Source organism: Dyadobacter beijingensis DSM 21582, from assembly GCF_000382205.1.
Taxonomy (GTDB): Bacteria; Bacteroidota; Bacteroidia; order Cytophagales; family Spirosomataceae; genus Dyadobacter; species Dyadobacter beijingensis.
Genome location: NZ_KB907787.1, coordinates 1,036,903 through 1,094,573, shown reverse-complemented (window position 1 = coordinate 1,094,573; position 57,671 = coordinate 1,036,903). Strand labels below are relative to the sequence as shown.

Here is a 57,671-nt window from a genome sequence, read left to right as displayed (position 1 = left end):
ACGAAAACCATGATCAGGAAACAGCAGGTAAGCCCGATCGTCAGCCCGAGAATATTGATAAACGAAAAAGCTTTGTGCCGAACGAGGTTCCGCTGCGCGATTTTCAGGTAATTGCCTAGCATAGGGTGAATGTTGATTTTCGAAATTCAAATGGTCATTACTCCGCCCGCAGGCTTTTGACCGGATTGGTCAATGCCGCTTTGATACTCTGAAAACTGATCGTGAACAGCGCCACCGCCACGGCCAGCGCGCCCGCCACGAGGAACATCCACCATTCGATATCGATGCGATAGGCGAAGTCGTTCAGCCAGGTTTTCACGGCCCACCAGGCCACCGGCGAGGCGATCAGGATCGCTACGAGCACGAGTTTGAGAAAATCCCGCGAGAGCAATGCCACGATACCCGCCACCGACGCACCCATTACCTTGCGCACGCCGATCTCCTTCACCCGCCGTTCCGCCGAATAGGAAGCCAGCCCGAACAGACCCAGGCAGGAGATGAATATCGCCAGCCCGGCCAGAATGCCGACGATTTCGCTCACCTGGCTATCGGCGCGGTACATTTCGGCGAAGTGCTCGTCCAGGAAGGAATAGGTAAATGGCTGATCCGGTACCAGCTTGTTCCACGTTGCCTGGATGGCCGCAATGGCCTGCTGCGGGTTCCCCCCTTTGATCCGCACCGACATTTCGGAATATGACCAGTCTTTCTGGTTGAATATGCAGAGCGTTTCCACCTTGTGATGCAGCGAGTTGAAGTTAAAATCCTCGGTCACGCCTACGATCGTCGACAGCGAATCCATGCCCGAAAATCCGAAGCGCTTGCCGATCAGTGTTTCCATGGTAAGCGTCGGTTCGTCTTTCAAAAGCTCCTGCGCGAGCGACTTGTTTATAATATAGGTTTTGGCATTCTCACTCGCTTCGTGGGTAAAATTCCGGCCGGCAATCAGTTTGATTTTATACAATGTGAGGTAATCCGGGTCGACGATCACCTGCGAGGAGGTAAGCTCCCTACGCGGCCCCGTGCCCTGGAACGCGACGCCCGTCTGGTGCAGGTTGTTGCCCAGCCGCTGCTGCGACCCCGTGACAGCCCCGATAAACGAGCTCGTGAGCAAATCCTGTTTTAGTGCATCGAACTTCCGGTCGGACTTCGAATCCAGCGGCACAATCACCACCTGCTCCTTATCGAAGCCAGGATCTTTATCGACCATATACCGCAATTGCTTCACGGCGAAACCGGTGGCGATGATGAGAAAAATGGCGCTGGCAAACTGCGCTACCACGAGCACATTGCGAAAGCTGCTTTTGCCGGCACGGATCGTGCCTTTCAATACCTTCACCGGTTCGAATGCGCTCAAAAACACGGCCGGGTAGAGGCCCGAGAAAAGGCCGATCAGCACCGTTCCCAATAATACAACGAGCAACAACCCCGGATTCTGAAAGATCGAAAATTCGAGCTGCCGCTGGCTGAAATTCGCCACCGCAGGCATTACCAGCTTGACGATCCCCACCGCCAGCACCAGCGCAAACAACGACAGCAGCACCGATTCACCGATAAACTGCCCGGCCAGCTGGAACCGCTGCGCCCCGATCGACTTGCGGATACCCACTTCCTTCGCCCGCCCGGTCGACCGCGCCGTGGAAAGGTTCATGAAATTCACGCAAGCGATCACCAGCACGATCACCGCGATCACGAGGAACACATAGGTATACCGTTTATCGAATTTCTGAAAGTTGACATAATCATGGGTAATGTCGACAGACTGCGCGTGCACATCGGCCAGCGGCTGCAAAAACAGCTCGTAGAATTTCCAGCCGCCCCCTTTCATGTGTTTTTTCAGAAAATCGGGAAATTTCTTTTCCAGCTTCGCGACGTCCGTTCCAGGCGCGAGTTCCAGGTAAGTGACGAGCCAGTTGCCGCCCCAGTTATTCATAAAATCGGGTTTGGCAATGGTATTGAAGGAAATCAATGCATCGAACTGCAAATGCGAGTTCGCAGGCACGTCCTCCATAATGCCGGTCACTTTCAGCGTCAGCGTGTCGTTGCCGAAATGGCTGATCGTTTTACCCATCGGATCTGTATTCCCGAAAATATTGCGGGCGCTTTTCCGGGTCAGGACAACGCTGTTGGGTTCTTTTAAAATACGCTTCTTGTCGCCTTCGATGACGGGGTAGTCGAAAAGCTGGAAGAAATTGGAATCGGTGAGATACGTTTGCGCAAGCTCGATACGCTGCTCTCCGTAATGCACCGGTAGCTTTCCGGTGGTATTGACACGGATATACTGGCGGATTTCAGGAAATTCCTGCTCCAACGTCGGCCCCATCGGGAACATCGAAAGCGCCACTTTCTGCGGAGCGACCATGCCTTCGAACTTCTGGACCTCGTCGAGGCGGTAGATGTTTTTGGCATGCATCCCGTCGAAGCTACGCTCGTAAAACACGAACAGCATGATCACAATGCAGGCGGCCATCCCGACTGCCAGGCCCACGATATTGATCGCCGAAAAAACTTTGTTTTTCCAGATATTCCGGAGCGCGACTTTGAGGTAATTTTTGAGCATGACGTTGTTTCGCGAAAGGGTTAAAAACAACAATTGCCAGAAAACGTAATTCCCTGACAATGACTGTTATCAGCCCGCGTCAACAAAGTTATGCCAGGCAAAACAACCGATTAATAATCAATACATTATAGGATAAAAAAGCACAGAAACTGTCCGAATTCGGACAACCTTGTCCACCCGTGGACAAGCACTTTACCAGTCCTTGCGAATACCGATATACCCCCCTGTGCGCGGGCTGAAAATATCGCCCCGATCACTGGCCACGCGGGCGAGAATGCTGGTATTTTTCAGGCCCGGCAGGAGGCCCGGCAGGCGATATTGCGCACCCAGCACACCGGAAAACTGGCCTCGCGGCGGATCGAAGTCGGCGCCGGGTGTCCCGAAGTTGCGGCTGTACGAAAGTCGCAGCGTAAGCGCGAGCGCACGGCCCGCATTCGCCTGCGCACCCGCGTACCATACATGCACGCGGTTGTTGGGAAAATAGCGCGGGTTCACGAGCTTCGACTGGTCCATATCCTTGCCGGGAATGATAAACGGCGTGCCCACGGTACGTCCCTTGTACGACCAGCCCTCTGAATATTGGGTATGGTTAAAATAGTTGTCGGCGCCCTGGTATTTGCTGCCGGGAATGTAAAACTCGGTACCCGACTGATCGCTGGTGGAGAGAAATTCCAGCGTGAGGTGCGTGAGCGTAAGGCCGCTATGCACATTACCTGGTTTCAGTTTAAAGTTAATGCCGTACAATCCGTCCGGAATGTTCTTGAACAGCATACTCGAAACGTCCTCGAAAGGGTGCTGGTGATAGATAAAAAGACGGTAATCGCTGAGTTTCGTCTCAAAAGCGATGTCATAGCTGCCCAGGTGATTGCCTACCCGGTAGCTGTCGAATGCCCCGTACCCGTTTTTCTCGAACCAGTTTTTGGAAGTAAATGCGAGCACCACATTCGGGTAAATGGACCACGACGACGGCAGCTCACCGTTCACGGCCAGTTCAGGATGTTGTTTCAGGTATTCCGAATGCCCGGCCCACATCACATTGTGGTTCAGACCGAGGTAAAGCTTGCTTTTCTTTTTTCCCAGCCGCAGGTAAAGGAATTTCTGGTGTAGCCGCACACCCTGAATGTAATCGGTATTGAACCAGCCGTGTGCAAACCCGGCGTGAACGGCGAGGAAATTGCCCGTGAACTTCAAAGGTGTAAAACCCACCGTTCCGATCTGCACCTTGGGAACCGGCAGCGAATTGCCCGACACCGAATAAAAACCCGAAGATAGCGTGGAATCACCCAGGCCCATTACCTCGCGGCGACGGCCCACATACAGTTCCATACGCTTGAAACGCACGCTCGCATGCGCCTCCGGGAGGAGGAATTCAAATTTGTTTTCCTTGTTATATACCCCTACCGGGCTCACGCCGGCGCTCCAATCGAACCTCCGCGGCTTGCCGGCCAGGCTGTCGTAAAAAACGTAATTCCGTCGGGCGGTGCCTTGCAGAACACCAGCCGTGGCATGATCAGGAACGGCGCCGAACTGGTTGGTACGCAGCCAAAAAGGTGTTTCACCATTCGAAGAAAGATAGCTGCCCGCCTCCACATTCGCTTCCAGATTGGACACGACCATGCTTTTCTGGGCACAAAGCGGTCCGGAAACAAGCATCAGAAGAGCGGCGACACTGAAAGTAAAGGTTTTAAGCAAGGGAATCGGGTTTAATCAGGTTTCCCCCGCAAGATAAAGCCAGTCCGCCGAAAATGTATTACCGCTTGCCTTGTTTAACTGAACATTAATGCGGAGGTGACCGCTGATGGCTGACCGCTGACGACTGACGGCCGACGGCTGACCGCTGACCGTTGATGGCTGACCGCTGATGGTAGACAGCCGACCGCTGATGGCAGACAGCCGACCGCTGACGGCTGACGGCATCCTACGTGCCCGATGATCGGCCGTCGGTCGTCGGCCGTCAACCGGCGGTCGGCGGTCAGTCGGCGGTCGGCCATCAGCCGTCGGCGGTCCGCTTCACTCACTTCTCAGCGACTTCACCGGGTTGATCAATGCCGCCCGAATGGCCTGGAAACTGACCGTAAGCAACGTAATCGCCAGCGCACCAAATGCCGTGCCCAGGAAAATCCACCATGATATTTCCGTACGGTAGGAGTAATTTTTCAGCCACCCACTCATAAAATACCAGGCGATAGGGCCGGAAATGATACAGGCGACGAGCACCAGCACGACAAAGTCGGTCGATAGCAGTTGCCACAAATTGGCGATCGAAGCGCCCAGCACCTTCCTGATCCCGATTTCCTTCGTACGCTGCTCGGCTACGAAAGAAGCCAGCCCGAATAGCCCGAGGCAGGAAATGAATATCGCCAGGGCCGTGAAGAAAGACGCCAGCTTGCCGATGCGTTCCTCGTCGGCGAATTTTTTAGCAAACAGCGTATCCACAAACTGGTAGGTAAACGGACTGTTCGGATCATACTTCCTGAACACCGCGCCCACCTTTTCCAGCGCGTCGGCCACGCCCATATCCGGAGTGAGCCGCATATTGATCACATTCGTATTCCGGTAGTTTACCACGTAAAATGCCGGGCTGATCTGGCTGAACGGCGACTCGCGCACCATGTCTTTCACCACGCCGATGACCCGGTACTCCTTCCCGCCCCAGTTCAAAACCGATTCCAGCGGCTTTTTGAGGCCCATTAACGACAATGCCGATTCGTTGACGATCATCGCGGACGAGTCCGTAGGGTAAGCGCGCGAAAAATCGCGGCCCTGGGTTACCTGCCAGGCGACAGTTTGTCCGTAGTCATGCGAAATACTGTTGGACATCAGCAGCGGCACGGCATCCGGTGCCTTACCGGGCCATGAGAGATTGGTAACGCCGCCATACTGCACCGTTACCGAGCCCGACGATTGCGAATAGGCACTCACGGCACCGGTACCCATCAGGTCGCTTTTCAATGCATTATAATGGCCATACAATGCAGGTGTGTTCATATCAACCTCCACCAATCCTTGCCTGCTATACCCGACAGGCCGGTTTTTGGCATGCTGGATTTGCCTGAAAACGACTACGGTACCAATAATGAGCGTCACCGAAACGGTGAACTGCGTCACGACGAGCACTTTCCGCGGCAATGCGGCAAACCTTCCGGATTTGAACGTTCCTTTCAAAACCTGCAAAGGCTGGAACGACGAGAGGTATAGCGCCGGGTAACTGCCGGCGATCATGGCGGTAGCAAGCGAAAACACGGTCCCGGCGAGCCAGAACAGCGGATTAGTCAGCGGAAGAACGATCTTTTTCTCGGCCACCTGATTGAATACCGGCAATGCGAGCCCCGCCAGTAAGAGCGCCAGGCAGAAAGCAATGAATACCACCAGCACCGATTCACTGAAAAACTGGCTCACCAGCTGTGCTTTGAGCGACCCGATCGCCTTGCGGATGCCCACTTCCCTGGCCCGTTTTTCCGACCGGGCCGTGCTGAGGTTCATGAAATTGATGCAGGCCAGCAGCAGTACGAACACACCGATAATGCCGAACAGCCAGACGAAAGTGATCAGCCCGCCCGTATTCTGCCCGTTTTCAAAATCGGAGTATAAATGCCAGCGGTTCATCGGATGAAGGAAAAACTCCGGCTTGTACCCCGGCGGGTTCTCGCGCTTCATACGTAAATCCTTGATTTTAGCCGAAACGCCAGCGAAATCGGCGCCTTCACGGAGCTGTGCGAAGACTTGGAAAGAATTCTCGTCCCATTGTGTATCGGTCCGTTTGGCATAGGCGTCCATGGCCGTCCATAGCGCCCAGGGAGCCAGTATCTGCGTATTGCGGAAGGTGCTGTTATTGGGCATATCCTGGAATACCCCGGCCACCTTAACATCGCGATTGCTATTGATTTTCAACACCTTATTCACCGGGCTTTCGCTTCCGAACAGCGACCTTGCAAACGTTTCAGATAGCAGCACGGCATTTACTTCCTTCAAATTATCGATGCCGGCAACGATCCGCACAGACATCATTTTGGTGAATGCCGGCTCCACATACTGCCCCGGCTTAGAAAACATCTTGTCGCCATACGTAACAATCACATCCCGGTAAGCCGACTTCGCTACCGCTTCAAAGTCCGGATATTTCTCGCGCAATTCATTCGCCAGCGGCAAGGGTACAACGTCGTAGGGTGATTTTTCCGGTCCGAACTGCACAAATTGCCACACCTGCCCCACCCGGTCGTGGTTTTTGTGGTAATGGTTAAACGACAGTTCGTCGTAAACCCACAGGCCGATCAGCACCGCCACCGCCATCCCCACCGACAGCCCGCAAATGTTAATAGCGGAATACCCCTTGTTTTTCAACAGGTTCCGCCATGCGATTTTGAAGTAATTTTTCAGCATGATCCTGGATGATTTATTTGCGTTTGTTCCTAATCTACTCGCTGCGCAGCGATTTCACCGGGTTCATCAGCGCAGCTTTGACACTCTGAAAACCGACCGTCAGCAGCGCTACCGCTACCGCCAGCAGCCCGGTAAGCGGAAAAATCCACCACTGAATCCCCACCTGATAGGCAAATCCTTGCAGCCATTGGTGCATACCCGCCCACCCAACGGGCGTCGCGATGACGAGTGCGATGCCTACCAGTGACAAAAATTCTCCCGAAAGCATGCCCACGATGCTGCCCACCGAAGCGCCCAGTACCTTGCGGACACCGATTTCCTTCGTACGCCGCTCCGCCGAGAAAGCCGCCAGTCCGAATAATCCCAGGCAGGCAATCACGACCGCAATGCAGGTGAAATACACGACAATGCTGCCCGTCAGCTGCTCTTTCTGGTAATTTTTCTGAAAATCCTCGTCCAGAAACGAATAGGCGAACGGAATGCCGGGGTTCAAGCGCTTCCAGGCATTTTCGACCGATGCGAGCACACCGGCGTAGTCTTTCGTTTGAATACTGGCAATAAAATACTGGTACTTGTCGGTAATGCTCGTAGTAAGGGCGTAAGGTTTGATCCCTTCGTGCAGGCTGTGGAAATTAAAATCCTTCACCACGCCTACGACCTGCAAACTGCGTCGTTTGCCGCCCAGCTCGAAGAATACATGCTTGCCGATGGCCGTCGCCACATCGTAGCCCAGCTCCCGCACGGCCGCTTCGTTCAGGATGATGCTGCTCGAATCACCGCTGAATGCTTTTGTGAAGGAACGCCCGGCCACCATCGAAAGGCCCAGTGTTTCCACATAATCGTCCCCGACGGTGGCGAAATGCACGTCCACGGCATCGTGCACCGTCTTGTTTTCCCCATAAAAAAGCAAGTCTTCAATATTTTCAATACCCGGATACACCGAGCCGTTCGTGGCCGCCGCGACGCCCGGGACCCGCAGTACTTCCTCGCGGAATGCAGGGTAGTTTTTTGCAGCCTTGTCGTTGCGGATAGGGATTACCAGTTTTTGTTCCTTATTAAAACCGAGGTGCTGGTTTTGCAAAAAAGAAAGCTGCTGCCCGATCACGATCGCGCCGAGAATGAGGATGATGGACACTGTAAATTGAAATACTACCAGCCCTTTCCGCAGCATTACCGCCGAGCCGATATGCACCATACGCCCCTTAAGGACACTCACCGGCTTGAACGACGACAGGTAAAATGCCGGATAAAGCCCCGCTACCAGCCCCGTAAACAAGGTAATACCCGCAATCCAATAGAGAAATGCCGGCTCCCGGAGCATATCGAGCTCCTTACCCGTGAGGTTATTGAAATAGGGCAAAAGCAGCGCCACCAGCAGCAACGCAATGCCTAGCGCCATACCTGCCAGCATCATCGACTCGCCCAGGAACTGGAATACCAATGCATTCCGCATGGCGCCCATCACCTTCCGCACGCCGACTTCCCGCGCCCGCTTCTCGGAGCGCGCCGTGCTCAGGTTCATAAAATTAATACAGGCAATAAGCAACAGAAAAACGGCAATGGAGCCGAAAATGTAGAGGTAAGTCATGCTCCCGTTCGGGGCGAGCTCGTTCCCGATTGCCGATCGGAGGTAAATGTCAGGTACCGGCTGCATGAATAATTCTTTCGAAATACCCATCGCTTTCAGGTCGGCTTCACCGTGGCGTTCCAGGAACGGCGTCAGTTTGGACTCGAATGCGGCGGGGTCCGCACCCTTGTGCAGCTTCACGTAGGTATGGAAGATGTTGTTCATCGCCCAGTTGTTCTGGCCCGTTACCCAGCTGCCCATATCGCCGTTTTGCATGGATAAAAAATAATGCGCATCGATATGCGACTTGCGGTCGTTGCGGTAAACGCCCGTTACGGTGTAATCGAAGTCGCCGAAAAGCAGCCCCACGCGGATCACTTTACCTACGGGATCAGTATCGCCAAAAAGCTTGGTCGCCACTTCTTCCGAAAGTACGAGCGTGTTCGGCTTGTCGAGCGCGGTGCGCGGATCGCCATACTTAAAATCATAGGTAAAAACATCGAACAGCGTCGAATCGGCGTAATAGCCGTTGGTTTCGTAAAATCGCTTCGTCTCATCGCCCTGCCGGTTTTCGAGCAGCATCCGGTCGATCCCTGAAAATTTGAGGATGCGCGTCACCGATTCCACTTCCGGGAAATCGCTTTTCACACCCGCGGCAACCGGTCCCGGCGTGCCGGCCCATTGCTCCCCCCGACTGGTCATCGCAATGCGGAAAAGCCTGTCGGCCGCGCGGTGATGCTGGTCGTAACTGAGCTCGTCGGACACGTACAGCACGATCAGCAGGCAGGTAGCCAGTCCAAGCGCCAGACCAGAGATATTAATAGCGGTATACCCTTTGTTTTTCAAAAGGGTACGCAGAGCGATTTTGAGATAATTTTTAAACATAAGATTATTCTGGAACGCCTGTTCTAAAATGACTACTAACGATTGAAAGCTACTCGCTCCGCAGCGACTTGACAGGATCGAGCAATGCCGCCCTGATAGCCTGATAACTCACCGTGATCAATGTAATGGCCAATGCGCCGCCACCCGCCCCGGCGAAGATCCACCACGGGATATTGGTGCGGTACTCATATTTTTGAAGCCAGTTATTGAGGAAATACCAGGCCAGCGGGGTAGAGATCACAAAGGAAATGACGACCAACACAATAAACTCCCGCGACAGCAATGCCCACAGGTTTGTCACCGACGCGCCCAGCACTTTGCGGACGCCGATTTCTTTCGTCCGCTGCTCGGCCGTGAATGATGCCAGCCCGAATAACCCGAGGCAGCTGATCAGGATCGCCAAGGCCGCAAATACCGATGCCAGTGTGGCAATGCGCTCTTCCGCTGCGAATTTCAGCGCATATTCCTGGTCTGTGAATTTGTAATCGAATGGACTGCCGGGGCTGACTTCCCGGAAAACGCCGCCCACTTTCGCAAGCGATTCCCGGAGCGGCAGGCCCGGTTTCAGCTTTACATTGATGAAATTCGCCCAACCATAATCGACCATAAACACCGTAGGACGCACCGGACTAAACGGCGAGCCCATTACCATATCGCGTACCACACCCACCACTCTGAATGGCCTGTCACGCCATTTCACGGTTTGATCGACGATTTCCGAGGGCGATTTGAAGCCCATATATTTCATGGCCGCTTCGTTCATGACCATCCCGGTCGAGTCGGTGGAGAACTGGCGGGAGAAATCGCGGCCTCCGATAAACTGCCAGCCCATCGTTTTACCAAAATCATGGCTCACGCCGATCGTACCAAAATTATCGTGCAGGTTCGGGTCCTTGCCCGGCCAGGAGAAACCGCCATTATTGGAACCCACGAAAGTCGAGGGCGACGACGAGGTTGACATTTCCGTCACCGCGCCGGTTTCCAGCAGCTCACCGCGGAGGCGGTTATACTGGCTGTAAAGCTCCGGCGTATTGATCTCGATGGTGATCAGCCCCTCCCTGTCATAGCCGACGGGGCGGTTTTTGGCATGCTGGATTTGTTTGTAAACAATAGCCGTACCAATGATGAGCGTCACCGAAACGGTAAATTGCAGCACCACTAACACCTTGCGCGGCGCCCCCGCGAACCTGCCTGCGCTGAATGTACCTTTGAGCACCTTCACCGGATGGAAGGACGACAGGTAAAATGCCGGGTAACTGCCCGACAAAAGGCCCGTCAGTAAGCAGAACGCAATGCCCGCCAGCCAGAAATAGGCGCTGGCCCACGGGAAAACGAGCCGTTTGTCGGCCATTTCGTTGAAAAACGGCAATGCAAGCACCACGATGAGAATGGCGATAATGAATGCAAAAAACACGACCATCAGCGACTCGCTGAAAAACTGGTTGATCAGCTGCGACCGGAGCGAACCCACGGCCTTGCGGATACCCACTTCCTTGGCGCGCTTCTCGGAACGTGCGGTGCTCAGGTTCATAAAATTGATGGACGCCAGCAGCAGCACAAATGCACCGATCACCGCGAAAAGCCACACATAGCGAATGCGCGCGTCGGGCTGGCCGCGGTCGTCCCAGGTGCCGTACAAATGCCATTTCGACATCGGTAGCAGGTAACTTTCGGGTTTCAGGAACCGGGCTTCCGGTGTGTGTTGCACTTTAATATGCTTTATCCTCGCCGTAACACCGTCAAATGTCGTGTTGGCACGGATTTGCGTCAGCAGTTGCCAGGAATTGTTGTTCCACTGCTCCTTGTCACGCGCCTCGCGCACCCAATCCTGCGTGGCCACGTACAGATCCCACGGCGCGATGAACGTCAGCTCGCGGAACTCCGTGTTGTAAGGCAGGTCTTCATAGACGCCCGTCACTTTCAGATCGTGGCGGTTATCCATTTTCACGATTTTGTCCATCGGGTTTTCATTCCCGAATAATGCCGCCGCCACCGATTCCGAAATAAGGATCGAATGCTGTTCTTTGAGGCCGTCGCGCGTGCCGCGGCGCATGTGCAGGGTAAGCATGTGCGGCACTTCGGCACTCATGTAGCCCCCGTTTTTGGTAAACTTATTGTCTTTGTATGCGAGAATGTGCTGGTCGGTAAACGACGACTGGATCACATATTCGAAATCCTCCTTATGGTGCTCGCGCAGGTATTGGCCCAACGGATAAGACGTATGCTGGCTGCCGTCGTAGTTTTTACCCTCATACACGCCCCGCTCCACCACTTTGGCAATGCGGTCGTAATTTTCATGGTAGCGATCGAATGCGAATTCATCGTACACCCACAGGCCTATGAGCATGGCCACGGCCATTCCCACAGCCAGCCCACCGATGTTAATGGCCGAATAACCCTTGCTCTTCACCAGGTTACGGAACGCGATTTTGAGATAGTTTTTAAACATGGATGCTATTGGGTTAACGTTCTATGCAAGTGGGCGAACCGCCGACAACTGACCGCCGACCGCCATTTTCTCTAATATCATTCGCTTCTCAGTGACTTCACGGGGTCGGTGAGCGCCGCTTTGACGCTCTGAAAACCCACCGTGAGCAAGGCGATACCTGCTGCCAGAAAAGCGGCCAAGGCGAAAATACCCCAGTGGATATCAATGCGGTAGGCGAAGTCCTGCAACCATTTATCCATCAAATACCAGGCAACCGGGCTCGCCATGACGATTGCCACGAGAACGAGTTTCAGGAAATCCATCGACAGCATGGCCGTAATGCCCGCTACCGAAGCACCGAGCACTTTCCGCACGCCGATTTCCTTCGTCCGCTGCTCGATGGCGAAGATCGCCAGACCGAAAAGTCCCAGGCACGACAGGCACACGGAAAGCAATGCGAATGTGGTGGTAAGCCGCGTAGCGAGTTCTTCGCGCTGATAGAATTTCGCGATTTCTTCGTCATAGAAACTGTATTCGAATACATTCTCCGGGAACTGCTTCTGCCAGGCCGCAGCGATCCGGTTGATCGTCTGGGCGTTCAGGCGGCTCAGTTTCACCCCTCCCGACCGGTACCGTTTCTGGTCTGCGAATACGATCGTCGGCTCGATGCCGGTGTACAGGTCGCCATTGTTGAAGTCGGACAGCACGCCCACGATGGTACCCGTTTTGCCCGCGTCGCCCACGTGCAGGCGGCGGTTCAGTGCATCTTCCGGCGATTTCAGGCCTAATGCTTTCACCAGTTTATGGTTGATCAGAAGCTCATTCAGCGTATCCGAATGCATGGGAGCGCGCCCTGCCACGAGTTTCAATCCATAAGTTTTGACAAAATGATCGTCCGCCGCCCTCGACCGCGCCACAAATTTCTCCCAGTCGCGGTTCTCGAATTTGATCGTTCCGCCGCCGCTGACCTGCACGGAAGGCGCGCTCCTGAAAAACGACAGATCGGTCACCTCCGGCAATGCGGCCAGTTCGTTGCGCAATGCGGCGAGCTTGGCCGTTTCCGTTTCGGGCAAATTCAGGTGCAGGACCAGGTCTTTGTCCATGCCCAGGTCTTTGTTTTTCAGGTACTCCGATTGCAGGATGATGAGCGTCGAAACCGCTATCAGGACGAATGAAATGCTGAATTGTGTCACCACCAGACTTTTCCTGACGGAGAAAAAGCTCCGGTTATTTTCCTTCAAAAGCCCCTTGATCGCCTTCACCGGGTTGAAGCTCGACACGACAAATGCCGGATAAACGCCCGCCATTAACACGACGAACACCAGCAGCAATGCCAGAAACGCGAACAACTGCCAATCCATGAACGGGTTAACGGCCACACTCAGTCCCAGCCACGTCCCCAGGAGCGGCGCAAAAAGCCAGGAGATCAACACCGACACGGCGCCGGCCAGCACCGTCAACAAGATCGTTTCCTGTAAAAACAGCCAGAAAACCTGCACCTGCGAAATGCCCAACACCTTGCGCACACCCACTTCCCTGCTCCGCTTGAATGCCTGGGCGGTAGAAAGGTTGATAAAATTAAAGCAGGCGATCAGCACGAGCAGCACCCCCACCGTGCCCAACACCAGAATGGTATTAAACTTGATTTTTCCGCCGTAAGCGATGTTGAAATGCACATCGGCGAGCTCCTGCAAATGGTAATGGAACACCTTGCCGTCGCGGCCGTAATATTTGTCGGCAAAAGCAGGCATCTGACTTTCGAACGCAGCTTTATCGGCGGCAGCATGCAGGGTAATGAACGTTTCGCGGCCGCTATCGATCCAGCCCCAGTCCTCGTAACCATATTCCGGGATGATCTTTTTCAAAGTCGGAAGCGATACGAAAATGTCCTGTTTGAAATCCGTCTGCTCCGGATAATCGGCCACAATGCCGGCTATGACGACATTCTCGCGGTTATTGACGCGGATTACCTTGCCTAACGCATCATCGCTGCCGAAGTATTTCCGCGCGTAGCGCTCCGTCACCACGGCCTGCCCGGGCGCATTCAGCACGGACGAATTGCCTGTAATCCATTTATAATCAAATATTTGAAAATAGTCCGCATTGGTAAAAACGGCGTGATCCTTTTCGAGAAACTTCCGGGAAGCGCCTCGGTGGTCCACGCGGATCGTCATTTCCTTGTGCGCCACATAAGCGGCATTTTCCACATAAGTGAAATCCTTTTTCAATGTTTCATGCAAAACATACGCCGAGCCCCGCTCCTGCTCCACCGAGCCATCCGCCAAATGCAAGTCCACGACGACGCGGTACGTACGGTCCGCGTTACGATGGTACCGGTCGACGCTCAGGTGGTACTTAACCAATTGAAAAATCACGATCGCGCCGGCCATACCGATGGCAAGCCCGACCAGGTTGATACCGGCGTGCATTCTGTGCTTCGCCAGGCTGCGGAAGGAGAATTTCAAATAATTACCGCGCATATGAGTGTTCAATTATTCGCTTTTCAAACTCTTTACCGGATTGATCCATGCAGCTTTAACAGCCTGATAACTCACCGTCGCGAGCGTGAGCACGAGCGCGCCAGCTCCCGCCAGGGCGAAGATCCACCAGTTCATTTCGGTGCGGTACGGGTAGCTTGCCAGCCATTCGCGCATGGCGTACCACGCCAAAGGCGCCGCCAGCAGGCATGCAGTGGCTACCAGCAGCACAAAATCCTTCGACAGCATACGCCATAGGCTCGCTACCGAAGCGCCGAGCACTTTTCGGATACCTATTTCCTTGGTACGCTGTTCGGCGGTGAAAGAGGCCAGTCCGAGCAGGCCCAGGCAGCTGATCAGAATCGCCAGTCCCGCGAAAAAGCCGGCCAGCTTCCCGATCCGCTCTTCGGCCCTGAATTTGGCGTCGTACTCCTGGTCAGCGAACTTATATTCGAATGGCGCCGCAGGCACCAGCTTTTTGAAAACTTTCTCAATGGCGGTCAATGCAGCCGATGCGCTGACGCCCGCATTCAGGCGGATATTGATCCAGTTGGGCGAACCGAAAAGGAAGAAAACGGTCGGTTTCACCGGTTCGAAAGGCGATTCCATGACCATATCCTTCACGACGCCGATGACGGTGAAATGTTTGAGCACATTGTCCGTCATCCACTGGCTTTTCCATGACACCACTTCGCCGAGCGGGTCGGGCATGCCCAGCAGCCGCGCCGCCGATTCATTGATTACAAATGCCGCACTGTCCGATGCGAGCTTGCGGGAAAGATTACGGCCCTGTTTAAACTCCCAACCGACCGTTGCCGCGTATTCGGGCGTCACCGTCAGCGTCGCGAAGCGCCCGGAGAAGCCTTCCGGCATGCCTTTCCAGCTGAAACCTTCATTGGACGACCACACGCCCGTAACGGGGCTCTGCGATTCGGCCACCTCGTCGACCATGCCGGTATTCTTCAATTCCGTGCGCAGGACGTCGGTTTTGTTGTAAAAATCCTCCGTTTTCATGCTGATCATCAGCAAGCCGTCGCGCGTGTAGCCGACGGGCCGCTCTTTGGCGAAGCGGATCTGCCGGTACACGATGGACGTGCAGATGATCAGGGTAACGGAAATCGTGAATTGCAGCACGACCAGCAACTGCCGGGGTGTGTAGGCAAACCGACCAACATTCGCCCGTATCGAAGCGCCTTTGAGCACTTTCACGGGTTGAAATGATGTGAGAAAGAACGCAGGGTAGCTTCCTGCCAGCAGGGAAGTCAAAAGAATGAAACCGGCACAGCAAAGCCAGAACCAGGCGTTATCCCATGGAATACTCATCTGTTTGGCAGCCAGGTTATTGAACCAGGCCAGCGAGGCCACCACGCCACCCAGTGCTACGAGAAACGACAGCAGCACGATCACAAATGACTCACTGAAAAACTGTACTACCAGCTGCGCCCGCAGCGAGCCGATCGCCTTGCGCACGCCTACTTCCCGCGCACGCTTTTCCGAACGCGCGGTGCTCAGGTTGACGAAGTTAATGCAAGCCAGCAGCAGCACGAAAAACCCGATCATGCCCACCATCCAGACATATTTCACCGGCCCCTCACCTGCCGCCCCGTTTTTGAAGCCGGAATACAAATGCCAGTCGTTCATCGGGTGCAGCCACATTTCGGGGCGGGTAGCGGCTTCTTCCCGCATATCGTCCATGCGCTTGATCACGCTCAGTTCCGAAAGCCGGATGCCCGCGTCGGCGGTTGCGAAATCGACGCCATCAGCGAGCTCGGCAAATATCCAGATCGCGTGGTTGTCCCATTTTTTGTCCTTCATCCAGCGGTTTTTATCGAGAAAATAATCCCACGAACCGATGAACTGCACCTCGCTGAACTTCGTGTTTTTGGGAAAATCCGCATAGACACCCGTCACTTTCATGTCCAGGTCCGTACCGATTTTGACGATCTTGTTCATGGGATCAGTTTGGCCGAAAAGCGCTTCCGCCGTGGATTGCGACAACAGGAGCCCCTGGGGATCTTCGAGCGCGGAGCGCGAACCGCGCAGCATTTGCATCGAGAACATTTCGGGTGCAACGGCATCCATAAACTGCCCGTTCCGCGACAATTTTACTTCGCCGGCCGTCAGCACCTGCTCGTCCGCCTGGCTAGAAGCGGCAATGTGTTTGAAATACCCTGCATAATGGCTTTTCAGCTCTGCTATATAAGGAACGGGCAGCGAGAAAGAGGTGTTTTTCTCGCTGTGGATCACCTGGTTTTGCAGGATTTGCCCGATCCGGTCGTGGTTTCGGAAATAATGGTTGAAGGACAATTCATCGTAAATCCAAAGGCCGATCAGCATCGCTACGCCCATCCCGATCGCCAATCCGCCGATGTTAATGCCCGAGTAACCCTTGTTTTTCAAAAGGTTACGGAAGGTGATTTTCAGGTAATTTTTTAGCATGACCAACATTCTTTGGAATAACCTTATTCACTACGCAAGCTTTTCACGGGGTTCACCAATGCCGCCTTGATGCTCTGGAAACTGACCGTCAGCAAAGCCACAGCCACAGCCAGCACACCGGCCAGGACAAACACCCACCATTCTACATTGACCTTATAGGCAAAATCCGAGAGCCACTCGTTCATCCCGTACCATGCAAGCGGCGAGGCAATGACAATGGCGACGCCCACCAGCCTGACAAAATCTTTCGAAAGCAATGCGACAATGCTCACAACCGACGCCCCCAGCACCTTGCGGACGCCGATTTCCTTAGTGCGCTGAATGGTGGTGAATGCCGCCAGCCCGAAGAGCCCGAGACAGGCGATGATGACGGCGAGGCTGGCAAAAATGCCGAACAGCTTCCCTATCCGCATTTCCGATTCATACATTTTGTTGAAACGCTCGTCGAGAAATGAATAGGCAAAAGGGTTATCGGAGTTTGCTTTCCAGGTTTTTTCCAGCATTTTAATGAGCCCCGGCATGTCGGTAGTCTTCACCCGGACGGCGATCTGGAAAAGGTCGCCGCCGTACATCATCACCAGCGGCGCAATGCGCTCGTGCATCGAGCGGAAGTGGAAGTCTTTAGTTACACCTACTATCGTATAAAACCGCTTGGTTTCCGGCTGGCCATTACCGATCGTCCGGATACGCTTGCCTATCGGGTTTTTCCAGCCGAACTGCCGGGCAGCGGCCTCGTTGATAAGCACGGACGCGCTGTCACCGCCGAAGCTCCTGGAGAAATTCCGTCCGGCCGAAAGTCCTATACCGAGCGTTTTGAGGTAATCCTCATCGACCTGATAGGTAGCAAAGCGGTAAGGTGTGATATCGTTTTCGGCACTTTCGGGAATGAAACCGTCGGTGCCGCTATTCGAAGCGCCTGCGGGCAAGAAGCCGGCGAGTGTCACGCTGCTCACGGGTGAAAGGCCCAGCAGCTCATCCTTGAATGCCTTGGCCTTATCGCCCAGTAAATGGGTGTCGTGCAGGATCAGCACCTGGTCCTTGTTAAAACCTACATTCTTGTTTTGAATAAAATGCAGCTGCCGGTACACCACCATCGTGCCGATGATCATGCCGATCGATACGACAAACTGAATGGTTACCAGCGCATTGCGCAGCCAGCCGCTTTTGACCCCCGCCTGAATGCTCCCCTTCAAAACCGCTATCGGTTTGAATCCCGACAGGAAAAATGCAGGATAACTGCCCGCCAGCAAACCCACGGCGAGACAGCCGGCTAATGCGTAACCGATGGTAGGCGCATTCAGAATAGATTGGATATCAAACTGCTTGCCGGCCAGATCGTTGAAGCCCGGCAATAGCAATATGACCAATATGAAGGCCACGACAAGCGCAAAAACCGTCAGTAACACCGATTCGATCAGGAACTGGGCCATCAGCTGCTGCCGTACCGAGCCCATCACCTTCCGTACCCCTACTTCCTTCGCCCGCCCGGCCGATCCGGCAGTGGAAAGGTTCATAAAATTGATGCACGCAATGAGCAGGATGAATGCGGCAATGGCGGTGAAAATGTAAATGTATTTGATGTTCCCGTTCGCTTCCAGCTCGTTTTCGAGGTTGGATTGCAGGTGAATGGTCGTCAGCGGCTGAAACTGGAAGCCGAAACTATCGCCCTTGCGCAGGTATTCTTCGTAGCTAATGCCGAGAAACTCCTGTATTTCAGGGCCAATGTATTTTTTAACCAATTGCGGCGACTGCGCCCGGAGCTTCTCGACCGGATAACCCTCACGCAACCGCACGTACGTATGCGCACCGCTCGAAAGCCACTTTTCGCCCACATCGTCGGATTTGATGGAGCCGAAGAAGTCGTAGTGGAAATGTGCGTTGGAAGGGACGTCGCGGCAAACGCCTGTAACGCGGAAAAGCCCCTGGTTGCCCATTGTAAGACTTTTTCCCACGGGATCGGTGCTGCCGAAGTATTTCAATGCGGTGGATTCCGTGATGACGATCGTTTTCGGCTCCGTCAGCATCGTTTTCGGATTGCCTTTCAGGAGCGGTATCGAGAAGAAATCGAAGAAATTGGAATCGACAAAGGTGACACGGTCTTCGGTAAATTTCTTATTCCCGTTTTTGACGAGGTAAGTACCATTTCCATCGAGCCTCGTGTATGCCTCTACGCCCGGGTAATCGCGCAGGAGCGCGGGCCCTGCCGGTGCGGACGCGCCCGCGAGGCCGATTTCATTACCGCCGATCCGGCCGTGCATGGTCACCCTGAATATTCGGTCAGCATGGGCATTGAACCGGTCGTAACTGAGCTCATGCCGCACAAACAGCAGGATGAGCATGCAGGTGGCCAAGCCGATGGCCAGCCCGAAAATATTGATGGATGCGAAGGCTTTTTTGTTCCAAAGGCTTCGCAAAGCGATTCTCAGATAACTGGATAACATAACGGCGCCGGTTACGAGGGTTGAAGGATGGATAGCATTCTTGAAGCGTCAAATTATGCACCAGTTGACCAGACTATCACAATTACCTGAAAATCAATTTTTTACATTTATATAAAACAAATCAGTGGTGTTCGGTATCGGACACGTTCCGTTCGTTTTGGAACGACGGCAAATGTTCCGCAAATGCGGCATTACTCGCTCCGCAGGCTTTTTACAGGGTTCATGACCGCCGCTCGGATGCTCTGGAAACTGACCGTAGCAAATGCAATCACGGCGGACAGCGCGGCGGCAATAGCGAATATCCACCAGTAAATGTCCGTCCGGTAAGCGAAATGCTCCAACCACCGCTCCATCCCGAAGTAGGCGATGGGCGACGCGACGACGAAAGCGATGAGTACCAGTTTGAGAAAATCGCGCGAAAGCAGCCCTACGATGCTGGCAATGGACGCGCCCATGACCTTCCGCACGCCGATTTCCTTCGTGCGCTGCATGGTGCTGTGCGATGCCAGTCCGAGCAGTCCAAGGCAGGAAATGAATATCGCCAGGATCGCAAAATTGAAAAACAGCTTCTCGAAACGCTCCTCGCTGCGGTACTGCCGGTCGAAGAATTCGTCCATAAAATAGTAGCTGAAAGGCCTGTCGGGCATGGCAGCTTTCCATTTCGCTTCCACCTCGGCCACAGTTTCTTTCAAGCGGCTGCCCTCGATTTTCATCGAGACGAGCTCCGAACCACCCGGTTCAATGCGCATTGTGAGCGGCCTGATCGCCTCCTGCAACGACCGGAAATGGAAATCCTTGATGACGCCGATAATCTTGCCCTCGCGGCCCCATTGTCTGAAACGCCGGCCCAGTGCCTCTTCGGGCTTGCTGTAACCCAGCAGCTTCACCGCGGCTTCGTTAACTACCATGGCCTGGGTGGTGTCAGTTCCGAACTCCTTTGAAAATGGCCGCCCGGCCACCATTTTGAGGCCGAAATGCGGAATGTAGTCGAAATCGACGAAATAGAGATCAAGATTCGAAACCTGCAAATCGCCGCTTTTGTTTTCGATCTCCGAATACGCGCCGGGATTGGAGCTTCCCGGCACGCTCGACGACGCGGCGGTGGATTGAATGCCTGCGAGGCCGTTCAGCGACTGCTTGAACGCCTCCCTTTTAGGGTCGCCTTCGGTATTCACGACGAGCATCTGGTCCTTGCTGAAACCGAGGTCGCGGTTACGCATGTAGTTCATTTGAATGTAAACGATCATCGTCGAAATGATGAGCGCGATTGAAATGGCAAACTGGACGGTTACCAGCCCTTTACGCAGCAGAATACCCTTCACACTCGTCGTAAAGCGTCCTTTTAGCACCGTCACCGGCTCGAACGACGACAAGACCAAGGCCGGGTACAAGCCTGCCAGCACGCCCAGTAGCACCGCCGCCAGCAGCATGGTGCCGATAAAGAGTGGATTGTCAAAAATGCCGGTGGTGATGATTTTCCCCGCCAGGTCGTTGAAAAGCGGTATCAGCGCAGCAGACAGGGCAATGGAAAAAAGAAATGCGATCAAACAAAGCATCACCGATTCACTCACGAATTGCCGCGCCAGCAATGGTCTTGCGGCGCCTACCACTTTGCGAATGCCTACTTCTTTGGCCCGTTCGGCGGAGCGGGCGGTGGTGAGGTTGATAAAATTGATGCAGGCAATGAGCAGGATGAATGCTGCCACCACTGAAAATACATATACATTATTCATGCTCCCTTTCTCGGGCACATCGCGCTCGGAATGCAAATGCACGCTCAGGAGCGGTTCAAGAAAAAGCACATAAGACATCTTGCTCTCGCGCATAAGCTTGCCCGCGCGACGTTCCAGGTAGGCCGGAAATTTCTTTTCCAGCGACTTGCTGTCGGCCCCGTTTTTAAGCAAGAGATATGTCATAGCGCCGAAATTCCCCCATTCATTGTCGATCCCGCGGTTGAAACGCTGCGTCATGGTGGTCATCGATACGAACATATCGCCCTTGATGAGGGAGTTTTCGGGAATATCCTTCATGACGCCCGTCACCTTCGCCGGCAGGCCTTCACCCGATAGCAGCAGCGTCTGCCCTACCGGGTCGGCATCGCCGAAATATTTCTTTGCGGCCTTTTCGGTAAAAACGATGCTTAGCGGCTCTTTCAATGCCGTTTTCGGGTCGCCCTGGATAAGTTGGAAATCAAAAACGCGGAACAGCGACGAGTCTGCAAATACGGTAGGCTCCTGGAACTTGATATCGCCCTTCCGCACAAGGAAACTCCCTCCGTTCAGGCGCGTGTAGGCTTCCACTTCCGCGAAATCCTGTTGGATCGTCGGCCCGAACGCCCAGGAAGTAATGCCCGCATTGATCGTTTCCGAAGGCGTCTTTACATCCGTGACCAGCCGGTAAATGCGGTCGGCTTTGGAATGGAATGCGTCATAAGTCAGCTCGAAATGGACATACATCGAGATCAACAAACACGCCGACATCCCTACCGTCAGCCCCATCACATTGATCAGCGAAAACACCTTATGCTTCCAAAGGTTCCGAAAAGCGATTTTGAAATAGTTTTTTAACATGGCAGGGTGAAATTTGGCTGGATTCGTTCACTTCGGGTGCATTAAATGTGTACCAGGGTTGGGTTTTGCTGATAATGAAGTATTTGGAGGCAAAACTAAATACCCGGCTGTCCGAAAACGGACAGCCGGGGTGCAATTTCGCATAGTGTTTACCATCCATGAATTGCGCAAAGATTAGTTCCCGTTCTGCACATCATCGTTACGAATGCCGCGCTTGTTCTTTTTGATACCGTCTTTCAGCTTGCCGAATTTGTAGTTCAGGCTGAAATTGAATGAGCGGAAATATGCCCAGCGGTCGGTGAACTGGTCGAAATCCGGTCCGAAGGTTTCGTTATGGTATCTTCTGAATTTGGTGAATGGATTGCTTACCGCCGCGGAAAGCGACAGTTTATCCTTTATCACGTCCTTATTCACGCTGAACGACGTGCTCGCGATCGAATTGGTCGTGCCTTGCAGGTTCACACCGGGGCCGTTCGCATTCAGGTTCGCATTCACACGCCATTCTTTCGGAAGGCGGTAGCCGGTGGAGACGGCCAGCTGGTACATAATGCCGCTATTGGTGATCTCGGAGCCGTTCACGATCCCCGTCACTTTGCCGTGGGCAATGCGGAGGTTGGTACTGAAATTCCACTTTTTCGTGAGCGGATAATTGACATTCAGGTTACCGCTGAAGAGCCGCGCCCGGCCGGTGTTGCCGTAAGACGTCCGGGTAACCTGCGTTTCGGGATTGAAAACGGCAATCGGGAAAATAAGGTCTTTGAAATGCGTGTAGCCGAGCCCGATATTAAAGTTCCCTTTCTTCGCCTTGTTGTAACCCAGCTGAATGTCATTCACAAAAGCGGGCCGCAGGTCGGGATTACCGGTGCGTTCGTAGCTAGGATTGGAACGGTCCACAAACGGATTGAGCTGCCAGATACCGGGGCGCTGAATGCGTTTGGTATAGCCCAAATTGATCCCCGCATTGTTCATAAGCTTCCGGTTCACCGACACCGACGGGATGAAGTTGAAGTAGTTTTGCTCCACCTTCGAATCCGTGGAAATGAAGTCGGCATCGATCACGGTCTGCTCTACACGTGCACCGGCTTTCACGCCCCAGTTTTTGAAATTATACTGATAGGTGTTATAAGCGCCGAACACATTCTGCATGTTGTTGTATTTGTTGCTCATCCCGCCGTCCACCTTATAAGTATTCGTTTCGGGATCGAAGATCAGGTACTGAAAGTCGCTCTTGTTGTCACGCATAATGCCTTTCAAACCCGCTTCGATGTTCAGCTTTTTGACCGGGTACACGAGGTCCACCTGGAATGTCTGCTCCGAAAAGCTCTGGTCGTTCAGCTGGCGGTAGTCGGGGCGGTCGTAATTGATGCGGTTCGCAATCGTGAGATTGCCTTTCTGCTTGTTGTCGTAGCCATAATAGCGGTAAGAGAATGTCAGCAACCGGTTTTTATCGGCCTTGAAACCCTTTTGATAATTGATAGCGGCGTCCCGGCCATTACCATTGTCGGTGTTGCGGTTGGACACGTTGTAGCGTTCCAGGATTTCGTCCCCGGCGTTCAGCAGCGACGCCTGGAAACTGTTGAAACGGTTTTTACCACCATTCACATTCAGCTGCGCGCTCAAAAGGTTCAGCGTATCGATCTCGTACGTGATCTCATAGCCGATATAGCCGTTCTTGTTGTTGGATTCGTTCCAGCCACGCTGGTCGAGGTCTGTCGGGTTCGTCCCGTAGGTCGTGCGGTTGGAAATCGTCTGCGTCGACGGGTTCTTATATTGGTTCAAACCCGCATTCAGCGACATTCCGATCTTCCCGAGCTGGGCCGAGAGCGAGCCACCGACTCCCGGACCGCCCGTCGGGAAGCGTTCGCTCACATTGAGCGTGCCGTTATACCCGTTGTCGATTTTTTTGTTGGTAATGATGTTGATAATACCCGCCAGGCCCTCCGCGTCGTATTTTGCAGGCGGTGTGGTAATCACCTCGATGCGCACGATAGACGACGCCGGCATGCTCCGCAGCACGTCCTTATAGCTCCGCTCCACCATGCTCGAAGGCTTTCCGTTGATCAGGATCTTGAAATCGGTATTGCCTTTAAGCGCAATATTATCCTCTGCGTCCAGCGACAGGTACGGCACTTTCCGCATCATTTCGAGCACGCTGTAAACTTTGCTTTCGGGGTCGGCTTCGAGGTCGTACGAAATGCGGTCCACCTCCTGTTTCACGATAGGCTTCGCGGCGGTGACCGTTACTTCTTTCAAACCTACCGTTTGCTGAGCGATCGTGATATTTCCCAGATCTACTTCCTGCCGTGAACTATCGGTCAGGTCGACGTCTATACTTTTCGTTTTGTATCCCACACCCACCACCACGAGGGCATATTTCATCGGTTTCAGGTTCCGGAATACGAATGAACCGTCGGTTTTGGAAAAGTCGGCTTTCACTGCCGTATTCTTGTCCTTCATGAGGTTCAATGTAATGAAATCCAGTACTTTGCCGCTGACGGAATCGGTAACAATACCTTGAATGCTTTTTCCGGTGGGCGCATTTTGCGCGTGGGCGCTCCGGCCACAGATCAGACCGGAGATCAGGATTGAAAATAGGAGTTGGAGCAGTGTTTTCATGGGAAAAAATTTCATGGCTAATAGATTTTTAAGGCATAGGAATCCCGTTAAGCGCGTTTTCAGCGCTTTTTATAAAATGCTTTATATATCAATTAATTTAATATAATTCTAATATTGATATACGATCGCACAATTCAAAATTCTAATGGAACAAATGTATTGGAAGGTACTTTGTGATGCAAGGTACTATGCCTGATTTTTTGGAGTAAATGATGAACGGTAAGAAACTGTGGATGACCGGTTGGATCGAAATTGCTATTCCCGGTGCCCCAAATCATTCAGGCACCTTTCGATCAGGAAGTTCAGGATAAGGCTGATACCGCCGAAGAGGAATACATCGCAAGGTAGGCCGCGCCCTTGCTGAAATCATATTCTCTGCCAAGCCAGTTTCCCAACAGGATACCGAGCGCGATGCCGACGAAGAGCATGCCGAATTTAAGTGTGGGATAGAATTTGCCGTTTTTAGCTGTAAAAATAGATGCGTCGGCGCCTTTCTCGATTAATGCGATACGCTCGCGGTGGCGGGTCATCAGAAACACGTACACGATCCCGAAGATCCCCAGAAATGCCGCAGACGATCTGGAAGAAACTTACGCCTGCGAACACACGCCCGCGCCGCTCGAAGCGATGCAGGCCCGCGAGCGCGAACAGTTTGTAAAAGCGGCTATTAACCGCCTACCCAAAATGGAGGCGCTCATTATCACGCTGTTCTACCTGAACGAAAGCCCGATCGAGGAAATCGAGCAGATTACCGGCCTTTCCAACAGCAATGTGAAGGTCAAATTGTTCAGGGCGAGGAAGGCGTTGGAAAAAGAATTGCAGTTTTTATTATAAGGCGGTAAATATGGAGCTGATGGAACACGATAACGATGCGCATTTTCGGAAACTGATCCGCGAGACAGGTACGGAAGCGCCGTCCGACGACTTCATGCGCGCGGTCATGCAGCGCGTGCGGGAGGAAGCGGCATTCAGTGCGGTAGTGCAGCAAAATGCGTTGGAAATGCCTTCCCTCGCATTCAGCGCCGATATTATGGCCCAGATCCGGGCGGGCGAGCCCGTGCCCGCCCCCAGGCCGTTCGTCGCTCGGAGAATGTGGTACTGGGTTGCGGCGGCGTGGGCGGCGGTACTTATTGCCTGCTTCTTTATCCCGGGCAACGACCAGCCGCTGTTTTCCGGCACCTGGAAGAGTATCCTGCCGGCAGGGTCCATGTCGCTAGAAAAAGTACCTGTGATCCCGCAGCCCTATATGCTTACCATTATCGGCCTGGCTTCCCTGTTGCTGCTGGATTATTTCCTGCGCAACAAATGGGTGTTCGGCAATAAAAACGGCCAGGTCATCTGACCCGGCCGTTCGTTCATGGCTACTCGGTTAAGCGGTTATCCTCTGCGGTTGTAACGGTTTTCGAAGCGATGCTGGTAGGCGAACAAACGTTGACGTTGCGCGGGCGTCAGCACGGCCAGGATCTCTTTTTGTTTCTCCTCTTCGAAACGTTTCATGCCCTGATAAGTCTGGAATCTTTTATTCTTGCCGGCCAGACGATCGTATTTGTTTTCGATCTTTTTGATCTGGTTTTCCTGTTTGCGGCTCAGCTTCACGATCTGGTCCAGCTTGTTGATCTGGAATTCCTCGTAAGCATTGTCGGCGCGGGCGTCGATCACTACGGGGTTCGGTCTGTTATAGCGCTGCGCGAAAGTATTTCCAGCGGTCAAAGTTACGATAGCTGCGATGGCCAAAATGATCTTTTTCATGGTTTCCAAATGTTTAAATTGTGGTTATTTGTCTTTTAGAGGCACATTTCCCCTCCAAGTTTAACGCACCGGAAACACAATCTGCGAAATGTCACTGTGAGTAGATAGTCGGGTGGTTTCAGTCGACGAAAGCGGTTACCGCCTGCTGGATGGAATTGCTAATGCATGCTATTGTTTTTAAATTTGAATAAGGCAAAAAACGCTACGATCATGGATACGACGGTCAAAGGAATTTATGAAAACGGGAAAGTGACGCTGGTTGGCAAACCACCTGTGCAGGTGCGGACAGAGGTAACCATTACCTTTCCGGATCAGGACATCAAACCCATGAAAAAGCGCAAAGCCGGAATACTGACAGGAAAAGTTTGGATGGCCGATGACTTCGACGAGCCGCTGGACGATTTAAAAGAATATATGTAAATGAGGGTATTATTAGACACACACACGCTGATCTGGTTCCTGGAAAACAACCCCAAGCTATCTCCCAAAGCCAAATCACTCATAGAAAATCTGGCGAACGATGTGTTCGTTCATGCAGTCAGCTGGTTTGAAATGGCCATTAAAATAAAGATCGGGAAGCTGGTGCTCCCCGATCCTGTTGAAGTGGTTTTTGCCAAGGCGGCTGCCAATCGGATTGACACGATCCGTATCACCGCAGCGCAGTTAACGGCCTATAATGCCCTCCCGCTTTTTGAAGAACACCGTGATCCGTTCGACCGTTTAATAATTGCCACTGCGATACAGCAGGAATTGAGCATTCTCTCGGACGACCCCAAATTTCCGCTGTATACCGAAGCGCAGGTCGTTTGGTAATCGCCGTTAACGTCATTCACTCCGCAACGACTTCACCGGGTTCATCAATGCTGCTTTAATCGCCTGGAAACTTACCGTGAGCAAAGTGATCGCTACGGCAAGCAGTGCCGCTACGACGAACACGATCCAGCTCAGTTGGATGTGATATTCGTATTTATCGAGCCAGTCGCTCAGGAAATAGAGCGCGATCGGCGAGGCGATGACGCAGGAGATGATCACCAGGTATACAAATTCTTTGGACAGCATCGCCCACATTTGCGCTACGCTGGCGCCTAATGCCTTTCTGATGCCGATTTCTTTCGTGCGCTGCTCTGCCGTGTAGGCTGCCAGGCCAAACAACCCGAGGCAGGAAATGAATACCGCCAGCACGGCAAACACCCTCGCCAGCTTTCCTATCCGCTCTTCGGCCCGGAACTTGGCATCGTATTCCTCGTCGGCGAACTTGAATTCGAACGGAGAATCGGGATCGTGCTTACGGAACACGGCTTCCACTTTCTTTAATGCCTTATCTACCGACGCGCCCGGCGTCAGTTTAACGTTGATCAGGTTCGCCCATTCGTAGTTGAGCATAAATATCGTAGGCACGGCCGGCTCGTACGGCGACTGCATCACCATATCCTTGATCACCCCTACCACCTGCCGCGGTTTGCCATTGTAGCGGATCGTTTTACCAATAATGTTCTTGATGCCCGTCAGCTTTACCGCCGATTCATTGAGGACAAAACCGGCTGTATCGGTCGAATATTCACGGGAAAAGTCGCGGCCGTCGATGATTTTCCAACCGATGGTTTTCCCGAAATCGTGCGTACAGGCAATCGTACCGAACAAAGGCAGCGAGCCGGGCTCCATTCCTTCCCATTCGAAACCGATCTGGTTGGAATAAATACCGGTAGTAGGGCTCGACGATTCGCTCATTTCGTACACCGCGCCCGTTTTGATCAGGTCGTCGCGCAGCGGATAGTATTTCCCCCACAGATTAGGCGAAATATTCACTTGCAAAAGACCCTGCCGATTGTAACCCACAGGCCGGTTTTTGGCATGATTGATCTGCTGAAACACGATAATGGTGCCGATAATGAGCGTGATCGAGACTGTAAACTGGACAACGACCATCACCTTCCGCGGCACGGCCGAGTATTTACCTACTTTGAAAGTACCCTTCAAAACCGACAACGGGTTGAACGATGACAGATAGAACGCCGGATAACTGCCCGCCACAAGCCCCGTGAACAAGGCAAAAACAATGAGCCCGAGCCAGAATAGCGGGTAGAAGAACGGGAACTTCACATGCTTGCCCGCGAGGTTGTTGAATGCCGGAAGCGAAATGAGCACGATCAATATCGCGAGTACCAGCGCAAACATGACGACCAGAAACGACTCGCTGAGAAACTGGAATACCAGCTGGCTTTTCAGTGAACCGATCGATTTACGGATGCCTACTTCCTTTGCCCGCTTTTCGGAACGTGCCGTGCTGAGGTTCATGAAATTGATGCAGGCCAGCAGCAGTACGAATGCACCGATAATGCCGAAAAGCCACACAAACTGAATGCGCCCGCCCACATTCTGCCCGTCTTTGAAATCGGAATACAAATGCCAGCGGCTCATGGGATGGAGCAGGTACTGGGGCTTGTCGGTTTTGGAAAATGCGTGCGGCATTTCCACATCCCGGATCTTGCGCGACACCGTGGCGATATCGGCATGGTCGGCCACCTGCGCGAACCACTGGAACGAGTGGTTACCCCATTGTGTTTGCGCATCCTTCACCCAGCCTTCCGATTGCAGGTAATCGCTCCACGGCAGAATCAGGAACAGCTCGTTGAAACTGGAATTGAACGGAATGTCCTCATACACACCCGTCACCTTCACATCTTTTTTAATATCCAGTTTCAACGCTTTGTTCAGCGGGTCGTCGTTGCCGAACAATGCCTTCGCCAGCGATTCGGAAATCACGACCGAACCCGGATTTTTAAGGGCATTGTAGTCGCCCCGGAGCATTTTCAGGCCCAGCATTTCCGGAAACGCTGGCTGCGCCCACATGCCCGATTTGTTGATTTTCTTGTCGCCATTGGCCAGCAAATGTCCGTAGTTCCAGCTGGCGAGCGACGTATGCTTGAAATCCGCCGAATATTTGGTGGCCATTTCAATCACCGACGGCTGCGAAACGGCCGTTCCGGTACCGGTTTGGCCGTTGAACGTCTGACTGATCCACGCCTGCACGAGGCGGTCGTAATTTTTGTGGTACTTATTGTACGAAAGTTCATCCCAAACCCAGAGACCGATCAGCATCGTCACGGCAATACCTACGGCGAGGCCGACGATATTGATCAGGGAGTAAACTTTGTTTTTCAGGAGGTTGCGGAGCGCGATTACCAGGTAATTCTTGATCATGGCCGGGTCAGGGAATGAAAGTTTAATGAAGCATTTCGCGAAAGATGTGGATATGCATGCATGGGTTGCATGATAAACGGTTGATTATTCACTTCTTAATGCTTTCACCGGATTGGTCATAGCAGCTTTCAGGCTCTGGAAACTAACGGTAACCAGGGCAATCAAGACCGCGGCAAGGCCCGCCACAACAAACAACCACCAGCTGACATTCACTTTATAGCTGAAATCCTGCAACCATTCATTCATAAAATACCAGGCAATGGGCGACGCGATCACGAGCGCGATCACCACCAGTTTGATAAAATCGATAGAAAACAGTCCGAAAATGTTCATTACCGAAGCGCCGATCGCCTTGCGTATTCCCATTTCCTTCGTACGCGACTCGGCCATAAATGCCACCACACCATATAGGCCGAGGCAACCGATGAATATCGCGATGAAGCTCAGTATTTTGAAAAGCGAAAAGAATTTCGCCTCCTTCTCATAAAAGCTGTCGAGCGTCTGATTATAGAAATTGTATTTGAATAAAAAGTCGGGAAATGCCTTCGTCCAGGCCATCTCAATGCGGCTGACCTGTTCGAGGCCGGCGTTTTTATCCAGTTTGACGCTCAAAGTCGTGTAGTTTCCGCGCATGGACGTGAGCACGCAAGGGATGATTTCCTGGTGCAAAGTGTAGGTATTGAAGTTTTTTACTACCCCTACCACCGGCAGTTTGTAGTCGGAGCCGCCGATCGTCAGCCGTTTACCAATGATGTCCTGCGGATTTTTAAAACCGAGCTTTTTGACAAATGCCTCGTTTACCACATATTCACGGCTCGTGTCGGCCGACAGGTACATGCGTCCGGCAGCCATTTTCAGTCCGTATGTGTTAAAATAGGCCGTATCCGCGGGCCGCATGACAATCTCGAAATCCAGGAACTCGGCGTCGTTTTCGTACTTGAACCCGGTCTGCCAGTTACTTCTCGACATCGGTGTAAAGGAGCTGAAAGCAATGGATTTTACACCCGGAATAGCCTGAATATCGGTCCTTAATTTTTCCAAAACGCCTTCCGGCTGACCAGGAACGGCAATGGTGACAATCTCGTCCTTTTCAAAACCGAGGTCCATCGTGCTGAAATATTTCATCTGGCTGTAAGCGATGAGCGTGCCAATGAGGATCACCTGCGAAATCGAAAATTGCAGCACGATGAGCCCCTTCCGCAAGTTAGCCTGGCTCGTGCCGGCCGTGCGCATTTTGCCTTTCAGTGCCAGGATCGGCTGGTAACCCGACACCACGAGCGCTGGGTAGAAACCGGCCAGGAATGTGGTCACGACTGTCAGCGCCACGCAGCAAAGCAACACGTAAGGATCTTTAAAAAACAGCACATTCTGCGACTGGATATTCAATACATTTCCGACATAGGGCAGCAGCAACTGCGCCATCACCAGCGCAAGAATCACCGAAAACACGGTAATAATCCCAGTTTCGGAGAAATACTGGCGCAGCAGCTGCCCACGTGTGCTGCCAAGCACCTTACGCACGCCCACCTCGCGCGAGCGGCGCAACGCCTGCGCGGTGGCAAGGTTTACAAAGTTTACGCAAGCCGTGATGAGGATAAAAACGCCGACGAGCGTCATGGCCCAGATCATGCCCTTACTGATCGAACGGTTGGCGTAGTTGCCTGTTTTAGTGGCAAAATGAATGTCTTTTACGGGTTGTAACTCGAACCGGAGCTTTGCGGCATCCTTGGGTTCACGGTACTTTTTGTTGAATGCAAGCAGCTGTTGTTCAAACTGTGCCTCGCTCACATTTTCGGGCAGCATGAGGTACATTTGCCCGCCGCCGTAGGTCGAAACCCAGTCGTCCCAGTTGGTAAATGCGCCGAACTCTTTCAGCGAAGCAAAAGAAAGCATGGTCGTGAACGGCAGGTTGGTGGTCACCGGCGGATCGGCGACAATGCCGGTGACGGTGAAATCCATCTGGTTCCGCACTTTAATGCTCTTCCCGATCGGGTCCGCGTCACCGAAATATTTGGCAGCCTGCGTCTGGCTCAGAACCACCGAACCGGGATTTTTGAGTGCCTGCGCGGGTGAGCCTTTCAGCCATTGGTAATCAAACATTTTGAAATATTCCGGCCCCACGAAAGCGATGTTATAGCCCGGATCTGAAAACTTCCTTTTCTCCGTGCCCTGCGTGACAGTAATAAGTGTTTCGCGCAACCCGTACGTGCACGCAACCTGGTTTCTGATTTCCGGGAAGTCATTCCTCAATGCAGCCAATGCCGGCAACGGAATACCCGCGCTAAAACCTTTTTCCCCATCGGCGATACTATGATTGAGCAACCGGTAAATGCGGTCGGCATTCTTGTGATGGCTATCGAAGCTCAGCTCATACCGTACCGTAAAAAAGATCAACAGACAGCACGCCAGGCTCAGTGTCAGCCCGGTAATGTTGATCAGCGTAAAATTCCAGTTGCGTCGAAGGTTTCGGAAAGAGGTCGTGAGATAGTTTTTGATCATGGCTCCTAATTTTCTATTTTTGAGTACAATCTATATGATATCGTTATGTTGACATCGGTGAGCGGAATTTATGAGAATGGGAAAATCACACTCGATGAAACCCCCGCGGTTCAGAAGAAATCTAAGATTGTCGTGACGTTCCTGGAAGAAATGGAAGAATCAGTTATCTCCAAACGCCGCTTAGGCAGTTTGAAAGGCAAAATTGGTACTCCCGATGACTTTAATGCTCCAATGGACGAATTGAACGACTATATGCTTTGAAATATCTTCTTGACACACAAATTGTGATTTGGTCTTTGGAGGACCACGCCAATCTTAAACCAACGACCCGCAACATTCTCGAAAATCCCCAAAATTCCCTTTTTGTCAGCCCGGTAAGTCTGATGGAAATTTCCATTAAACTTAAATTGGGCAAACTTCCTCAGTTCAAAGTAGGCATCGAGGAGGTTACAAGGCATTTGCTAAATAATGCGTTTGAGCTGCTTCCACTGGAACTGGGGCAAATTTTTGCCTACCAAACCATTCCACTTTATGACGACCACCGCGATCCGTTTGACAGAATGCTGCTAGCAGTGGCTTTACATGAACAGCTGCCGGTCATTTCTTCTGACGAGAAATTCGAACGGTATCAGCCGCATATTTCCGTCTTAATTAATTAAATTACCTATTCACTCCGCAGCGATTTCACCGGGTTCATCAGCGCGGCTTTGATGCTTTGGAAACTGACGGTGGCGATCGCTACGAGCATGGCGGCGGCGCCTACGGCTACGAAAACGAGCGGGTTGATTTCGATGCGGTAGGGATAGTTGTCGAGCCAGAGCTGCATGAAGTACCAGGCGGCCGGCGTCGCAATGAGGATCGAAATAAGTACCAGCTTGACGAAGTCTTTGGATAACACAAAAACCAGGCTGGCAATGCTCGCACCGAGGACTTTGCGCACGCCGATTTCTTTCGTACGCTGTTCCATGACGATCAATGCAACGGCGAAAAGGCCCAGACACGACAGGATCACCGCCACAGCCGATGCCAGACTAAAAATTTGCGAAAGCCGCTCTTCTTCTTTGTACCAGGCATTGGTGTTTTCATCAATAAACGAGCCGATAAACTCCGATTCCGGTGTGATTTCCTTCCAGACATTTTTCAGTTTCTCCATCGATGCGGCCAGCCCCTGCGGCGTCACGCGCACGAAAATGTATCCGATATCGTCCGTATGCGACAAGTACATTGTAATCGGTTTCTTCTCGGATTTGGACGAATACAGGTTAAAGTCAGGAACGACCCCGATGATCTGATGCTTGATCCCCGCCGTGTCGGTCTGGAAAAACTTACCAACCGGGTCCTTCTCACCAATGGCTTTGGCCATGCTTTCTGTGATAACCACGCGGCCCATGGAGTCGGTCGGGTAAGCCGGGTTGAACTCCCGGCCATCGATCAATTTGATATTCAATGTTTTGAGATAATCATAGCTGATGTGCAGCCAGTCGGTATTCACTTCGCGGTCTTTGAACGTGAAGCCTAGCACGCTGCGCGACGAACTCCTGTCGCGGCCCATCCCGAGGTTCACGCTCGAACCGGTGACCCCTATGACGTTCGGATCGGCCGCGAGCATATTACGCATCCGTTGCAATGCCGCCTGGCCGTTCACCTTGCTCCCCACGGGAATGCTGATCACTTCTTCTTTCTGAAAACCAAGCGGCTGCTTCCGCAGGTGGTCCACCTGCTGCAATGCGATGATGGTACAGCAGATCAGCAGGCTCGACAATGCGAATTGCGCGATAATTAACGAATTCCTCAGTAATCCCGGCTTTTTCAGCGAAACTTTCCCCTTCAACACTTCCACCGCATTGAATTTCGACATTTGCAATGCGGGATAACCGCCAGCCAGGAGTGTTACAAACAGGAAAAGGCCGAAAAGCAGCGCCAGTTTATCCGGCTCGAAAATGTATCCGAGGGTCAGTTTTGCATTGAAAGTCGCATTGAACGCCGGTAACAGCAGGATCGACAGTATAATGCCGGCCAGAAAGCCGAGGAAGCAAACAACGCCCGCTTCGCCCCATATCTGAAAGAAAAGTTGCTGTTTCAGCGCGCCCAGCGACTTCCGCACGCCCACTTCCCGTGCCCGGATAAACGAACGCGCGACATTGAGGTTGATAAAATTGATACAGGCGATCAGCAGGATAAACAAGCCGATGCCCATCAACGCATACACCAGCGAAGCGCCCTTGCCTCCCGAAATCTCGCGCTCAAAATGTATGTCTTCGAGTTTTTGGAGTCTTAATGCATACAGATCGCCCCTTTCGTCGGGTTTTGCGCCTTTCTTTTTCAGCTTGGTAAATGTATCCGCGAAATATTTGGCCGTGAATGGTCTCAGTTTCTTTTCAAATGCAAGCTTCTCCACGCCAGGCTTCAGTTTCAAAAATACATTGTGCGAAAATGCGTCCCATTGGTCTTTCTGCTGCTGGTAACCGCCAATGTTTTCGCTGCGCAGGAATGCGTCGAATTGCAGGGAAGAATTTTCCGGAAAATCGGCCAGTACGCCGGAAACAACATATTGTTTTTTATTTCCATCCAGGCCAATGTTCACCGCCTTGCCCATCGGATCTTCCGAACCGAACACGGCCCTGGCCATATTTTCGGTGATCACAATGCTGCTCAGGTCTTGCAAGGCGCTTTGTGCATTTCCCTGCAAAAAGGGGAACGAGAAGGTTTTGAAGAAGTCCGGCTCCGTGAATTTGATATTCTTATCGAGAAATTTACCCTGGTATTCCACTACATCCGAACCGTTAACCACCCGGGCAATCGACTCGATTTCGGGATATTCGGCTTTCAATGCGGGCGTGATCGGGAATGGCATCGATGCCGTGCGATCGACGCGCTCGGGGTCGTTGGCAAACAGGTAGAGCTGGAAAATCCGGTCCTTGTCGGCGTGGAAATTATCGTACGAAAGCGAGAAATACGCTGTCAGGAAAAGGAAAACGCTCACACAGAATGCGACGGACAAACCCACAATGTTGATGAATGCATAACCCTTGCTTTTCCAAAGGTTGCGCAGCGCGATTTTGAAGTAGTTTCTGAACATGATTACTCCGATTTCAATGATTTAACTGGATTTGCCACAGCCGCTTTCACAGCCTGCGTGCTCACGGTCAGCAATGCGACGATCACCGCCAAAGCCCCTGCGCCGGCAAACATCCACCATTGCAGCGTTATCTTGTAGGCGAAGTCATTGAGCCAGCGGTTCATCAGGTACCAGGTTAGCGGCGTCGCGATGACGATCGAGACCACCACCAGTTTGACAAAATCACCCGACAGAAGCCCTACGATGCTCGCCACCGAAGCGCCCAGCACCTTCCGCACGCCGATTTCCTTGATCCGCTGCTGTGCCGCAAATGCCGCCAGGCCGAACAGTCCGAGGCAGGAAATGAGGATGGAGATAATGGTAAATGCATTCACAAGCCGGGAAGTGCGGGCATCGGCCGCGTAATTTTTCTGAAAATCTTCATCAAGAAAAGTGTAGGCAAAAGGCTCGTCGGGGACAAGCGATTTCCATTTACTTTCGATGAAAGGCAATGCAGTCGCTACATCCTTACCCTCGATGTGCGCGATGAGGTAGTTATAATTGGGTGTCAGATTGAGGAAGAAAGCGTAGGGCTCGATGGCCTTGTGCAAATCCTGGAAATGAAAATCCTTCACGACGCCCACCACCTCAATGCTGCCCGGCGTATCGCCGCCGTTATTGAACAGAAACCGTTGACCGACTGCCTTTTCGAGCGGCACGCCGAACTTCCGCAGCGTCGCCTCGTTCACCACCATTTTATAGTTGGTATCCGCCGGAAACTCCTTTGAGAACATCCGCCCCGCAGCCACCTTGAAGCCCATAGCCTCCATAAAATCCGGCGCTACCCAGTTCGTTTTCACCACATTATCATCATTAACAGTCTGCCCAGGCAGGTACACCGACATGTCGCTCGGGTTCAGAATCCCCGGATAGTAGGCCGTGCCGGAAGCCGCTGAAATACGGCTGTCCTGCAAAAGTTCGCTCTTCAGTGCGGTATAAGCCTTTCGTGACTCTTCGCTGCGGAACGGGATCACGATCTGCTGGTCCTTGTCGAAACCCAGCGGCTGGTCTTTCATAAAGCGGATCTGCCCTTGTATCACGATCGTAGCCACCACGAGCCCGATCGAAATCACAAACTGGAACACTACCAGCCCGCGACGCAATGCGGTAGCCGACACGGAATTCACAAAACGGCCCTTGATCACATCCAGCGGGTTGAATACCGACAAATAGAATGCCGGATAACTCCCTGCCAGCAAGCCCGTGACAAATGCCAGGAGCACGAAACCACCGATGATCCTCGGCTGCATCAGGTCGTTGATCACCAACGTTTTATCTGCCAGCTGGTTGAAGAACGGCAACAGCAGCACCACTGATACCAGTGCGATGAGTAAACCGAGGAATGTCAGCACCATCGATTCGCCCAGGAACTGGCCTACCAGGCTGCTCTTGTTGGCGCCCATCACTTTCCGCATACCTACCTCGGCAGCCCGTTTCGCCGAACGCGCCGTGGCTAGGTTCATGAAGTTGATACAGGCAATAAGCAAGGTAAAAACAGCAATGCACGCGAGCACATACAGGTAGGTAGAGCTCGTGGTGGCGCTCACAATGCGGTCGATCTGGCTGAAAAGGTGGATATCCCGCACCGGCAGCAGCACGAGCTTTTTATCATAACCGGCGATTTTGAGGTCTTTCCGGGCATATTTCTCAATGAAAGCCGGCAGTTTCCGGCTGAATGCGTGTTGGTCAGTACCCGGCCGGAGGCGTAGGTAGTGATAGAACATGTTGTTATTGGTAAAATTGAGGTTCGGCTGCCGCAGGTAATCGCCGATCCAGCCAACTTTGAAAGTCACGAAGAAATGGGCATCAATGTGTGACCGGGCAGTTTCGTCGCGGTAAACGCCGGTTACCTTAAAGTTCTCGTTGCCACCGGTTTTGCCGCCCACTTTAATGGTTTTGTTCAATGCAGGCTCGTTCCCGAAAAGCTTTTGGGCGAGCTCGTCGGACAGCACGATCGAATAGGGATCGTTCAAAGCCGTAAGCTGGTCGCCTTCGAGGAATTGGTAGGTAAAAACATCGAAAAACGTCGAATCGACGTGGGTACCTTTGGTTTCGTAAAAAGAAACGGGCGCTTTTCCCGGCTGCTCCACGGTAAGCAAGGCCTTGTCTTCAAGGAAATTCTGCCAGAGGCGCGTGACCTGCACTACCTCAGGATATTCCGCCTTCAACGCGTGCGCATAAGGCGCCGGTCCACGCGGGTTATCCATTTTCTCGCCATTGGGCTGAATATTCTCAGCCCTGACAAGGTACAAATCATTGACATGCTCCTGATGCTTATCGAACGAAACCTCGCTCAGAATATACAGCAACAGGAGCATGCAACAGGTCATCCCGACCGACAGGCCGAAGACATTGATCACAGAGAACATCTTGTTTTTCAAGATATTCCTCCAAGCAATTTTCAGATAGTTTTTGATCATGGCTAATGTAATTCGAATGCATTCGGGAATTAGGAATGAATAATTGTACCAGCAACACAAACAGTTTCATAATCAATTAACTATCAACAACTTAAATTCATATAAAAACAACGAAGGTGTCCGTTTTTGGACACCTTCGTTCGGTATTGGACTGGAATACTGTTAATAAGATAAAGGCTCTTGTCTCACGCTGCGAACCCTGATGATATTTATCAAACCTTGGTCATCGTCAATAAAATAAGTGACTCTGATATTGTAGACTTCAAACGATCTGAATGCTTCGTTACCATCCATTCGAAATTTGTCAGGATTATTTCGTCTCGGATCTGCTTTCAGTTTTCGGACAGATTCCAATACTTTCTGTTTCAATTTAAGCGCATTCTGAAAGGAGTCTTTCCGAATATAAACGTAGATTTCCTTAAACTGCATCAGCGCGGTAGTGTCCCAGCGAATCTCATACCTTTTGTTTACCATTCATTGATTTGTGCTTCCGCTTCTTCCTGTGTGTGATAATTCCCTGCTTTGATACGAGCCAGCGCCGCATCCAACTCCGCATTATACTGTTCAATTGATATCCGTTCGTCCCTGCCTGGTTGTTTCAGTTTCAGAAACGTTTCGATAATACCGAGCAACGACTTTTTCTCCCCTTCTTCCAAAAGCGGCAAATAGCTTAGTATTTCTGCATCGGTTGTCTTCGACTTCATGAGAAAATGGTGTTAGTTGGATAAAAAGACCCTAAACCGAATCTACCTGATATTAAATTTAGCCATTTTTCTACAAATATCATTCACTCCGCAAACTCTTCACCGGATCGGCCAGCGCAGCTTTGATGCCTTGAAACCCAACCGTCACAATCGTCAGTAACAACGCCCCCAATGCAACCAGCACGAAAACATACCAGGGCAACTGAACGTGGTATTCGAAACTGGCAAGGTATTTGGCCACGAAGGTATATGCCAGCGGCAGGCCCACGAGCAATGCGATGATAAGCAGCACCACGAAATCGCGGGAAAGGAGGATGGCGATGCCTTTTACACTGGCGCCGAGGGCTTTGCGAATACCGATTTCCTTCGTGCGCTTGCTGGCAGCGAGTGAAATGAGGCCGAAAATGCCTGCGAGGGCGATCACAATGGCGAGCAACGTTACGAAATTGACCATTTTCCAGATGCCGTCGAGGTCGTTGTATTGCTTGCTGAGCTCCTCCTGCATGTAGAAAAACTGGAACGGGCGTTTCGACGGGATTTTTTTCATGTCCCGTTCGAGGCCCGCGAGTACTCCCTTGGCTTGCGACAAGTCGGTAAATCGCAGGGTAAGGTAACTGTTCAGCCCGGCCGGGCCGTCGTACCAATGCAGCAGGGGTTCGATGCGGTCCTTCAACGGCCCGTAATGGAAATCCTTCATCACACCTACCACGGTGTAAACTTCCGCATTATTGCCCTGTCGAAGCCGCTTTCCCACCGCCGTAGTCCAGCCGAATGCTTTACGCGCTGCTTCATTGATAATCACCGGATGCTGGTCGCCATTGCGGTCGAGATCCTCCGAGAAATCGCGGCCTTCCACCATTTTAATGTCATATGTACTGGTATAGTTCGTGCTGGTACCGACATGGCGCAGGCGGATGTTTTTACGGTCACTGCCCTCGGTCGTATATACATTGTAGTTATTCCAATAGCGCGTCGGAACGATGCCCGAGGTCGCGATGCTTTCGATTTTCGAATTTTGCTTTAACCCATTTAAAATCGGCACAAACTGCGCAACGGCGGCATTTTCGTCCTTATACTGCAAATCCGAAGCGACCACCACCACATTGTCCCCTTTAAAACCCGTGTCGGCCTGCCGCATATAATTGATCTGCCACCGGACGGTAATCGCCCCGACGACCAGCACAATCGCAATCACCAGCTGCACGACGATCAGCGTACTTTGCATCCAGTTACCCGACGCCGGCTTGCCCGACAATTTTCCTTTCAACGTATCGCGCAAATCGAGTTTGGTGAGATAGGCAGCCGGAACCGTCCCGGCCACCAATGCAATGGCGGCGATAATGCCGGTCAATGTGAGGAAAGTGGCCGAATCCTGCTGCCAGTTCACGATCAGCTGCATGCGTCCCTGCCGAAATTCGTTGAATTGCGGCACCAGGTACAAAACCCCGAACACCATCGCGATCGCCAGCGAACCTAGCAACACGATCGCCGATTCCATCCAGAACTGCGCCAGCACTTGCCCGAGCGTCGAGCCCGTCACCTTGCGCACTGCGACCTCCTTCACACGGGTAAAGGACATGGCCGTGTTAAGATTGACCATATTAATACTGATAATCAGCACAATAAATACGGCAATCGTGATCGCGCCGTAAATCATCCAGCGGAAAGTCGGGTTCTGATAATGAATGTATTCTTCCAAGGCCGCAATGCGGATCTGCCGCTTCTGGCCGTCGGCATGGAAATGTGTTTTGGCAAATGCGGGAAATTTGGCTTCCAGCTTGCGGACATCGGCTTCTTTCTGCAATTTGAGGTATACCGTGGCAAATGTATTATACCAATCCGCATTCTCGGCAAAGCCTTTGTTATCTTCCAGATTAGCAATCGGCAGCAGCACCTCAAACTGGATCGACGAATTCGCAGGCACCGGTTCCAGCACCCCCGTCACGGTAAATGCCATCGTATCCTCCACCGTCACCGTTTCGCCGACAGGGTTCCGCGTCCCGAACAAGGCTTCCGCCACATGCTCACCCAGCACGATCGATTGCTTGCGTTTCAGCGCCGTTCCTGCATTGCCATATTTGAGTTTAAAAGAAAATACATCGAAAAAGGTGCTGTCCACATATTTGGTGTCCTTCTGCAAATCCTTGCCTTTGTAGTTAAGCCAAACATTGTTCCACCCCTGGACGTGCGTGCCCGTCTCTATTTCCGGGTAGGTTTTGACCATTTGTTCCAGGATTGGGTAAACCGTCTGGTTGTACCGGCCGCCTTCGTCGGCTGTCTGCACAAAATAAATGCGGTCGTTATCGCGGTGGAAGGTATCGAACGTCACGCCGCGCTGGATAAAAAGGATGAGCACACCCGCGCTGGCAAGCCCCAGCGAAAGGCCGAGCGCATTAATACCGGTAAACAGCCGGTTTTTCCAAAGCGTACGGAAAGCGATTTTGAAGTAGTTCCTGAGCATTTTTGAAGGGGAAAAGGGAAGAAGGATGAAAGGGAGGAAGGAAGAAAGAAGAAGAATCTTCCCCTTCATCCATCAATCATTTCTTAAACTTTTAACGGGATTCATCAAAGCGGCGCGGATGCTCTGGTAGCTTACCGTCAGCACGGCGATAGCCATGGCCAGCAGCGCCGCCCAGGCGAAGTACGACCACGACATGGCAATGCGGTAAGGGAAATCTTCCAGCCAGATATTGGCGCCGTAATAGGAAACCGGCAGCGCGATGATGATCGAGACGATTACGAGTTTGACAAAATCCATCGAAAGCAGCGCGGCAATGCTCGTTACGGACGCACCGAGCACCTTCCGGATGCCCACTTCCTTGATGCGCATTTCCGCATTGAAGGTCGCCAGACCGAACAGCCCGATACACGAAACGAAAATGGACAATACCGCCGCGAGCGTGATCATCTGCTTCCATTTAGCCTCGGATTCGTAACGTTTCAGGTTGGCTTCGTCTTCAAATTTGTATTCAAAAGGCAGGTATTTGACATGCTGCCGGAAAATCTTCTCGATAGACCGGATCGTCGCAGGAATGTCCTTCGAATCGAGCTTCGCGAATAGCGTGCCGAGCCGGTAACCCGGGTCCTGGGTCAATACCAGCGGTTTGATGGTGTCTTTCAAGGACGCATAGTGATAGTCGCGGATGACACCGATAATCTTCAATTTCTTGTTTTTCCACACAAAATCCACTTCCTGCCCTATCGGATTTTTCAACCCGGCTTTCTTCACAAATGCCTCGTTGACGACGATCGCGTCCGCAGGATCGGTGGAAAATGCTTTGGAAAAATTCCGGCCTTGCAGTACGGGGATTTGCAGTGTGCCCAGGAAATGATCGTCCACGCCGATATAGCCGAAACCAATTTCCTGTCCGTCGACTTGCGCCACCGTGCCATTGTAGTTCCCGTTGAATGCCGCCACCGAAGCGATGCCGGCTGTATGCTGCAATTCGTTCTGAACTACTTCCAATATTTCTTTCCCAGAACCGCCCCGACCGAGGCTAATGCTTACCAGGTTCTTATCATTATACCCTAAATTCTTGTTAGTCAAATACTTGAATTGAGAATAAATGACAATTGTGCCGATCACCAGGCAAACCGACAATGCAAACTGGAAAATGACGAGCCCCTTGGTGAGGTAATTTTTCTGCGTGAGCCGCGCGCGGTTGTAAAGCGTCTGGACCGGGCTGAAACCCGATAGTACGAGCGCCGGGTACACGCCCGCAACGAGGCCGGTCATCAAAAACAGCCCTATGTAACCTGTCACCAGCCCGCTATCGAGCAGGTACGACAATGCCAGCTGCTTGTTAGCGAGGTCGTTGAATACTGGCAGTACGACTTGCGTCAGCGCGATGGCGAATGTGAATGCAATGAAAGAAAGTAGAAAAGATTCACCCAAAAACTGGTAAATGAGCTGCTTACGCAAGCTACCCACTACTTTACGCACGCCGATTTCCTTTGCGCGGTTCAGCGACCGGGCGACGGTCAGGTTCACGAAGTTGATGCAGGCGATCAGCAGGATAAAAATGGCGATACCCGACAATATGTAGGAATAAACGGGGCTGCTGGCATGGTCGAGGCCATTGCGCAAATCCCCGTTTTCGCTCTGCAAATGCATGTCCAGGAACGGCATGAGTGCGAAAGTCACCTGCATTTTGAAATCCTTGTGCTTCGCCGCTTCTTCCATCATCTTGCTCTTCGAAACCAGGTTCATTTTCTGAGCCACCGCGTGGTAATCGGCCTTTTCATGCAGAAGTAAAAAGGTGTTCATATAAAAACCCATCCATTCGGTGTCCGTCCAGCCCCTGGCCTCCTGGAATTTGAACGGCAGCACGGCGTCAAACTGGATCGACGAGTTCTGCGGGCAGCGTTTCGCCACGCCCGACACGACAAACGGCTCGAAATCATCCCCGATTTTGAGGTTCATCGTCTGCCCCACGGCATTCGCGTCACCAAAATATTTTTCCGCCAGGTCCTCGCTCACGACGATCGAATGAATGTCCGACAGCACCGTTTCGGGGTCTCCCGAAAGCAACGGCATGGAGAAAACGGTGAAGAAAGGCTCGTCCGCGAACAGAATGTCCTCTTTCAGGATCTCATTTCCCTTTTTAACAACAAATGTACTGCTCTGCGCCCGTACCACTTCCTTTACCTCCGGAATGTCTTGCTTGAAAGTCGGGCCGTGGATCGCATTGGTACTCCCGAACGTACGGGTTTCGTTTTCGCCCTTGCTCGTGACCATGATCCGGTAGAGCCGGTCCTTGTTGGCCTGAAAACGGTCGAAACTCACTTCGTCCTTCGTATAAAGCACGATGAGCATGCAGCAGGTGAGCCCGAGCGACAGCCCGGCGATGTTGATCACCGAGAAAACCTTGTTCCTCGTGAGATTTCGGATGGCGATTTTGAGATAATTCTTGAACATGAGCGTGTTATTCCTCCTCCTATTCGGATTTCAATGATTTGACCGGGTTCATCAATGCCGCTTTGATGGCCTGGAAACTGACCGTGAACAAGGCGATGGCCAGGGCGGCCACACCGGCGACGGCGAAATACCACCATTCCATTTCAATGCGGAATGCATATTTTTCGAGCCAGCCGTTCAGGAAGTACCAGGCGACCGGGAAGGCAATGACGGCGGCGATGAGCACGAGTTTGACAAAATCCGCGGACAGCATCCCTACGAGGTTCGACACGCTCGCGCCCAGCACTTTACGCACACCAATTTCCTTCGTGCGCTGCTCGGCAGTAAATGCGGCAAGGCCGAATAATCCCAGGCAGGAGATAAAAATGGCGAGGAATGCAAAGTAATTGGAGAGCTTGCCCACGACCGTTTCGGCTTTATACAAGTTGGCAAATTCCTCATCCGCGAAATGGTATTTGAACGGCACGCCGGAATTGTACCGCCTGAAAACCCGTTCGAGGCTTTCGATAGCCTGCCTTGTTTTCCCGGCTTCGGCACGGACCATCCCAACGCCCCAGGCTTCTTTTTTCGGTTGCAGGTTGATCACCAGCGGATCAATGGCCACGTGCAGCGAGCCAATGTGAAAGTCCTTCATCAGCCCGACGATCTTTCCCTTTTTGCCCCACATCGTCAGCTCCTTCCCGACGGGATCCTTGTAGCCGATCTTCTTCGCGGCCGCCTCATTCACGAGGTAGTTGGAAGTATCCGTTCCAAACGTCGGACTGAAATCACGGCCGTCGAGCAGCTGGATACCCATTGTTTTTACAAAATCAAAACCTACCGGATTCACGCTGAACAGCAGCTGCTTGGTCGTATCCTTGCCTGGCCAGCTGACGCCCATCGTGGAGCTCCCGTAGGCGAGCGGGTTAGCCTGCGAGCGCGCTACCGACTTAATGCCCGGCTCCGCTTCGAGCGCCTGCTTGAATGCATCGAAATTGGTGCTCATGGTATTCTCGATATTCGGAATGTAGAGCAGGTTTTCCTGGCTGAAACCGAGGTTCTTGTGCTGGATATAGTCGATCTGGCGGTAAATGACGATCATCGAAAGGATCAATAAAATCGACAGGCCAAACTGGAACACGACCAGCCCCTGCCGGAAATAGGTTGCATTGGGTTTGAATTTCAACGCGCCTTTCAGAATGGTCACCGGGTTTAGCGACGACATGAACAATGCGGGATAGCTGCCGGCCACCAAACCGGTGATGAGCGTCAATGCCAGCAACAGCAGCAGGAAGGACGGGTCGAAGAAATCGAGTGAAAGCTGCTTGTCCGTCAGCGAGTTGAATCCCGGAAGTAATACCAGCACAATGGCGATCGCGACGACCAGCGCCAGCAGCGTAATGAGGATCGATTCGCCCATGAACTGGCCGATAAGGCTCGTTTTATAGGCGCCCACCACCTTGCGCAGGCCCACTTCCTTGGCGCGTTTCACAGAGCGCGCCGTGGCGAGGTTCATGAAGTTGATGCAGGCGATAATGAGTATGAATACCGCTACGATCGTGAACATCCGCACATATTCAATGCGGCCTCCGTTTTGCTTGCCGGCCTCCCAATTCGAATAGAGGTACGACTTTCCGTAGTTGATCAGGAAAAGATCGACGTTGCTATCCTTGTTTTTGGTTTTGACATAATCCTTGATCTTCGCATTGACCTTATTCACATCGGCGTTTTTAGCGAGCAGCACGGCGCACCTCGGCCCGTTGTTGCCCCATTCTTTCGACCACTCAGCCCCTTTCTGCCAACGGTCATAGCTCATCATGAAATCGAATTTCATCGAAGAATACCTCGGGATCTCTGCGAACACCCCGGTCACGACCACATCGTCTTTGTTATCGACACGCATCGCTTTCCCGAGCGGGTCCTGCCCTTTGAAGTATTTGTCGGCCAGTTTTTGGGTTATCACAATGCCATCGGGGCGTTTCAGTGCCGTCCGCGCATCACCTTTGGTGAGTTTGAAGGAGAACATATTCAGAAAATCGCCTTGTACGTAGCGGCCCTTTTCATTGTCGTACACGTCCCCGGCCCGCAGCACCGGCGACTGCTCCCAAAGCACCTGGCTGGCCTTTTCGATTTCCGGAATATCCTTCACGATATTTTCCGCCAGGATACCCGGCGTGGCGGCATAGGTATTGATCTCGCCCGAATAATGCTGGTTTTCCATCACCGAATAGAGCCGCTCGTCGAATTCATGAAAGCGGTCCATCCTGATCTCGTCCTGCACCCACAGCATGATCAGCAAACTGCAAGCCATCCCCAGCGCCAACCCGAGGATATTGATCGAACTGAACATCTTGTTTTTCAACAAATTCCGCCAGGCGATTTTCAAATAACTTTTAAGCATACCGTTAGTTCATTGGTGATGGAATAATTCGTTTAATGACTTGCCAAGTCCTAAATTGGGATACACAAAAGACGATATGCAGTCATGGAACTAATAAGAAAAATCACTACCCCAAAGGGCCCGTTTTGCGTTGTTGAATTGCCAAAAGAAATGATAGGCAAACAGGTTGAAATAATCGTGTTTGAACTAAATCCGGAACAGATAAAAATCGAAGAAGAAAAGTAGCAACAGCTGCAAGAAATCAGCGACCTCTTTAAAAACCTTCGTGTCTACCTGAGTAATTTTAAATTCGACCGAGACGAGGCCAATAATTATGACTGGTAGTTCCTAGCTTTGTTTGGAACCTACTCCGATTTCAACGACTTCACCGGGTTCATTAGCGCGGCTTTCACACTTTGGAAACTTACCGTGAGCAGTGCGATGACGATAGCGAGCAACCCCGCGACGGCGAACATCCACCAGGCCAGGTCGACGTGGTAAGCGAAGTCGCTCAGCCAATAGTTCATCCCGAACCAGGCGATAGGGCTGCCGATCACGATCGCGATAAGGATCAGTTTCAAAAACTCCTTCGACAGCAACGCTACAATATTGACAACGCTCGCGCCGAGCACCTTCCTCACGCCAATCTCTTTCGTGCGGCGCTCTGCCGTAAATGCGGATAAGCCAAAAAGTCCAAGACAACCGATGATGATCGAAATCGTTGCGAATGTGATGAATATCTCTCCTACCCGCTGCTCGCTGCGATAGACATTGTCGAAATCCTGGTCCATGAAGCGGTAGTTGAAAGGCTGGCCAGGTGCCATTTTTTTCCACAATGCCTCGACTTGCCCTACTGTCTGCGGAGCGTCGCCGCCTTTCATACGGAACACGACCGAGCCATTACTTTTATATAAAATGAGGCTCAATGCGCCGATGTTCTTCCGCAGCGATTCGAAATGGAAGTTTTTCACCACGCCGATGATGGTGTAGTCGACGCGCTTCTTTAATGCGGCGTCTTCGTAACCAAATATCTTCTTACCAATCGGGTCCGCATAACCCAGCACTTTTGCCGCTGCTTCATTGATAACGATACCGGTCGAATCGGAGGGAAAGGATTCGTCGAATGCGCGGCCGCTCGCCATTTTGAGCTGCATCGTTTTGACAAAATCATAATCCACTGCCCATTTTTGCATGTTAATGCCTTTGTCCTGCTGCATTTGTCCTACCGGGAAAAAGGTGTGATCGGTACGGGATGAAGGAGTTGGTAAAAAGCTGCTTACCGTGGCACTTTCCACATTTGGCAAGCTCAATACCTGCTCTTTGAATGCTTTTACCTGGTTGTCCAACGCATAAGCATCGTTGACAATCAGCATTTGATCTTTGTTAAAACCAAGTTTTTTGGTTTGAATGTAGTTTAGTTGCCGGTGGATAACCCCGGTGCCTACAATGAGCATCACCGAAATCACAAATTGAAACACCACCAGCCCATTACGTAAATAGCCGCTCCCCTTCCCTTCCAGTTCAATGGTATTTTTGAGCACTTTCAGCGGCTTAAACTTCGAGAGAAAGAAAGCCGGGTAGCTTCCTGCAAGTACACCCACAATCCCGCCGGTAGTAAGCGCGATCGCCCAAAACCAGACGTTGGCAATCGGGAATGCGATTTGCTTGCTGGCCAGGTTGTTGAACAGCGGCAATGCCAGGTAGGCGATCAGCATTGCGAGGGCCAGCGAGAAGAAACTCAACATGACCGACTCGGTCAGAAACTGGCTTATCAGTGAAGACCGCTCCGAACCCAGCGCTTTACGCACGCCTACTTCTTTCGCCCGGTTGGCCGAACGTGCCGTGGCGAGATTCATAAAATTGACGCATGCAATAGACAGCAGAAAAACAGCCACTACCGCAAAAATGTACACATACTGGATGTTGCCATTGGCATTAACTTCGGCAGTGCGATCCGAACGGAGGTGAATATCTGTTAATGGCTGTAACGAATATTTCAGATAGCTGCCCGATTTCCGAACTTCATCGAGCGACGCGCCCAGAAATGCCCTCAGCCACTTATCCGTGTACTTTACAAGCATCGATTCAAAATTTCTTTCGAATTGCTTTGCATCCACTCCCTCACGGAAAAGTATATAGGTATTAAAATTATGGCTTCCCCAATCGTTCTGCCGGCTGCTTTCCAAACCACTCATTGAAAGTAGCATATCAACATCGTGCATGTGCGAATGTGCTGAAATGTTCTCCATCACGCCGGAAACGGTATATGTCACCTCATTATCGAGGAGCAGTGTCTTCCCGATCGGGCTCTCCTTACCAAAATATTTGGCGGCATCCCTCTCCGAAATGACGGCTGTGCGCGGTTCTGCCAGCGCTTTTTTGATGTCACCTTCCAGTAACGGCACGGAGAAAACCTGGAAAAATGTCGAATCCGCGTAGAAAACGTGGTCTTCTTTTAAATTTTCGGTCCTGTTGGTGCGCCGTGCCAGCATGCTCCCGTTCTCCCGCAACCGCACCACCTGCTCGATCTGCGGGTAATCCTTTTTCAGGGTAAATGCCAACGGATCGGGCGCGACGGCCAGCGACATGTCGGCACCGCCGAAACGGATATCTGCATTGACCCGGTAAATCCGGTCGGCATGGCCAAAAGAACGGTCGTAACTCAGTTCGTCCACCACGTAAAGCGTAATGAGCAGGCAACTTGCCAACCCAAGCGACAAACCGAATATGTTCAGAAACGTGTAAAACTTGTGTTTACGCAGATTCCGCCAGGCAATTTTCAGATAATTTTTAAGCATTAATTCAAACTTTTACATTTCCATGCCCTGACCAGGCAACCCTATCTCGCTTTCAAAGTTTTCGACGATCTTCGACCGTTCCTTTTCAGATTTTTCGGCGGCATTCACGGTCTTTTCGTAGATGTATTCCTCCCCGTTTTTCATAAACCGGTATTTGACAAACATTTCGCCGGTTTCGGAGTTGTAGCGCACGTGTTTGGAAAAACCTTTCGGGTCCGTTGAAACCGGCTCCTTGATAAACCCTTTCCCCGACGATACGATCTCCGCATTCACCTCATTGGAAGAGAAAGCCATTGTCTCAGGCTCGTTGGCCGCTGATTCATCCTCGTCGGAATGCTTCTTTACGGGTGCTACCGGTGCCGCGGGCCTAGGCTTCCGTTTGGGAGTCGCTACGGCCACTGATTCGCTGCAGGGCGTTTTCGGGGCGGGCAGTTCGAGGTTACCTTCTGCGATGGACGATAAGACCTTATCGCGCAGCGCCTCGCGGTCTTCCTGGCTCATACCGGCCACATCGAAGGTCTTGTTAATGTCAACTTCTTTTCCGTCCAGCGTGCCGGATACCTTGATCGACAGCTTCGTGCCGTCGTCGTCGATGCTTCTGCTCAGGTAAGCTCTTTTTTGGGCGATGGCCAGCGTGCTCACGCCGGCCAACAGGATGGTTAGAATTTTCTTCATGGTTAGATTTGGCATATTGTTCAAAACTAGCTGTGGTTCAGTGGGCATCCACCGGGTATTCACGTCACGTTCCAAGGGGCCGGACGCCCCCGCATCAGTTTCCTGCTATACTGCCACGCTAGTCGCCAATAGCCGGAGAATTTCTAAACATGTATTTTCTCGGTGACGATCTTGCCGTCGAACAGGTTCACGATACGGTGTGCGAAACCGGCGTCGTACGGCGAGTGCGTTACCATAAGGATAGTCGTTCCGGCGCCGTTGAGCTGGCTGAGCAGGTTCATTACTTCTTCCCCGTTTTTAGAGTCGAGGTTACCCGTAGGCTCATCGGCCAGGATTGTTTTGGGGGATGCCACCACGGCACGGGCAATGGCCGTACGCTGCTGCTGACCACCCGAAAGCTGCTGCGGGAAGTGGTTGCGGCGGTGCATCATGTTCATGCGGGTCAATGCGGCTTCCACTTTCTCCTTGCGCTCTGCCGGAGGGGTTTTGAGGTAAAGCAGCGGCAGCTCCACGTTTTCGTACACCGTCAGCTCGTCGATCAGGTTAAAGCTTTGGAACACGAAACCAATGTTGCCCTTGCGGATCTGCGCACGCTGGCGTTCCGACATTTTGGCTACTTCCGTGCCATAAAACTCGTAAGAGCCTTCACTGGGGTTGTCCAGCAGCCCAAGGATGTTCAGCAAGGTCGATTTTCCGCAACCGGAAGGGCCCATGATAGCGACGAATTCGCCGTCTTTCACTTCCATGTCGATGCCATTGAGGGCCGTGGTTTCTACTTCCTCGGTAGAAAATACCTTGTGCATGTTGTTAATCTTGATCATTGTTTTTTCTGGCTTTCGGCTTCGGCTCGGTGCGTTCGGCACGCGAATGTCGGCTGGGTTTCGTGATTAATTCTGGTATTGAAGGTATTTGACGGCCGACGACCGACCGTCGCTTTTAGAATTCTAGGACTTCATTATCTCCAAAGTTCTCATAAGAGCTCGTGATGACTTTTTCACCTGGCTGCAAGCCTTCGAGGACTTCGAAATATTCCGGGTTTTTACGGCCCAAAGTGATTTTGCGTTTTGCTGCGCGTTTGCCGCCGTCGCCTACTACGTACACCCAGTTCCCGCCGGTTTCTGAGAAGAAACCACCGACCGGCAGCAATGTAGCCTGCGAAGGCTGCCCGAGTTGCAGACGGATCGGCGCCGATTGACCTCTCTTCACCAGTTCCGGCGCGCCATTGTCAAACTTCATGTCCACTTCGAATCGTCCGCTCAAAATCTCCGGGTATATCTTGATGATTTTCAAGCCGTAATCCTTGCCATTGAACTCCATCGAGCCTGCGAGCCCGACGAAAATCCGCGACAGATAATGCTCATCCACGCTGACACGCATTTTAAAGCCATTCAAATCGTCGATCTGACCGATATTTTGTCCCTGGCTGATGTTCGAACCGACTTCGATGTTCATCGACGACAGCAGGCCCGACACCGGCGCTTTGACCACGAGGTTATCCAATGTCTGGCGCCACAGGCTCACGTTTTTCTGCGTGCTGGCCAACGTGCCTTCAAGCTGGTTAATCTGCATTTTGGCGTTCTCTTCCTGGTATTTCTGCGATTCGATCTCGATCTCGCGCTGTCTGACCAGCTTTTCGTAATCGCGCTTCGTTTTCAGATAATCCGCCTCCGGGATGACTTTATCCTTGTACAATTTCACATTGCGGTCATGCGCATCTTTCGCCTGATCGAGCTGGAAATCGAGGTCGCTCAATGTCTTTTGCAGGGTAAACCGCGCTACTTTCAGGTTTTGGCGCGTATTTTGAAGGTCGTTTACCAATCGGCTGGCCTCGGTTTCCGATTGGAGGAAGCTTAGTTTCAGGTTCTGGTTTTCCAGGCGGAGCAGCACGTCGCCCTGCTTCACCATGTTACCGCCTTCGATGAGTTTTTCAGTAACATAACCGCCCACGATCGCGTCGAGCTGGATCGTTTTCAGCGGCTGAACCACGCCGGTCACGACGATGAATTCGTCGAACTTGCCTTTCTTAACCTCCGATATCGTCAGTTTGTCCTGCTCCACATTCAGTTTGCTGCGCTTGTCGGCGAAAAAGAACTGGTAAATCAGGAAAGAGACCAGCAGAACGCTACCGCCAATGATGCTGATGCGTTTGGTATTCCAGAATTTCTTGGGTTTGACTCGGTCCATTGTTGATCCTCCGGAAAATCCGTTGCTGGTGCTCGTCGAGTTAGGTGTCTTAACTTCCATTATATGTTAGTGATTGAGTTCGCTTTTGTATTTGGCTTCTATCATCCAATCACTATGCCAAAGCAAACCACCCATCCTAATCATTTGAAAATCAATACCATTTACATTCATAACAATGCTAAACCTGTCCGTTATCGGACAAATTTGTTCGGGCGCGGACAAGACTCCAAAACGGCCTTTTTAAAGGTAAAATAGTGACATTTTAGCTTGTTAGGAAATAATATTTCAAATTGCGTCCTTATCTTGACAAACAATTGCGTTAAGTCCTTATCCGGCAGTGTCAACCCGCCTGCGCACCACAAGAAAACAGCCATGCTACTATCAGAAGCCAAGATCCTGATTATCGACGACGATGTTGATGTCCTCAGTGCCGCCAAACTTTTACTGAAACGCCACGCCAAGGCCGTCGACATTGAAAAGAATCCCCAGAAACTGCCATTCCTCGTCACCAACGGCGATTATAACCTGATTTTGCTCGACATGAACTTCACCCGCGACGTCAACAGCGGACGTGAAGGGTTCCATTGGCTCGACCGCATCCTGGATATTAATCCCGCCGCCAAAGTGATCATGATCACGGCTTACGGCGATATCGAAATGGCCATCCGGGCGATAAAAGCGGGCGCGATCGATTTTGTGCTGAAACCTTGGGAAAACGACAAGCTCCTCGCGACGATCGCTACGGCACTGGAAGGCGGAAAAGACAAAGTGGTGGCGGTAGCGGAAGAAAAAGCCAAAGACGATGACAAGAAGAACAATAAGGCAGCGTCGGACACCATCGTCGCCACGAGCGACAGCATGCGGCAGGTGCTGCTTACCACCGAGCGCGTAGCCTCTACCGATGCCAATGTGCTCATATTGGGTGAGAACGGTACCGGTAAAACGCAGCTAGCCAAGCACCTTCACCAGCATTCCAAGCGCGCCGACAAGCCGTTTGTCGCCGTGGACCTTGGTGCGATCAGTGAAACGCTCTTCGAAAGCGAGCTGTTCGGGCATGTGAAGGGCGCATTTACCGACGCCAAGGAGGACCGCGCCGGCCGGTTCGAAGAAGCCAAAGGCGGCACCATTTTCCTGGACGAGATCGGCAACCTTACATTACCATTGCAAGCGAAGCTGCTCACGGTCATCCAGGAGCGGAAAGTGACGCGCGTCGGCTCCAACAAGCCCATTGCGCTCGACGTACGCCTCGTGTGCGCCACGAACATGAATATCGAAAAAATGGTGACCGAAAAGACATTCCGCCAGGACTTGCTCTACCGGATCAATACCATTGAACTCGAACTGCCGCCCCTGCGCGACAGGCCGGAGGATATCAGCGCACTGGCCGAGTACTATCTCAAACAATACGCCAAAAAGTATAACCGTCCCGTTAACGACATCAGCAATGCATTGGTGAAGAAAATGCAGCAGTACAACTGGCCGGGCAACATCCGCGAATTGCAGCACGCCGTCGAGCGCGCCGTGATCCTCTCGCAGGAAAAAACCTTGCAACCTGATGATCTTTTCCTCAAAAGTTCGGCCGGGCAGCCTGCCACCGCTACCGGTTTCGACCTGGAAGACATGGAAAAAACGATGATCATCAAGGCGCTGAAACGCTTCAACGGAAACATCACCGACGCCGCCCGTGAGCTGGGTCTCAGCCGCGCAGCGCTTTACAGACGGATGGAAAAATACGGCTTGTAATACGTTTGCGGCCCCAAGGAAGTACGAACTTGGCATGTTTTTTGGGTCAATATCCAATCAAAAGCTCAACTGCGTTCCAACTTTGTACTTCCGATGACCAAATCGCTTCCTATATTCATCCTTGCTTTTCTCTCCCATTTCCTGTTTGCACAAAACGGCGGCATCAGGCCGGTACCGCTCAAAAACGTCAAAACAACCCAGGGTTTCTGGCACGATCGCGTGGAAATCGCGCGCGCTGTGACCGTCCCGCATGCTCTGCACCAATGCGAAGAATCGGGCCGGTTCGACAATTTCGCCGTGGCCGGCGGTTTGAAAAAAGGGGTGTTCAAAGGTGCCCGGTTTGATGATTCGGATGTTTTCAAAGTCGTGGAAGGCGCGTCCTATGTACTTCAAAATCAGTATGATGCTAAACTAGACAAATACCTCGACAGCCTCATCACGCTCTTTGCCGCGGCACAGGAACCCGATGGCTATCTGTACACGATCAGGACGATCAACAAGGACACGACCGGCTCTTACGACTGGATCGCAGGGCCTTACCGTTATTCGTTCGAGAACGGGAGCCATGAATTGTACAACGTCGGGCATTTGTACGAAGCCGCGGTGGCGCATTACGAGGCTACCGGTAAAAAGACATTGCTGAATGTGGCGATCAAAAATGCCGATCATTTAGTGAAGACAATAGGCCCCAAAGCCGGGCAAATGGTCGTAGTTCCCGGCCACGAAGAAACCGAACTCGCATTGATCCGCCTCTACCGCGTGACGGGCAAAAAAGAATACCTCGATTTATCCAAATTCTTCATCGACATGCGCGGCCGCTCCGACAAGCGTACATTGTTCCTCGATGAACACAAACTCGGCCCTTCTTATTTTCAGGACCAGGTACCTTTCGTACGCCAGCGCGAGGCCGTGGGGCACGCGGTACGTGCGCAATATCTCTACACCGGCGTAGCCGACCTGCTCACATTACGCCCCGACGCACAGGACGCCGCGTCCGTTAATGCGATCTGGAACGACGCAACGGACAAGAAGCAATACATTACCGGCGGAATGGGTGCCCGCGAAGACGGCGAAGCATTCGACAAACCGTACATGCTTCCCAATGACAATGCATACGCCGAAACCTGCGCCGCCATCGCCAATATGTTTTGGAACCACAAAATGTACCTGCTCACCGGCGAAGCCAAATACATGGATGTCTTCGAACGGGTGCTCTACAATGGCTTCCTCGGCGGAATGGGCGTAAAGGGCAACACATTCTTTTATGTAAATCCAATGTCGTCGAATGGCACCAACGATTTCAACAAGGGTTCGGGCGCGGTGCGGCACGAGTGGTTCGGTACGGCCTGCTGCCCGAGCAATGTATCCCGCTTCCTGCCTTCGATGCCCGCATACATGTACGCGACGCAGGGCGATGCATTAGTAATCAACCTGTTCGGTGATACCAAAGCCAGCATTACCCTGCCCAATACCGCCGTGCAGATTACCCAGCAAACGCAATATCCTTGGCAGGGTAGCATCCGCATTCAGGTCGATCCGGAAAAAAGCAGCGCATTTCCGCTCCATATCCGCATTCCGGGCTGGGCTACCGGCCAGGCCATTCCAGGTGATTTGTACAGCTACGCGGACAAGCTCGCACAGCCAGTCGGGTTAACCATTAATGGCAAGAAAGCGGACGCTGCTATTGATCATGGATATTTAAAACTCAACCGCACCTGGAAGAAAGGTGATGTTGTCGAACTCACGCTCGATATGCCGGTGCGGAAAGTGGTAGCCAGTGAAAAACTGAAAAGCAACCAGGGAAAAGTAGCGATCGAGCGGGGCCCGGTGCTCTACTGCGCGGAAGGCCACGATAACGGCGGCAAAGCGCTGTCAATCAAAATGTCCGGCACGCAGGATTTTATGCCGGTATTTCAAAAGGAGATGCTGGGCGGCATTAATACCCTGAAATCGAAAGAGGGTAGCATTACGCTCATCCCCTACTACGCCTGGGCCAACCGCGGCGCAAACGAGATGACGATCTGGTTTGATAGGCAGTAGGTTTGTCGACGGCCGACCGCCGATTGCGTCAGTCGGCCGTCAGCCGTCGTCGGTCAGCGGTCAGCCGTCAGCCGTCAATACCTCACTTCCTCCCCATATTCTTCTGAAACGCCTCGATATCCTTCAACTCTCCGTCCATGACGAGGTTCATGTTGCTGCCATCGAGCACCTCGTTTTCGGATTTGATTTTTGTCTTGAAATAGAATGTAAACGGCAGCTCCTTGCCTTTCCCGATCATTTGCGCACCGGCTTTGATAACCTTGCCCAAACTGACCGAAAGCGGAATTTCGTAAACATCCTTGCTTTTGGATTTCACTTTCGTGATGCCCTTCACGGCTCCTTCGGCAAAGCGCTTTTGCTTGCCCAGATCCATCGCATAGGCGGGATTTTGAAATTCAAGCGAAAAGGGGTTGAGGTTCGCCACTTCCACCTTCACGACGATCTCCGACTCCTTCAAACCAAATTTTTTGAGGTCATACCCAGCCATTTTGATCATCGGCAGGCGATAAAGCGGCAGGCGCTTATCCATTTCCAGTACGAGCGAATCTTTGCCGAGAAAAGGCTTCTCGAAATGCAGGATGGTTTCAAAATGGTAATCCGCGCTATCTTTGCCTTTGGCGGCTTCCTCGTCGCCTTCCTCGCGCAGGTTTTTGATTTTTACTTTCGCCGGCAACGTCAGCAGCGAACTATCCGCAGCATTTATCGTCAACGGCTTCCCGTAATGGTCCTCCACGACCGTCCGGCCATTCATTTTCACCAGGTAATTAAATTTCTTCACGTGCATCCCAACGGGCAGCGGATTGTGCACCAAGGTTTTCAGCTCCATTTTAATGGTACTGTCCGTCACGTCGCCGATATGCGCTATGGCCATTTCCACACGCGGTTTCAGGCCCGTAACCGGGTCGGGATCACTCTTTTTGAAGAAATACCAGCCCGCGAAGGCCAATGCGGCCATTAAAACGAGTATGATGATCCATTGGGTAGCTCCCTTGTTTTTCATTGGTGTCGTCTGGTTAACCCGGGAGACAGTTCAAAAAGCATTCCCGGCATATCCGGCCTGGCGCCACACGTATATGTGTAGGAAAATCTCATTAGCCGGAGAAAGCTGCGCGCATATCGCCCTTTTCGTGTTGGTACGGATTTTTGCAAGCAGCGCGTCACCTGGTGGCGGCCGCCATCGGGTTTAACAAAGACGACCATTCAAAACAGATCATCATGAAAGCGACTAAAAGCAAAACAGCAACCAAGCAGATCACCGAAACCGATAGCGAAAAATTGAAAGAGCTGTTTATCGACGGCCTCAAAGACATTTACTGGGCTGAAAAACACCTTTCAAAAGCGCTGACGAAAATGTCTAAAAACGCTACTTCCGAAGAACTGAAAACGGCATTTGAACAGCATACCACGGAAACGGAGGAACATGCCGCGCGCCTGGAAGAAATATTCGGCCGCATTGGCGAAAAGGCGCAGGCCAAAAAATGCGCTGCTATGGAGGGACTGATCGAAGAAGCGAACGAAATCCTGGAAAGTACCGAGAAGGGCACCATGGTACGCGACTGCGGCCTGATTATGGCCGCTCAAAAAGTAGAGCATTATGAAATCGCATCGTACGGTACATTGCGCAACATTGCCCGTATGCTGGGCCATTCCGACGTAGCGGATATGCTGCAACAAACGCTAGATCAGGAAGGTGAAACCGACCACAAGCTTACCGAACTGGCAGAAGCCTACGTGAACGAAGAGGCAAGTGCAGAATAGAGGCTTCTGCCTTTTATAAACACAGAGAGGCGATCGGGAAACCCGACCGCCTCTTTTGCATTCAATATATACATCTACACCAGATTCAATTTGCCATGATCGCCGCCTTCCGGTGTGCTGCCGGTAATCACCGCTTTCAGCATTGAAAAGAATACGACCATTTTGGAAGAAGTACTATCCCAATAAGCCGCTTCCTGCGTGGTAACCCGCAAAACTGCGAGATCGGGATCGTCTTTCCCGCCCGGAAACCAGGCCTTGGTCATCAGGTTCCAGAGTTCGTCCTTGCGCCGTTCGCTTTCCACGATCGACGCCGTGCCCGAAATGCTCAGGTAAGTATTGTTTTTCGGGTCGGAGTAAATCAACGTGACCGCGTCGCCCAGGCGCATGTCCTTCACCAGTTCCGTATGGCGACTGGTGAAGAACCAGATATTACCCTCGGCATCGATATCGAGCGTGGTCATCGGCCGCGACACGATCTTACCATTTTCGATCGTCGTGTACATGCAAAACCGGATGTCTTCCGCCAGTGATTTCAGTTTTTTAATCGCTTCTTTATCTTCCAAATCCTTTTCCATAACCGTTGTCTTTAGATCTGTTGAAATTTTGGTTTGAACCCAAATCTATAAAACAACCGTTCCAAGGATTTGATCAACAGGCGGACGGCTATATGTGCCCCGTTTAAAATTCCAGGCGGTAATTCAGCACTGGCAGCAGGCCCGTTTGGGTAAGCGTTTTCACACGGTCCTCCTTCTTGTTGTAGTAAGTGTCCAGCGCATTGAGCCGGTTAGTAGCGTTCTGCAAGTCGAGCGAAATGGTCGAAGTCGTGCGCTTTTTGTTTTGGGTATAACTCACCCGAAGATCGGTACGGAAGTAACCCGGCAACTGCTCCGAATAGCTGTGTGACCAGTCGCGTTCGGTACGGCCTTTTTCGCGTGATTTTTCCAGGTCAATGGGCGTGGTACGGTTACCGCCTGCTGCCAAAAGCTTGATATTAGCTGCGAAAATGCTGGTTTTGTTCCTACCGACGCGCCATTCCTTTCCCGCGAGGAAGTTCTGGACATATTTGCCGTTGAACCGGCTGTCGCGCTCGATACCGTCGCGGCCCGTGTATTTGGATTGGTATAAAGAGGTCGTGCTCATCAGGT

General features: G+C 52.1%; 38 protein-coding genes (2 of these 38 only partly in view). 9 read left to right on the top strand and 29 right to left on the bottom strand.

Going from position 1 to position 57,671, the window contains the following annotated elements; genetic code table 11:
• The 12 genes from H144_RS0111750 to H144_RS35010 form a co-directional block, all read right to left on the bottom strand.
• Positions 1 to 122 carry the 5' end (the start) of an ABC transporter permease gene (locus H144_RS0111750; protein WP_019942262.1) on the bottom strand. 2,329 nt of this gene lie to the left of the window's left edge, so only the first 122 of its 2,451 coding nucleotides appear in the window; its start codon is at positions 120 to 122; the stop codon falls past the left edge of the window.
• Between the two features lie 35 nt (positions 123 to 157).
• Positions 158 to 2,557 carry an ABC transporter permease gene (locus H144_RS0111745; RefSeq protein ID WP_019942261.1) on the bottom strand — a complete coding sequence of 800 codons (2,400 nt, stop codon included), beginning with the start codon at positions 2,555 to 2,557 and terminating at the stop codon, positions 158 to 160.
• Positions 2,558 to 2,749: 192 nt separating this feature from the next.
• Positions 2,750 to 4,249, bottom strand: a complete 1,500-nt coding sequence (locus H144_RS0111740; RefSeq protein ID WP_229207886.1) for a capsule assembly Wzi family protein — start codon at positions 4,247 to 4,249, stop codon at positions 2,750 to 2,752.
• A 318-nt stretch (positions 4,250 to 4,567) separates the two neighbouring features.
• On the bottom strand, positions 4,568 to 6,937 hold the full coding sequence (locus H144_RS0111735) for an ABC transporter permease (protein WP_019942259.1): 2,370 nt from the start codon (positions 6,935 to 6,937) through the stop codon (positions 4,568 to 4,570).
• Positions 6,938 to 6,971: 34 nt separating this feature from the next.
• Complete coding sequence (locus H144_RS0111730; protein ID WP_019942258.1) at positions 6,972 to 9,389, bottom strand: ABC transporter permease; 2,418 nt, start codon at positions 9,387 to 9,389, stop codon at positions 6,972 to 6,974.
• A 49-nt stretch (positions 9,390 to 9,438) separates the two neighbouring features.
• Positions 9,439 to 11,838: an ABC transporter permease gene (locus H144_RS0111725; protein ID WP_019942257.1), complete on the bottom strand. Its 2,400-nt coding sequence runs from the start codon at positions 11,836 to 11,838 to the stop codon at positions 9,439 to 9,441.
• A 77-nt stretch (positions 11,839 to 11,915) separates the two neighbouring features.
• A complete protein-coding gene (locus tag H144_RS0111720) occupies positions 11,916 to 14,297 on the bottom strand; it encodes an ABC transporter permease (protein ID WP_019942256.1) in 2,382 nt (793 codons plus the stop codon).
• Positions 14,298 to 14,309: 12 nt separating this feature from the next.
• A complete protein-coding gene (locus tag H144_RS0111715) occupies positions 14,310 to 16,733 on the bottom strand; it encodes an ABC transporter permease (RefSeq protein ID WP_026350622.1) in 2,424 nt (807 codons plus the stop codon).
• 23 nt (positions 16,734 to 16,756) lie between these two features.
• Positions 16,757 to 19,174 (bottom strand): ABC transporter permease, encoded by a 2,418-nt coding sequence (locus H144_RS0111710; RefSeq protein WP_026350621.1) that lies wholly within the window; start codon positions 19,172 to 19,174, stop codon positions 16,757 to 16,759.
• A 191-nt stretch (positions 19,175 to 19,365) separates the two neighbouring features.
• Positions 19,366 to 21,744, bottom strand: a complete 2,379-nt coding sequence (locus H144_RS0111705) for an ABC transporter permease (protein WP_019942253.1) — start codon at positions 21,742 to 21,744, stop codon at positions 19,366 to 19,368.
• Positions 21,745 to 21,918: 174 nt separating this feature from the next.
• Complete coding sequence (locus H144_RS0111700) at positions 21,919 to 24,360, bottom strand: outer membrane beta-barrel family protein (protein ID WP_229207885.1); 2,442 nt, start codon at positions 24,358 to 24,360, stop codon at positions 21,919 to 21,921.
• Positions 24,361 to 24,662: 302 nt separating this feature from the next.
• Entirely contained in the window at positions 24,663 to 24,890 is a 228-nt protein-coding gene (locus tag H144_RS35010; RefSeq protein ID WP_308425686.1) for a DUF6249 domain-containing protein, read from the bottom strand.
• On the opposite strand from H144_RS35010, the gene H144_RS0111690 reads away from it, so the two are divergent.
• Complete coding sequence (locus H144_RS0111690; RefSeq protein ID WP_157504631.1) at positions 24,814 to 25,194, top strand: RNA polymerase sigma factor; 381 nt, start codon at positions 24,814 to 24,816, stop codon at positions 25,192 to 25,194. The genes H144_RS35010 and H144_RS0111690 overlap by 77 nt on opposite strands.
• Before the next feature lie 19 nt (positions 25,195 to 25,213).
• Positions 25,214 to 25,702, top strand: coding sequence for a hypothetical protein (locus tag H144_RS0111685; RefSeq protein ID WP_157504629.1), 489 nt, complete (start codon positions 25,214 to 25,216; stop codon positions 25,700 to 25,702).
• A gap of 35 nt (positions 25,703 to 25,737) precedes the next feature.
• Here H144_RS0111685 and H144_RS0111680 read toward each other — a convergent pair whose 3' ends face one another.
• Entirely contained in the window at positions 25,738 to 26,109 is a 372-nt protein-coding gene (locus tag H144_RS0111680; RefSeq protein WP_019942249.1) for a hypothetical protein, read from the bottom strand.
• Positions 26,110 to 26,319: 210 nt separating this feature from the next.
• Between H144_RS0111680 and H144_RS0111675 the strand changes: the two genes are divergently transcribed.
• Entirely contained in the window at positions 26,320 to 26,529 is a 210-nt protein-coding gene (locus tag H144_RS0111675; protein WP_026350620.1) for a DUF2281 domain-containing protein, read from the top strand.
• A complete protein-coding gene (locus tag H144_RS0111670) occupies positions 26,530 to 26,922 on the top strand; it encodes a type II toxin-antitoxin system VapC family toxin (RefSeq protein ID WP_019942247.1) in 393 nt (130 codons plus the stop codon).
• A 12-nt stretch (positions 26,923 to 26,934) separates the two neighbouring features.
• On the opposite strand, the gene H144_RS0111665 is transcribed toward H144_RS0111670, so the two are convergent.
• Together H144_RS0111665 and H144_RS0111660 are read right to left on the bottom strand one after the other, a co-directional pair.
• The gene (locus H144_RS0111665) at positions 26,935 to 29,310 is read right to left on the bottom strand and encodes an ABC transporter permease (RefSeq protein ID WP_019942246.1); all 2,376 of its coding nucleotides are present in this window, start codon (positions 29,308 to 29,310) and stop codon (positions 26,935 to 26,937) included.
• Between the two features lie 84 nt (positions 29,311 to 29,394).
• Positions 29,395 to 31,809 (bottom strand): ABC transporter permease, encoded by a 2,415-nt coding sequence (locus H144_RS0111660; RefSeq protein ID WP_019942245.1) that lies wholly within the window; start codon positions 31,807 to 31,809, stop codon positions 29,395 to 29,397.
• A 45-nt stretch (positions 31,810 to 31,854) separates the two neighbouring features.
• Between H144_RS0111660 and H144_RS0111655 the strand changes: the two genes are divergently transcribed.
• Together H144_RS0111655 and H144_RS0111650 are read left to right on the top strand one after the other, a co-directional pair.
• Positions 31,855 to 32,070, top strand: coding sequence for a hypothetical protein (locus H144_RS0111655; protein WP_019942244.1), 216 nt, complete (start codon positions 31,855 to 31,857; stop codon positions 32,068 to 32,070).
• Positions 32,067 to 32,468 carry a type II toxin-antitoxin system VapC family toxin gene (locus H144_RS0111650; RefSeq protein WP_019942243.1) on the top strand — a complete coding sequence of 134 codons (402 nt, stop codon included), beginning with the start codon at positions 32,067 to 32,069 and terminating at the stop codon, positions 32,466 to 32,468. The genes H144_RS0111655 and H144_RS0111650 overlap by 4 nt, the downstream gene beginning before the upstream one ends.
• A 5-nt stretch (positions 32,469 to 32,473) precedes the next feature.
• Here H144_RS0111650 and H144_RS0111645 read toward each other — a convergent pair whose 3' ends face one another.
• From H144_RS0111645 to H144_RS0111590, 11 genes are all read right to left on the bottom strand, one after another.
• On the bottom strand, positions 32,474 to 34,888 hold the full coding sequence (locus H144_RS0111645) for an ABC transporter permease (RefSeq protein ID WP_019942242.1): 2,415 nt from the start codon (positions 34,886 to 34,888) through the stop codon (positions 32,474 to 32,476).
• A 2-nt stretch (positions 34,889 to 34,890) separates the two neighbouring features.
• The gene (locus H144_RS0111640) at positions 34,891 to 37,347 is read right to left on the bottom strand and encodes an ABC transporter permease (protein ID WP_019942241.1); all 2,457 of its coding nucleotides are present in this window, start codon (positions 37,345 to 37,347) and stop codon (positions 34,891 to 34,893) included.
• A gap of 162 nt (positions 37,348 to 37,509) precedes the next feature.
• Complete coding sequence (locus H144_RS0111635; RefSeq protein ID WP_019942240.1) at positions 37,510 to 37,821, bottom strand: type II toxin-antitoxin system RelE/ParE family toxin; 312 nt, start codon at positions 37,819 to 37,821, stop codon at positions 37,510 to 37,512.
• Positions 37,815 to 38,051, bottom strand: coding sequence for a hypothetical protein (locus H144_RS0111630; RefSeq protein ID WP_019942239.1), 237 nt, complete (start codon positions 38,049 to 38,051; stop codon positions 37,815 to 37,817). Before H144_RS0111630 ends, H144_RS0111635 begins: the two co-directional genes overlap by 7 nt.
• A 79-nt stretch (positions 38,052 to 38,130) precedes the next feature.
• A complete protein-coding gene (locus H144_RS0111625; protein WP_019942238.1) occupies positions 38,131 to 40,512 on the bottom strand; it encodes an ABC transporter permease in 2,382 nt (793 codons plus the stop codon).
• Positions 40,513 to 40,584: 72 nt separating this feature from the next.
• A complete protein-coding gene (locus tag H144_RS0111620) occupies positions 40,585 to 42,969 on the bottom strand; it encodes an ABC transporter permease (protein ID WP_019942237.1) in 2,385 nt (794 codons plus the stop codon).
• 19 nt (positions 42,970 to 42,988) lie between these two features.
• Positions 42,989 to 45,349 (bottom strand): ABC transporter permease, encoded by a 2,361-nt coding sequence (locus H144_RS0111615; protein ID WP_019942236.1) that lies wholly within the window; start codon positions 45,347 to 45,349, stop codon positions 42,989 to 42,991.
• Between the two features lie 344 nt (positions 45,350 to 45,693).
• Positions 45,694 to 48,126 (bottom strand): ABC transporter permease, encoded by a 2,433-nt coding sequence (locus H144_RS0111605; RefSeq protein ID WP_019942234.1) that lies wholly within the window; start codon positions 48,124 to 48,126, stop codon positions 45,694 to 45,696.
• Between the two features lie 12 nt (positions 48,127 to 48,138).
• A complete protein-coding gene (locus H144_RS0111600) occupies positions 48,139 to 48,801 on the bottom strand; it encodes a hypothetical protein (protein WP_019942233.1) in 663 nt (220 codons plus the stop codon).
• Positions 48,802 to 48,944: 143 nt separating this feature from the next.
• On the bottom strand, positions 48,945 to 49,622 hold the full coding sequence (locus H144_RS0111595; protein WP_026350619.1) for an ABC transporter ATP-binding protein: 678 nt from the start codon (positions 49,620 to 49,622) through the stop codon (positions 48,945 to 48,947).
• 115 nt (positions 49,623 to 49,737) lie between these two features.
• Positions 49,738 to 50,985, bottom strand: coding sequence for an efflux RND transporter periplasmic adaptor subunit (locus tag H144_RS0111590; protein WP_019942231.1), 1,248 nt, complete (start codon positions 50,983 to 50,985; stop codon positions 49,738 to 49,740).
• Positions 50,986 to 51,357: 372 nt separating this feature from the next.
• On the opposite strand from H144_RS0111590, the gene H144_RS0111580 reads away from it, so the two are divergent.
• Entirely contained in the window at positions 51,358 to 52,728 is a 1,371-nt protein-coding gene (locus H144_RS0111580; protein ID WP_026350618.1) for a sigma-54-dependent transcriptional regulator, read from the top strand.
• 93 nt (positions 52,729 to 52,821) lie between these two features.
• Complete coding sequence (locus tag H144_RS0111575) at positions 52,822 to 54,768, top strand: glycoside hydrolase family 127 protein (RefSeq protein ID WP_019942228.1); 1,947 nt, start codon at positions 52,822 to 52,824, stop codon at positions 54,766 to 54,768.
• A gap of 82 nt (positions 54,769 to 54,850) precedes the next feature.
• Here H144_RS0111575 and H144_RS0111570 read toward each other — a convergent pair whose 3' ends face one another.
• Positions 54,851 to 55,768 carry an LEA type 2 family protein gene (locus H144_RS0111570; RefSeq protein WP_019942227.1) on the bottom strand — a complete coding sequence of 306 codons (918 nt, stop codon included), beginning with the start codon at positions 55,766 to 55,768 and terminating at the stop codon, positions 54,851 to 54,853.
• Positions 55,769 to 55,983: 215 nt separating this feature from the next.
• Between H144_RS0111570 and H144_RS0111565 the strand changes: the two genes are divergently transcribed.
• Positions 55,984 to 56,526 carry a YciE/YciF ferroxidase family protein gene (locus tag H144_RS0111565; RefSeq protein WP_026350617.1) on the top strand — a complete coding sequence of 181 codons (543 nt, stop codon included), beginning with the start codon at positions 55,984 to 55,986 and terminating at the stop codon, positions 56,524 to 56,526.
• Between the two features lie 74 nt (positions 56,527 to 56,600).
• Here the strand turns inward: H144_RS0111565 and H144_RS0111560 are convergent, their stop codons facing one another.
• Positions 56,601 to 57,101, bottom strand: coding sequence for a pyridoxamine 5'-phosphate oxidase family protein (locus H144_RS0111560; protein ID WP_019942225.1), 501 nt, complete (start codon positions 57,099 to 57,101; stop codon positions 56,601 to 56,603).
• 103 nt (positions 57,102 to 57,204) lie between these two features.
• Positions 57,205 to 57,671 carry the 3' end of a TonB-dependent receptor gene (locus H144_RS0111555; protein ID WP_019942224.1) on the bottom strand. 1,849 nt of this gene lie beyond the right edge of the window, so only the last 467 of its 2,316 coding nucleotides appear in the window; the start codon falls outside the window, past its right edge; the stop codon is at positions 57,205 to 57,207.

Excerpts from the sequence above, each read along its gene's own strand:
- H144_RS0111745 (WP_019942261.1), bottom strand. The coding sequence starts at position 2,557 with ATGCTCAAAAATTACCTCAAAGTCGCGCTCCGGAATATCTGGAAAAAC.
- H144_RS0111735 (WP_019942259.1), bottom strand. The coding sequence starts at position 6,937 with ATGCTGAAAAATTACTTCAAAATCGCATGGCGGAACCTGTTGAAAAAC.
- H144_RS0111730 (WP_019942258.1), bottom strand. The coding sequence starts at position 9,389 with ATGTTTAAAAATTATCTCAAAATCGCTCTGCGTACCCTTTTGAAAAAC.
- H144_RS0111725 (WP_019942257.1), bottom strand. The coding sequence starts at position 11,838 with ATGTTTAAAAACTATCTCAAAATCGCGTTCCGTAACCTGGTGAAGAGC.
- H144_RS0111720 (WP_019942256.1), bottom strand. The coding sequence starts at position 14,297 with ATGCGCGGTAATTATTTGAAATTCTCCTTCCGCAGCCTGGCGAAGCAC.
- H144_RS0111715 (WP_026350622.1), bottom strand. The coding sequence starts at position 16,733 with ATGCTAAAAAATTACCTGAAAATCACCTTCCGTAACCTTTTGAAAAAC.
- H144_RS0111710 (WP_026350621.1), bottom strand. The coding sequence starts at position 19,174 with ATGTTATCCAGTTATCTGAGAATCGCTTTGCGAAGCCTTTGGAACAAA.
- H144_RS0111705 (WP_019942253.1), bottom strand. The coding sequence starts at position 21,744 with ATGTTAAAAAACTATTTCAAAATCGCTTTTCGGAACCTTTGGAAGCAT.
- H144_RS0111700 (WP_229207885.1), bottom strand. The coding sequence starts at position 24,360 with ATGAAAACACTGCTCCAACTCCTATTTTCAATCCTGATCTCCGGTCTG.
- H144_RS35010 (WP_308425686.1), bottom strand. The coding sequence starts at position 24,890 with ATGACCCGCCACCGCGAGCGTATCGCATTAATCGAGAAAGGCGCCGAC.
- H144_RS0111685 (WP_157504629.1), top strand. The coding sequence starts at position 25,214 with ATGGAACACGATAACGATGCGCATTTTCGGAAACTGATCCGCGAGACA.
- H144_RS0111680 (WP_019942249.1), bottom strand. The coding sequence starts at position 26,109 with ATGAAAAAGATCATTTTGGCCATCGCAGCTATCGTAACTTTGACCGCT.
- H144_RS0111675 (WP_026350620.1), top strand. The coding sequence starts at position 26,320 with ATGGATACGACGGTCAAAGGAATTTATGAAAACGGGAAAGTGACGCTG.
- H144_RS0111670 (WP_019942247.1), top strand. The coding sequence starts at position 26,530 with ATGAGGGTATTATTAGACACACACACGCTGATCTGGTTCCTGGAAAAC.
- H144_RS0111665 (WP_019942246.1), bottom strand. The coding sequence starts at position 29,310 with ATGATCAAGAATTACCTGGTAATCGCGCTCCGCAACCTCCTGAAAAAC.
- H144_RS0111660 (WP_019942245.1), bottom strand. The coding sequence starts at position 31,809 with ATGATCAAAAACTATCTCACGACCTCTTTCCGAAACCTTCGACGCAAC.
- H144_RS0111655 (WP_019942244.1), top strand. The coding sequence starts at position 31,855 with ATGTTGACATCGGTGAGCGGAATTTATGAGAATGGGAAAATCACACTC.
- H144_RS0111645 (WP_019942242.1), bottom strand. The coding sequence starts at position 34,888 with ATGTTCAGAAACTACTTCAAAATCGCGCTGCGCAACCTTTGGAAAAGC.
- H144_RS0111640 (WP_019942241.1), bottom strand. The coding sequence starts at position 37,347 with ATGATCAAAAACTATCTGAAAATTGCTTGGAGGAATATCTTGAAAAAC.
- H144_RS0111635 (WP_019942240.1), bottom strand. The coding sequence starts at position 37,821 with ATGGTAAACAAAAGGTATGAGATTCGCTGGGACACTACCGCGCTGATG.
- H144_RS0111630 (WP_019942239.1), bottom strand. The coding sequence starts at position 38,051 with ATGAAGTCGAAGACAACCGATGCAGAAATACTAAGCTATTTGCCGCTT.
- H144_RS0111625 (WP_019942238.1), bottom strand. The coding sequence starts at position 40,512 with ATGCTCAGGAACTACTTCAAAATCGCTTTCCGTACGCTTTGGAAAAAC.
- H144_RS0111620 (WP_019942237.1), bottom strand. The coding sequence starts at position 42,969 with ATGTTCAAGAATTATCTCAAAATCGCCATCCGAAATCTCACGAGGAAC.
- H144_RS0111615 (WP_019942236.1), bottom strand. The coding sequence starts at position 45,349 with ATGCTTAAAAGTTATTTGAAAATCGCCTGGCGGAATTTGTTGAAAAAC.
- H144_RS0111605 (WP_019942234.1), bottom strand. The coding sequence starts at position 48,126 with ATGCTTAAAAATTATCTGAAAATTGCCTGGCGGAATCTGCGTAAACAC.
- H144_RS0111600 (WP_019942233.1), bottom strand. The coding sequence starts at position 48,801 with ATGAAGAAAATTCTAACCATCCTGTTGGCCGGCGTGAGCACGCTGGCC.
- H144_RS0111595 (WP_026350619.1), bottom strand. The coding sequence starts at position 49,622 with ATGATCAAGATTAACAACATGCACAAGGTATTTTCTACCGAGGAAGTA.
- H144_RS0111590 (WP_019942231.1), bottom strand. The coding sequence starts at position 50,985 with ATGGACCGAGTCAAACCCAAGAAATTCTGGAATACCAAACGCATCAGC.
- H144_RS0111580 (WP_026350618.1), top strand. The coding sequence starts at position 51,358 with ATGCTACTATCAGAAGCCAAGATCCTGATTATCGACGACGATGTTGAT.
- H144_RS0111575 (WP_019942228.1), top strand. The coding sequence starts at position 52,822 with ATGACCAAATCGCTTCCTATATTCATCCTTGCTTTTCTCTCCCATTTC.
- H144_RS0111570 (WP_019942227.1), bottom strand. The coding sequence starts at position 55,768 with ATGAAAAACAAGGGAGCTACCCAATGGATCATCATACTCGTTTTAATG.
- H144_RS0111565 (WP_026350617.1), top strand. The coding sequence starts at position 55,984 with ATGAAAGCGACTAAAAGCAAAACAGCAACCAAGCAGATCACCGAAACC.
- H144_RS0111560 (WP_019942225.1), bottom strand. The coding sequence starts at position 57,101 with ATGGAAAAGGATTTGGAAGATAAAGAAGCGATTAAAAAACTGAAATCA.